A 54,987-nucleotide genomic window follows, 5' to 3' on the forward strand; every position below is an offset into this window, starting at 1 on the left:
AAGGGAACACCATGGAACTGGTTCTCGACCTGCAGGCCCTGGAAGCCCCCGAGGTTCTCGAAGGCGGCGGCGGTGGCAGCCACGGCGGCGCGAGCAACCTCAGCCTGCTGGCCTCCTGCGCGAACAGCACCGTCAGCCTGCTGACCTGCCACTGAGTCACGGCTGAGCACTGAAGGCGCGGGAGCGGCACAGGCCAAGTGCGCCGCTCCCGCGCCTTCATTTTGCCTTCCGGTTCATCTCGTTGGGATCACGGTGTGAGGAGCGGGTCGGGTGGGTCGTGAGTGGCGATTCGGGTTAGANNACTCACGACCCACCGGACCGACCTGCCGGCCCCTACCGGGAAGCGTCCCTGAACCAAGACTAAGGAGTGGGATGGCGGGTTCCGCCGATCGGTTGCTGGTCAAGGTGACCGCGCTGGATCGCCCCCGCCTGATCGCGCTGATCCTCAGCGCGCTCGCCGGGACGGCGGCGGGGCTGCTCCTGCCCGGCGCGCTCGCCGCCGCGGTCGACGCGGTCGTGGCCGGACGGCCCAGCCTGCCCGAGGTCACCTGGCTGATCGTCCTCGGCGTCACCGAGATCGCCGTCGGCCTGATCGGCGGCATCCTCACCGCGCGGATGACCGCGTCCGCCACGGCCTGGCTGCGCCGGAAACTCGCCGACCGCTATCTCGCGCTCGGCACCCGATCGACCTTCGCCGACGGTGACGCGATCAGCAGGCTCACCGGCGACTGCACCGGCGCGGGACTGGTCGCCTCGGTCGTCGTCCAGCTCGGGTCGACCACCCTGATCTCCGGCGGGGCCGTCGTCCTGCTGGCGCTGATGGACTGGCGGCTCGCGCTGGTCTTCCTCGGCAGCATCCCGTTCGGCCTGATGCTCGCGCGCACTCACCTGAAGAACACCGCCGACGACGTCCTCACCTATCAAGAGGTGTCCGGCGAGCTCGCGGCGAGGATGGTCGACGCGGTCGCCGGGCTCCGCACGATCGCCGCGTCCGGCACCGCCGACCGCGAAGCCGACCGTGTGCTGCGGCCGTTGCCGAAACTGAGCCTCGCCGGCCGCGGGATGTGGCGCACGCAGGCCCGGATGGTGTGGCGCTCCGGGCTGCTGCTGCCCGCGGTCGAACTCGCGGTGCTCGCCGCCGCCGGGTTCGGGGTGCTGGAAGGCAGGCTGACCGTCGGCCAGGTGCTCGCGGCGCTCGGCTACGTCGCGCTCGGCATGGGGCTGATCACGCAGATTCCCTTGCTCACCACACTTTCCCGCGCCCGGTCGTGTGCGCGGCGGATCACCGACGTGCTGGAGGCGCCGGTCCCCGAGCCGGGTGACCTCGGCGTCGTCCCAGGGCGGGGCACGCTCGAACTGCGCGGCGTCACCGTCGAAGGCGCGTTGCGCGACGTCGACCTGCTCGTCCGGGGCGGCCGGTTCACCGCGGTCGTCGGGCGGTCCGGTTCGGGGAAATCCGCGCTGGTCAACGTCCTCGGCGGACTGCTGACCCCGGACGAGGGGACGGCGACGCTCGACGGCCGTCCACTGGAGAAGCTGCGGCCGTACGAACTCCGCGCGGTGGTCGGGTTCGCCTTCGAACGGCCCGCGCTGCTCGGCGCGACGATCGGCGACGCCGTCGGCTACGGCTCGTGGGCCGGCGAGGCCGCCGTGCGTGCCGCCTGCCGGTCCGCGCAGGTCGACGACCTGATCGTCCGGTTGCCGGACGGCTACCGGACGCCGCTCAGGGAAACACCGCTCTCCGGCGGGGAGGCGCAGCGGATCGGGCTGGCCCGCGCGATCGCGCACGCGCCGCGGGTGCTCATCCTCGACGACGCCACCGCCAGCCTGGACACGGTCACCGAAGCCGCCGTCGAGGAGGCGATCGAACGCACGCTGCCCGGCCGGACCAGGGTGGTGGTGACGCATCGCGCGGCCACCGCGTCGCGGGCGGACACGGTGGTGTGGCTGGAAGACGGCCGGGTCCGGGCGGTCGGCGCGCATGACGAACTGTGGCGGACTCCGGCTTACCGGGCCGTCTTCACCGAGGGCGCGCAATGAGCGTCTGGGGGCTCTACCGCTCGGCGCTGGCCGGGCAGTGGCGCGGCGGGCTGGTGCTGCTGGCCTGCTCCGTGCTGGAGAGCGCGCCCGCGTTCTTGTCCGGTCGCCTGGTCGAACTCGCGGTTGACGAGGGGTTTGCCGCGGATCGGCCAGGCACCGGACTGCGTTGGCTCGCGGTCTTCGGGCTGGTCGCCGTGATCGGCGCGTTCGGTTCGCGGCTGGTGTGGCATCAGCTCGGCAAGGTCGTCGAGCCGTTGCGCGACGCGCTGGTGACCGCCGTCGTGCGCGGGGTCCTGCACGATCCGGCGCCACCGCGCAATCAGCCGGACGCCAGCGGCGTCGCGCGCATCACCCAGCACGTCGAGGTGGTGCGCGACGCCACGGCCGGGCTGCTGGTGCAGGCGCGCGGGATGATCGTGACGACGGTGGCGGCGCTGGCCGGGTTGTTCACCGTCGCCGGTTCGCTCGCGTTGATCGTGGCGATCCCGGTGGTGGTCTCGGTCCTCGTGTTCGCCTGCCTGCTCCCGTCGCTGGCGCGGCGCCAGCGCGCGCTCGCGCTGGCCGACGAGCGGACCGCCGAGGTCGCGGGCGCGTCGTTGTCCGGTATGCGTGACATCGTCGCGTGCGGCGCCGAACCCCTTGCCGCGCTGGAGCTTTACGACGCCATCGACACGCAGGCCAAGGCGGCCGTGCGGGTGGCGCGGTCCGGGGCGGCCCGCACGGTGGTGATCGCGACCGGCGGTTTCGTGCCGCTGCTGCTGGCGTTGCTGGTGGCGCCGGGCATGGTCCAGGCCGGGGTGCTCACCGCCGGTGCCGCGCTCGGCGCGCTCGTCTACCTGGCGACGACGATGCAGCCCGCGTTGCGCGGACTCGCCGCGACGGCGAGCACCGTGGTGCTGCGGCTGATCGTCGCGCTGCGGCGGCTCGCCGAGACCGCCGAGGGCGAGCCGGAGGCCGACGGCACGGCCGAACCCGACGGGACCGCGATCTACGTGCGCGACCTGACCTTCAGCTGGGGCGCGGCCGCGCAACCGGTGGTGCGCGGGCTCGACCTGCATCTGCGGCCCGGCGAGCGGCTCGCGGTGGTGGGGCCGAGCGGAATCGGCAAGTCGACCTTGGCGGGGCTGCTGACCGGCATGCTCGCCCCGCAGGCCGGCCGGGTGCTGCTCGGCGGGGTGCCGGTCCGCGAAGTCCCGGCGGCCCTGCGGCACCGGATGGTCGCGCTGATTCCGCAGGAGGCGTACGTCTTCGCCGGGACCGTGCGGGACAACGTCGGCCTGTTCGCGCAGACCGCGATGGACGGCGAACTGCTGGCGGCGGTGCGGGCCGTCGGCGCGGAACCGCTGGTCACGCGGCTGGGCGGGCTCGACGGCGAGATCGGGCACGGCACGCTGTCCGCCGGTGAGGCGCAGTTGATCGCGCTCGCGCGGGTGTATGCGAGCGAAGCGACCGTCGTCATCCTCGACGAGGCGACGTCGCACCTCGACCCGCCCGCCGAAGCCCGCGCGGAACGGGCGTTCGCCGAGCGGGGCGGGGTACTGGTGGTGATCGCGCACCGGCTGACGTCGGCGCTGCGCGCGGACCGGGTCCTGGTGATGGACGGCAAGGAGACCGCCCTGGGCACCCACCTCGAACTCATGGACCGGTCCACGCGCTACGCCCAGCTCATGCACGCGTGGTCGCCACGGCTACCCCAGCCCAGTGCGCAGTTCTTCCAGCGCGCTCCTGAGTAGACCCTCGACGGGGACCGGGCGCCGGGATTCGCGATCGACGAAGACGTGCACGAAATGCCCTTCCGCGATCACCGTCTCCTTCGAGTACATCCCGACCTCGTAGCGGACACTGGACCGGCCGAGGTGGCCCACCCGCAGGCCGACTTCGAGTTCTCCCGGGAACGACACCGAAGCGTGGTATTTGCACTGCGATTCCACGCACAACCCGATGACCGCGCCGGTCTCGATGTCGAGGCCGCCGCGTTCGATCAGCCAGGTGTTGATCACGGTGTCCATCACCGAATAGTGGACGACGTTGTTGACGTGCCCGTAGACGTCGTTGTCCTTCCACCGCAACGGAACCGTCTGCCAGTGCGGATACTCGGCGTTCACCACAGCGTCACCGACTCCCGCAGGATCACCGCGAGGTCGGCTTCGGACGCCTCGCGCGGCGCCGTCGCCAGCAGCCGTTGTTGTTTCACCGTGCCGGAAACCAGGGAGTCCACATCGGACTCGGTGTAGCCGACGGCGCCGATCCCGTTGGGGATCCCGATCTCCCGCATGATCTGCCCGAGCACCGCGGGCAGGTGATCCCGCAGATCGCCCGGCCATTCGTAGTCCGGGGCGAGCAGCCGCGCCACCCGGATGTGCCGGTCCGGCGCGGCGTCGAAGGTGAACCGGAACGCCGCCGGCGCCGTCAGCGAGACGGCCATCCCGTGCGGCACCATCGCTTCGTCGCCCGGATACCCCGGAGGATGGAATTCCCGCACCTGCCCGGCGATCGGATACGCGTTGGCGTGCGGGATGTGCACCCCGGCGTTGCCGAAACCGAGCCCGGCGAACGTCGCCGCGAGCGCCATCGCCTCGCGCGCCTTCATGTCCGAGCCGTCGCGCACGGCCGCGGGCAAGGCCCACGACAGCAGCCGCAGCGACTGCTCGGCGAACATGTCGGCCAGCGGATTCGAGCCACAGTAAGGAACCCGGTCCTCCGGCCGCTTCCGGTCGAACTCGGTGTACGGCTTGGCCGTGTAGCTTTCCGCGGCGTGGCAAAGGATGTCCATCCCGCTGGCGGCGGTCACCTCGGGCGGCTGCGAGACCGTCAGCCTCGGGTCGACCACCGCGAGGCTCGGCCGCATCCGGAGATGGCTGATGCCGCTCTTCACCCGCAGTGACAACACGTCCAGCACGCAGACCGTGGTGCTCTCGGAGCCCGTCCCGGTGGTGGTCGGCACCGCGACCAGCGGTTTCAGCGGCGAACTCGGGGCGCGGCCGCCGCCGACCGGCGCGTTGACGTAGTCCATCAGGTCGCCGTCGTTGCTGGTCAACAGGTTCACCGCTTTGGCGGTGTCGATGGCCGACCCGCCACCGACGGCGACGAAGGCGTCCCACTCGCCCTGTCCACGCGCGAAGTCGACGGCCTTCCGCATGCTGACGTCGGTCGGCTCGACGTGGACGCCGTCGAAGACGACGGCTTCGATGCCATAGGTTTCGATGCCTTCGGCGATCCGCTGCGGCCAGCCCGTCGCGGCGACACCCGGGTCGGTCAGGACGAGCACTCGGCGGGCGCCGTACTGGGTGAGGTCGTAGCCGATCTCATCGCTCGACCCGGTGCCGTACTTCAAGGCAGGCGCCCCGTAAGTGAAAACAGTTTCACGTCCGGCGGTGGCTGAGGTCACGTTTTCGTGCTCCCTTGCTCGAACACGTTCCGAATATCGGACATTCCGCCGCTCCGGGGTTGCCGGAATCGGAAGATCGCTTGACGGCACCGATCACCGCCCGCCTAAGCTCTTCTCATTAGATACCAACCGGGAGCGTCCGTCGCCCAGACGGCCGTGCGGATCCTGACCGAGGCGCAGATCCACCGCGTGTACGCGGTGGTGGGTGAGTCCTTCCTGGATCTGCTCGACGCACTGCAACGCGAGCGCTCGATCACCTTCGTTTCGGCGAGGCACGACTCCGGTGCCGCCTTCATGGCCGAGGCCGAGGGCAAGCTCACCGAGCACCCCGCGGTCCTGCTCGCCGGCCGCGGCCCGAGCGCGGCGAACCTCGCGATCGGCGTCTCCACGGCGTACCAGGACGAGAGCCCGATGGTCGTCCTCCTGGAGAACCCGCCGCAGGATCCCGGCCCGACGAGCGAGCTGCCCACCGCGGACCTGACCGCGATGTTCGAGCCGATCTCGAAGTGGACCGGCCGCGCGGAATCGCCGGACGAGGTGCCCGGTCTGCTGGTAGAGGCGCTGACCCGCTGCCGCGAGGGGCGGCCGGGACCCACCGTCGTCGCCGTCCCCGCCGATTTCTGGGGTGTCCCGTTCGATTCGGCCAAACCGGTCGCCGCCGTGCGCCCGCCCGCCACCGGCGCGCTCGGCCGGACCGCCGAGGCGGTCGCGCAGCTGGTCGACGAGGCCCGCTACCCGGTGGTGATCGTCGGCGGCCGGGCCCGCGCGGCGCGCGACGAGCTGATCGCCGTCGCCGACGAGCTCGCGTTGCCGGTGTACAACGCGTTCCGCCGCCAGGACGCCTTCCCCGAGAACCACGCGCGCTACGCCGGCCATCTCGGCATCGGCATCCCCGCGCGGCAGCTCGACGCGCTGGAGCGCGCGGATCTCGTGCTCGCGCTGGGCACGCAGCTCGACGAGGTCACCACTCAGTCCTTTCGGTACCCGACGCCGTCGCAGACGCTGGTGCTGGTCGGCACCGGGATCGAGCCCGCCCGCCGCGGCGGCCTGACCTTCCGGGTCGACTCCGAGGTCGAGCCCTTCCTGCGTGAACTGCGCAATGTCGCCTCGCCCCGGCAGCGGCGCGCGTCGGCCGCGAACGCCGCGGTGCACACCTTCATGACGCCGCCCGACACCAGCGGCGCCACCCGCGTCCACCCCGCCGACGTCATCCGCGCGGTACGCAAACTCGCGCCCGAAGACGCGATCGTGACCAGTGACGCGGGCAACTTCGCCCAGTTCATGCACCGCTACTGGTGTTTCACCGCGCCGCGCAGCCAGCTCGGGCCGAGCAACGCGGCCATGGGCTACGCGGTGCCCGCGGCGGTCGCGGCGAAACTCGCCGAACCACGCCGGACGGTGATCGCGATGGCGGGCGACGGTGGCGCGCTGATGACCGGGCAGGAGATCGAGACCGCCGTGCGCTACCGGGTGCCGGTGACCGTCCTGGTGTTCCAGAACGGGGTGCACGGCCCGCTCGCCGTGCACCAGGCGCGCAAACACGGCCGGCTGTCGGGGGTCACCGTCCCCATCACCGACTTCGCGTCGTGGGCACGCGGGCTCGGCGCCGCCGGGTACACCGTGGACGATCGGGAAGAGCTGGAGCCGATCATCGCGAGCGCGCTGGTGCGGCAACGGCCTTGTGTGATCGACATCCGCACGGATCCGGACGTGGTGACCCCGGACATCCGGCTGACGAGCCTGCTGGGCGCCGCGAGGCCGCAGCAGGGCGGCCAGTAGGGGCCGCCACGCCGACTACCGGGCGGTACTTTTTCTCAGGGGATACACAGAAACCCTTGTGGCGCCGCCTTCACCTGCCCCAAAGGGTGGGAACGAGGTGACGACTCGGCCGACTTTCGGTCGCGGACACCGGATTTTGTCGGTCGGCCGTGGCACAATCGCGGCAACACCGAGAGTCCGATATGGACCGGGGCAATGGCCGGTGTGGTTGTTGGCACGCAGTACGTACGTAGAGCGTTGTGTTGACACTGGGAGAAAACATGGCTGACGAAGCGAAGCCACAGGACAAGTCCGTTTCCGGCGTGGTGCCGGTGCTGTTCAGCGCGGACGCGGAGACCCACGACATCGCCGTCGTGGCCACGAACCGGGAGGCGCTGCGCCGCTCGCCGTTCGGCACCGAGGTACCCCTGCGCGCCGCCAGCGGCGAATAGCCCGGCCGGTCGCCACTTCGGCCGGAGAGGTACAGTCGCCAAAAGGTGCAGTGCGGCTGCGCACACCCGGGTGATGGCGCTTGTCGGCCTGCGTGAGGTGTGCTTTACTGCACCAGGTCTCGATTTTTGTGTTCGTGTTGGTTCACGCTCGCAGAACTCAGCGGGCGTAGTGTCTCCTCGTGTTTCCGGGGAAGCAAACCGTCTGGTCATGACCCGGGCTGCCGACGTGGCTTCCTGTTTGTTTGTGTTGCATATGGAGATTTTATGACTCAGGGCACTGTGAAGTGGTTCAACTCCGAGAAGGGGTTCGGCTTCATCACTCCCGACAACGGCGGCGGCGACGTCTTCGTGCACTACAGCGAGATCAAGGGCAACGGCTTCCGTACCCTCGAGGAGAACGCCCGCGTGGAGTTCGAGATCGGGCAGGGCGCGAAGGGTCCGCAGGCCACCTCGGTCACCGTGATCTGATCCAGGTTTTCCAAGCAGGGCCGTCATCCCCTCGGGGAGGCGGCCCTGCTGCTTTTCCGGGACCGATCCTGACGAAAGTCGGGGCCCGCGCCTGACTTTCGGGCGCTGTCCCGCGCCGCCCGTCCCGGCGACGATTCCGGCATGAACGGTGAAACCGGCCGCTGGATCGGCGGAGTGGCCCTGATTCTCGCCCCGCTCGTCTGGTTCGCGGGCCTGCTGCTGCGACATCTGGTGCTCAAGGACTTCACGCCGGAACAAGTCGCGTGGTTCGACGAGCAGCCCTTCGCCGCCCCCGGGCAGCTGGCCGCGTACGCCGCGAACCCCGGCCTGGTGACGGCCGCGTACTCGGTCTTCCTGCTCGGCGCGATCCTCCTGCTGCCGGCCTTCCTGATGCTGGCGAAGATCGTCGCGGAGAAGGCGCCGGCGTTGGCAGGTTGGGGATTCCTGCTCCTCGCGCTCGGCTTGTTCGCGCGGGTCTACTTCGCAGGCGTCGACCTGGCGGCCTTCGAGCTCGTCGACAAGCTCGGGCTGGAGCAGGCGACGAGGCTGGTGATGGACGACTACGTCGACCTGTCCTACGGCCTGTGGCGGATCCCGGTCACCGCGTCGGTCGGCCAGTACGCCGGAGGCCTGCTGCTGGCCATCGGGGCGTTCCGGGCCGGTACCTTCGGCACCGGGCGGGCGCTGCTGTTCCTCTGGCCGTGCACGCTCTGGATGGGGGTGCTCAAGGAGAGCGAGTTCCTGAGCGTCGTCACCGCGGTGGCCCTCGGCCTGGCGCTCGTGCCGCTCGGCGTCCGTGTCCTGACGGGCAGGTGGCCCGTTGACCAAAAGTCCCGTGCCCTTTCCTGGTGATGCAACCTCGTGCAACTCTTTCTTTCGTGGCCCGGACGTCGTTTCCTTGTAGGGACTTGGCGCGGCAGCGGAGGACATGTGGGCGAAGCGGTTGCGGGGATCGTGGCGAACCCCGCTTCGGAGCGTGACATCCAGGGCCTGCGTTCGGCACTGAGGGTGGCCGGCGTCGGCCGCGTGATGGTGTGGGCCGACGCGAGCAAGATCATCGGCACCGTCCGCCGGATGGTGGACGCGGGTGCGAGCGTGCTCATCTGCCTCGGCAACGAGAGCATGATGCGGGCCGCGGCGGCCGCCTGCGGTGACGTCCCGCTGCTGATGCTGCCCGCCGGTGGCGCCGACGAGTCCACCGTCGCCGGGCTCGCCGCCGGGCTGGTGGCCACTCATCAGGTGGACACGGACCTGGTCACGAACCGCGCCACCGTGCTCGAGGTCGTCACGAAGGCCCGCCGTGAGATCGCGCTGACCGACGTCAGCGTGTGCTCGGAGAGCCGGTGGGATCCCGCGTCGCTCACCGAGCTGTACTGCACGTTCGCGGTTCCGGACGGGGTCGGGCTGTCGAGTATCCCCGGGCGGCTCTGCCCCAGCCCGAAGTCAACTGTGGACGGTGTCGCGGTCTCGCTCGGACCGGTCGACGAGACACCGTACGTGGTGCAGGCGCCGATCGCGCCCGGCGAGGTCCGGGAGGTGGGCGTCCGCGGCTGGAGCGTGCTGCACGCCGGGGTCCGCGTCGATCTCGCCGCCGGCGGTGGCTCCATCGCGCTGGACGGCCAGCCGCATTTCGTGCTCAAGCCGGGAGAGAGCGCTTTCGTCGAATTGAAGCCCGACGGGCCGTGGTGCGTCGACGTCCGCGCCGTGATGGCCGAGGCCACCAGGACCGGCCTGCTGCTCGGCAGGAAGCCGACGGCGGCCCTTCCCACCCCACGCCTGGCGGACGCACCCTTCCCCGGATAGCCCGCGCCCAGGTCACAGAGACCTTCCGCTCCCCGTGCCACCCGGGCACACTGGCCTGAACAGAGCAGAAGGAGTAGGCCAGGTGCAGCTCGAGGCGGCGCTGCCGGTCGGTGCGGATCCGCGGCGGCACGCGCGTGCCCTCGCCGAAGTGCGCGAGGCCGCGCTCGCCGGGACCACGCTCCCGGGCAGGCCCCGCGCGGTGATCGGCGCGTCCTGGCAGCGGATGCGGCGGCTGGGTCTCGACCCGGACCGTGGCTCGCCGACCCCTCCGCTCGCCCCGGACCAACTGGAAGCCCGGCGTCGGGACAGCGGCCTCGCGACCGTCCTCCCCGCCCTTCGCGGCGGCTTGATCGGCCTCGCCGAGCAGGCCGCGCACATCATGGTCGTCGTCGACGCCGACGGCCGGGTGCTCTGGCGCGACGGCAGCACCGCGGTCCGCCGTCGCGCCGACGGGCTCGGCTTCGTCGAAGGGGCCGACTGGCACGAGCCCGCCACGGGCACCAACGCCATCGGGACGGCGCTGGTCGCCAGGCATCCGGTGCAGGTCTACTCGGCCGAGCACTACGTCAGCAACCAGCACGACTGGACCTGTGCCGCCGCGCCACTGCACGATCCGAGGAACGGCAGGCTGCTCGGCGCGGTCGACCTCTCGGGCCCGGCCTCCACCGTGCATCCGTCCACCCTCGCCCTGGTCGACGCGGTCGCGAAGCTCGCCGAAGCGCATCTGCGCACCACGCATCTCTCGGATCTCGAACGGTTGCGCGGGCTGGCCACCCCCTTGCTCGCCAAGGTGAAGGGGCGGGCGGTCATCACCGACCCGCACGGCTGGATCGCGGCCTCGGCGGGGCTCGTCCCGGTCGGCCGGATCGCGCTGCCGAACGACGCGGCCCCGGGCCGCACCTGGCTGCCGACGTACGGCAGCTGCCTGCTGGAGCCGCTGCCCGGCGGCTGGCTCGTCCGGCTCACCGAGGAGGAGGACGCGCCGCCGACCCGGGTCGTGCTCGATCTGAGGTCGTCGCGGGAAAGCACGCTGCGCGTCTCGGGCGCGGCCGGCACCTGGTCGCATCGGCTGAGCCCGCGGCACGCGGAGATGCTGTACGTCCTCGCGCTCCATCGAGCGGGGCGGTCCGCCTCGGAACTGTCGCTCGACCTCTTCGGCGACGCCGGGCGCACCGTCACCGTCCGCGCGGAGATGTCCAGGATGAGGCGGCATTTCGGCGGTTTCCTGCTGGCCCGGCCGTACCGGTTCGACGACGACGTCGAGGTGGTCGTCGAGCGGCCCGCCGACGGCGAGGTCCTGCCGCATTCCGTCGCGCCCGCCGTCCGGGGTTGAGGTCCATCCCCGCCTCCACCCGCCGGTGGTCCCGCTCCACCCCTCCCCGTGCCTAACGTCCGTGACATGGGAAAGATGAACGTCAAAGGCCTGCTGGGGCTGGTCGTCGTGGGTGTCGTCATCCTGCTCGGGTTCCTGGCCTACCGGCTGATCCTGGTCGAGATGATCACGCGGCTGAGCGATCACTGAGGGGGAAGATGGGGAAGCGGGAGAAGCCGCTGCTGCCGGACACGATCGCGCCGAGCTGGCTGGTCGTCCAGGCGCTCGGCACGGCCGCGGTGGTGGTCGTGCTGCTGACCGCGAGCGAGTCAGATCCGTGGATCTGGACGGCGTACGGCGTCAGCGGCGCGTGCTGGCTGGGTTTCGTGGCGGCCTCCCCGAGTTTCCCCAGGGAGGCGACCGGGCTGCTCGCGGTGGCGAGTATCGCGCCCTCGATCGCGCTCGGCTGGGCGGAGGACTCCTCCGCCATCGTGCTGGCGGTGGTCACGGTCAGCCGGTTCGCCACCCTGACCGAGCCGTCGGTGGCCGCCATCATGGGGGTGGTGGGGCTCGACGCGAGCCTCGCGGCGGTCACCGGCCTGGTCGCGGGCGCGGCCGGACCGCTGGTGTTCGGCAATGTCGGCGTGCTGCTCGTGCTGATGCTGCTCGGATTGAACCGGCGGCAGTACGAGGTTCAGGCGGTGCAGGCGGCCGAGTTGCTGGAGCAGACCAAACTGGCGCAGTCCGAACACGCGCGGGCGGCGGCGCTCGACGAGCGCACCCGGATCGCCAGGGAGATCCACGACGTGCTCGCGCATTCCCTGGGGGCGCTGGGAGTCCACCTGGAGGTCGCTGAGGCGCTGCTCGCCGAGAAGTCCGATGTGGACGGTGCCCTCGACAGGGTCCGTTCCTCGAGGAAACTCGCCGCGGACGGGCTCGCCGAGGCACGGGACGCGGTCGCCGCCCTGCGCAGTGACGTCCCATCGCTCGCCGGAGCCCTGCGTCAGCTGGCCGGCGCGCACCAAGGAAGGGTGACCTTCGAGGTGGTGGGGGAGCAGCGGCCACTGCCGTCCGCCGCGGTGGTCTCGCTGGCAGGCGTCGCGCGGGAGGCGCTGACCAACGCGGCCAAACACGCCTACGGACGGCCGGTTTCGCTCCGGCTCCACTTCGCCGAGGCCGAGGTGCGTCTGCGAGTGTGGAACGAAATCGGCGAAACCGTCCGATCGGAGGACACCGGCGGGTTCGGGCTCACCGGGATGAGGGAGCGGCTCGCGCTCGCCGGTGGCACGCTGACCGCGGGTCCGGGAGACGGGCGCTGGACGGTGGAGGCGGTGGTGCGGGCGTGATCCGGGTGGTCGTGGTCGATGACCAGCAGGTCATGCGCGAAGGGCTCGTCGCGTTGCTCGGGCTGATCGACGGGGTCGAGGTCGCCGGAGCGGCGGGCGACGGACGGCAGGCCCTCGACCTGCTCCGCCGCACCGCGGCCGACGTAGTGCTGATGGACCTGCGCATGCCCGTCCTGGACGGGGTGGCCGCGACCCGGCTGCTCAAACGCGATCATCCGGAGCTCGCGGTCGTCGTCCTCACGACCTACGCGGACGACGCTTCGATCGCCGACGCGTTGCGTGCCGGGGCCCGCGGCTACCTGACCAAGGACGCCGGACGTGCCGAGATCGGGGCGGCCATCCGCTCGGCCGCCAATGGACAGGCGATCTTCGCCGCGGAAGTCTCCGACAGACTCGTCGCCGCGCTCGACGCGCGATCGGTCACGCGGGCCAAGGCCGAACTCCCCGACGGGCTCACCGCACGCGAAGCCGAAGTGCTCGGCCTCATCACCCGAGGGCTGTCCAATCCGGAAATCGCCGCCGAGCTGTTCATCGGTGAGGCGACCGTGAAAAGCCACATCAACCACACCTTCGCCAAGATCGGTGTGCGCAATCGTGCGGAGGCCGTGCGGTACGGCCTGGAAAAAGGCCTTTGATCCGGCCAGGAGATCACGTGCCGATGACACACGCCGGTCTCACTGGCTGCGCTGATCCCGACTCGGATACCTTCTTTGCGGATAGAGCCAATGGGGAGGATCGGCGATGACGAGCACTGTGACCCGGCCGGGGAGTCCCGCGCCACCCCCCGCGCCGGAAGGCCGCGGCGGGATCGCCGGGCTGCTCGAGCTGCCGGGGAACGGGATCCGCGCGATCGTCCGGTCCGCGGCGACCACGCCGGGCAGGCTGTCGGTGATCGCGATCGGGCTCGTGCTGCTGTCGCTGGTCGCGGGTCTGTTCGGGACGCTGGCGGCGCAGGACAAGAAGGACACGATCAACGGCCTGATCGACCACCGCGAACCGCTGGCCGCCGCCGCGCAACAGGTCTATCGCGCGCTTTCGGACGCCGACGCGACCGCGGCCAGTTCGTTCCTCTCCATCGGCGCCGAGCCGCTCCCGATGCGCCAGCGGTACGAACGCGACATCGCGGAGGCCGGGGCCGCGCTGGCGAAGGCCGCATCGGACTCGTCCGGCGTCGGCAAGGCCGCTGAGCAGATCAACATCCTCGGCCGCGAGATCCCCGTCTACACGGGACTGATCGAGACCGCTCGCGTCTACAACCGGCAGGGTTATCCCGTCGGTGCCTCGTATCTGCGCGAGGCGTCGGAACTCATGCGGTCGAAAATCCTTCCCGCCGCACAGGATCTCTACCGGACCGACACCGACCGGCTCGCCGCCGAACAGGACGACGCGACCGGATTCCCTTGGCTGTCAACGGCTTTGGTGCTCGCCCTGCTCGCCGCGCTGATCGTCACCCAGGTGCACCTGACGCGGAAGACCAACCGGTTGCTGAACGTCGGGCTCGTCGTCGCGACCGCGTCGGTGGTGGTCGCCCTGTTGTGGGGCTCGGTCGCGCTGATCGTGCAGAGCACCCTCGTCGGCGGTGGTGAGGAAGACGGCTCGCACCAGGTGGACGTGCTCGTCCGGGCCAGGATCGCGGCGCTGCAGGCGCGAGCCGACGAAACGCTGACCCTCGTCGCCCGCGGCGACGGCGCGGCGTACGAAAAGAACTTCGGTGATCTCGCCGCGCAACTCGGCGGGACCGACGGCCAAGGCGGTCTGCTGGGCGAGGCCCGTGGACTCGCGGCGGGCGGCCCGGCCGCGGAGAAGGTGGACGCGGCCATCCAGGCGGCGTCGGCGTGGTTCAAGGCGCACGCCGAGGTGCGGCGGCAGGACGACGACGGCTTCTACCAGGACGCCGTCGGCACGGCCATCCGCGACGACAAGAAGGACGGCGCGGCCGGGGCGTTCCTGCGGCTCGACGAGAACCTGGTGGCCGCGATCAACGTGGGACGACAGGAATTCCTCGACGACACCCGCAACGCCGAACGCGCGCTGACCCTGCTCGCGCCGGGTATCGCGGTGCTGGCGGTGCTGGCGGCGGCGGGGTCGGCCTTGGGAATCCGTGAACGGCTGAGGGAGTACCGGTGATGCGGAACGGTCTGCGAACGGCCGTGCTCGGCGCGGTGTTGGTGCTGGCGACGGCTTGTGGGAGCGCGGGGTCGCCGGTGGACCCGGCTCCCGTCGGCGACGTCGCGCCACCGCTGCCCGCGAACGTCGGCGGCGCCGACAACACCGGCGGCGGCGGAACGACCGACACGAGCTGCAACCCGTTGGCCAGCCTGCGGCCGACCAACGGCACGTCGATCACCAGCGGCTCGACGATGGCGAAGATCAAGGAGAACGGCAAACTCGTCGCGGGTGTCGACCAGACGACGTTCCTGTTCGGCTTCCGGAACCCGACGTCGGGCCAGCTCGAAGGGTTCGACATCGACATGGTCAACGAGATCGCGAAGGCGATCTTCGGCAGCGCGGAAGGCCGTGTGCAGTTCCGGGCGATCCCGTCGAAACTCCGGGAAGAAGTGCTCGAGAAGAAGCAGGTCGACATCGTGGTGCGGACGTACAGCATCACCTGCAGCCGGCTGAAGAAGGTCAACTTCTCGACCGCTTATTACCAAGCGGGGCAACGAATCCTGGTCGAAGCCGGGTCGAAGGTCGCGCAGCTGTCGGACCTCGCCGGACGGCGGGTGTGCGCGACCAAGACGTCGACCTCGCTGACGAAGATCGCCGCCGATCCGTCGAAGCCGGTGCCGGTCTCGGTGGACAACTGGTCGGACTGCCTGGTGATGCTGCAGCAGAAGCAGGTCGAGGCCGTGTCGACGGACGACGTCATCCTCGCCGGGATGCTCGCGCAGGATCCGACGCTGAAGATCGTGGGGGACCGGTTCACCGAGGAGAACTACGGCATCGGGATCCCGAAGGAGAACGAGGACATGGTGCGGTACGTGAACGCCGTGCTGGAGAACGTGCGCGGTGGCGCGTGGCAGGCGATCTACGCCAAGTGGATCGGGAACAAACTCGAGGGCGGGACGCCGCCTCCAGCCCAGTACAAGTGAGAACGGGCCGTTCGGGATTCGCTCCCGAACGGCCCGCTTCGTCTTACCGGGACTTGTCGCCGATCACCGGCGGCACCGGCTTCATCTCGCCCTCGTAGCCGCCGAACAACACGTCGGCGTCTTCCTCCTGCAGGTAGTTCGGGGCCTTCTTTTCCTTGTCCTCTTCCTTCTGCCCCCGGCCACCGGGAGCGCCGGCCCCCATCGGTCCGTGGCCGCCGCCCTTGCCCGCCGCGGCCGCGCCACCCCGGGCGACGCGCTCCTCCGGCAGCTTGCCCGACCCGGACCCGCCGCCCTTGCCCGCGAGCTTCTCGGCGTCACCGGCCGCGACCTTGCCACCCGCGAGCCGCTCGGCGACGTTGCCCGACCCGCCGTTGCGCCCGAACCCGCCGCCGCCGCTGGTCAACCGGTTCGCCGCACTGCCGCCCGGCCCGCTCGTCGTCCGGCCGGGTTTGCCGCGATACTGCTCGCTGCCCAGCCGCCCGAGCCCGGTGGGACCAGGCCCGTTCAGCGCCGCCAACCCCGGCCCAGGCCCCGGCCGGAACGACCCCGGCGGCCCGCTGACCGGCTGATTCGGCCCCGGCACGCCGGTGTGCCCGCCACCCGTGGTGATCCCGGGCCCCGGCGCCGGCCCGCTCGGCCCGCCCGGCACGCCTGGCCCTGGACCACTGTTGGGCCCAGGCCCCGGCCCGCCGCTGAAGCCCCTGGGCTCGGTACCCCCGGAAAACCCGGACGCCGTCGTCGACTCGCCCATCTCCGGCGGCGGCGCGAAGGTGGGCTGCTTGGAATTGACGTCGAAGAGCGACTGGTCGTAGTTGTGCATCACCTGCGCGGCCTGCTGATGCGCCTGGAACGACTGCTCCTGCTTGGCCGAGATGTTGCCGACCGTGTCCACCGCGCCGGCGAGATTCCCCGTCGCGAGCTGGTTGAGCGCGTTCTTGTACTCGGCGTTGCGGTCGAAGGGGATCTCTTCGGGCATCGAGTTCTTCGCGGTGGTGGCCGCGGCGGCGGACTGGGAGAAGCGGTTGGAAGCGAGGTAGGCGCCATCGCCCGACGTCTTAGCCCAAGCGCTCAAGCTTTTGAAGAAGCCATGAGCTGAGTCGGCTGCCGTCCCCTGCCAATGAGCGCCTTCTTTGTTAGAGGCCCTCATGAGAGCGTCGCTGAAGGTGTGAAGCGCGTCTCCCTGGGTGTTCCAGAGCTCGCCCTGCCTGTCGACGTCAACGGGGTCCAGGTTGTCGGCGACCATGTTCTTGAGTTCGCCATGTGGTCTCGCCTCGTAGCGCTGGTCAGAGGCGTTGAGACCCGATCGAAATTCCTGCCCCTGCGCTAGCTTCTCGCCTTGTTGCGCAGAGTATTCGCCTGCCCGCATCTCCGCTGTCGCCCGAGCGGTGGCGGAATTTCCGCCAGGACCTTCGATGGTCCTGTCGTATTCTTCCGAATAACGCTTCCCCTCATAGGTGCGGTGAACCTTGCCGGTCAAGCTCACGTCGATTCCGGAGTGTGTCCGGTCGAGGTCTCCAGCCATTGTCCCTCCGCTTCAGCTGCCTTGAGGCAGTTTCGGGGCGAGTAGTCCAGCAACTTCCCTTGAGGAGGCGCAGGCCTCTTCATTCGAGCCCTTGACGAGAGTGGTCCCCACAGTCATACGAGCTTTGGGGCCAACCGCGACACCGACCATGCAGGTGTGGGTGCCTCCTGATCCCGGTATCTCCACGGCGTCCCTGCCAGCGATCTGTGTGGCGGTCTTGGTGCCGCGACCCGGGGTGAGCTCATCGAGCCCGGCTTCATCGACCAGGTAGGTGCTGATAACACCGTACTCGCTTTTCTGTGCCTGGCATCCGTTGTCGCTCTCGTAGTCCTCTTCTGTGGGCTTCGAGAAGCCTTTCGATGTGGTCACAGGCTCGAGTAGCGTGCAGGCTTTCAAGTCTCCGAATATCTTCTCAGGACTCGCTGTCTGTGGCGAAGACGCGGTAGATGTGGATGTCGGCGCAGGACTCGGGGTACCTGCCTTTTCGGGTGAGCAACCCGAAGAAGTCAGTGTAATCGCGAGGATTGCAGGAATCGCCGCGCTACGGACGTTAGTCTTCATTGGATTTATCAGTCCCGATCGAGTTGCTTGAGATGGTCGGCGCCGTCCGAGTCCTGTTGCTTATATTTCGTCATGGCGATTTCGATGGCTTCGCGGGCCCTGTTCGTAACCTCTTGCAAGGCATCGAGCTGAGTCTTGGCCGAAAGATCGTCACCCTCTGCCACCTTCACCGCATGGTCGCCGACCTGTTGGGAGTAGGGGCCTGTACCGAGCTTGGGGCTCTGGGCGAGGTGTTCGAACCTCGTTTTGGTTCCCATCCAGCTGTCGATGTACTCGCGCAACGCCGTCTTGTACGCCTCGCCCATTTCCGGGCTGACGGCGAACCGCCCCTCTTTGGCCGCAGTCATCATTCGATCGGCCTGCGCCGAGAAGTCACCCAACATGTCGGAGAAGTTGCCCGGCGGTCCGCCGGTGCCGTCCGTCATGGTCTCTCCCCTGTACCAAGTCCCGGTTACTCGTAGCGCTCGTCAGATCACGATATCAGCGGAAACGGCCTCGAAGGCCGCCTCTCGACGAGGATCACGCGCTGCCGACACGGGCGGCTTCGACCAGGTCGTGGATCCATCGGGCCAGGTGAGAGCCACTCGTCGGGGTGAAGGTGCGGCGGACTTCGCCGTCGGGGAAGCGGTCGGTGGTGAGCATGAAGCGGCCCTGAAGGCTGTCGAACCACTGGACGCTCTTCTGCTGCGGTTTGCCCCGGTCGTCGCGCAGGGTGACGCTGATCGTGCCCAGTCGCGCGAGCGGGTGTTCGAAGAAGCGGGCGGCCGCGCCCAGGCGGAGGTTGTCGGGGTCCTCGTCGAACGGGTCGTCCGGTCGTTTGGCCGGGGGGAGCGTGCTGGACGTCGTCACCCGGCCGGGGAATGGCTGCAGGGACGGCAGATATCCGAGCAGGGTCGCGACGACCTGTTCGGGGTAGACCGGTTCGAAGAGGATGTCGAAGCCGCGCTGCTGGCTCACGATGCCCTGGCGGCTGTTCCACGCACCCCGATAGAGGTATTCGGCGTCCTGCTCGACCTCGTGTGCCTCCATGGTGACGACGAAATCCCCGGTGGCCCAGAGCCGGAGGGACTGTTCGTAGTCGCGCAGGAGTTCGCGGCCGCGGGCGAAGCCTCGGTCGGCCAGCCCGGCCCAGATCTCTTCGCAGTGCCGCTCGCGTTCGGTGATGGTGGTTCCGACGGTCGGGATCTCGAAGGGCAGCACGAATCTGCCGAGCCCGAGTTCTTCGAGTACGACGTCGAGCTGGGCCATCGACATCGAAAATGACGCAGGCACCGGTCCCTCCCCCTCATCACCTGCTGAATCGGTTCTCCATCGCACCGTAGCGGGTTCGACCCGGCGCGGGCACGACCTGCCTGCTCACGGCTAGGATCGACTCCCAAGCCGTCGCGGGGATTTCGGGAGGTACCAGTGTCGGAAGAGCCGCGCCGTCCTCGGCACGCAGCGCCGGACGACGCCACGCCGGAGCGTGAGCCGGAGTCCGCCTCCTGGACGCCGCCGGCACCGGTCCGCTGGGAAACGCCCGAACCGTCTATTTCCGGCAGGCTCGATCTCTCCGAGCCGCGGCCCGAGCAGGAGCCGGAGAAGGACGCCGAGCGCACGGTTTACCACGCGCCCGTCCAGCGGCCGCAGACTCCGCCGCGCGGCCAGCAGCGGCCGATCCCCGGCGCCGAGGATCCGACGCGTCCGCCGGGCGACATGGCCCCGGTGAGCCCGCAGACCCAGGTCGTCCGCCCCGCGTGGCAGGCGCCCGCCGACGCGCCGCAGCCGACCAGCGTGCTCGCCTCGCCGGCCCCGGAGACGCAGAGCATCATGCCGCCGACGCCGCGCGTCGACAGCGGACCCGGTCCGCTGCCGGACCCGGGCACGGAAAGCGTCCTCCCCGAACGTTCCAGCGAAAGCCGCGGCACGGGCACCGGCACCGGATCGGGCAGCCGCGGCACCGGAACCGGGACCGGAACGGGTTCGTTCCCCGGCACCGCGCGCCGGACGTCGTCCCGCACGTCACGCCGCGGCCGTCTCGGCGCCGGGCTCGTCGACGTCCCGCAGGTGCCGTACCGCGACCCGGCGTCCGCCGTCCTCGAGAACCCGATGGTGTCCGAGGAGAAACGCTTCTGCGGCAGCTGCAGTGCCAAGGTCGGCCGCGGCAAGGACGGCGAGCCCGGCTCGCCCGAGGGCAAATGCGAGAAGTGCGGGAACCCGTTCTCCTTCGTCCCGAAGCTGCGGCCGAACGAGATCGTCGGCGGCCAGTACGAGGTGCTCGGCGCGCTCGCGTACGGCGGCCTCGGCTGGATCTACCTCGCGCAGGACCACAACGTGAGCGACCGCTGGGTGGTGCTCAAGGGCCTGATCGACACCGGCGACGCCACCGCGATGGCGGCCGCCGCCAACGAGCAGCGCTTCCTCGCCGAGGTCGAGCACCCCAACATCGTCAAGATCCACAACTTCGTGCAGCACCCGGACGGCGACACCGGCAACTCCGTCGGCTACATCGTCATGGAGTACGTCGGCGGTCAGTCGCTGCGTCAGCTCGCGCTCGCGCACCACCGCGAGACGAAACGCCCGGAGCCGCTGCCGATCGGCCAGGTGATCGCCTACGGGCTGGAGATCCTGCCCGCCATGGGCTACCTGCACGGCCAGAACCTGCTGTACTGCGACCTCAAGCCCGACAACGTCATCCAGACGCACGAACAGCTCAAGCTGATCGACCTCGGCGCGGTCCGCCGCATCGACGACTACGAGAGCCCGCTGTTCTTCACCACCGGCTACAGCGCGCCCGAACTGGCGACGCACGGCGCGTCGGTGGCATCGGACCTGTACACGGTCGGCCGCACGCTCGCCGTGCTCAGCTTCGAATTCTCCGGCTACACCACCAAGTACAAGACGACCCTGCCCGGACCGGACGTCGTGCCGTTGTTCGCGCTCTTCGGTTCGTACTACCGCTTCCTGAAGCGCGCGACGCACACCGACCCGGACCGCCGGTTCATCGCGGCCGAGGAGATGGCCGACCAGCTGACCGGCGTGCTCCGCGAGATCATGGCGCTGGGCACCGGGAAACCGCGCCCTGGCGCGTCGACCGTCTTCGGGCCGGAGACCCGCACGTTCGGCGTCGACATGGTCGTCCCAGAACACGGTGGGAGCGTGCCGCTGCCCGATCCGGGTGAAGTGGTCGCCGGGCTGCCGATCCCGCAGGTCGACACGGACGACCCGGCGGCAGGCGTGCTCGCGTCGACGGTCGCGCTCGATCCCGGGGGCGCGATCGAGTCGCTGGCCGGGGCACCGCGCGAGTCGATCGAGGTCCGGCTGCGTATCGTCCGCGCGCGGATCGAGCTCGGTGAGCTGGTCGAGGCGCAGCGGCAGCTGCAGGCCGCGCAGTACCTCGCGATCAAGGCCGGTTTCCCGCACGACTGGCGGATCGACTGGTACCGCGGCCTGATCGAGCTCGCGGGCGGACGGTCCCGCGTCGCGCACGTCGCGTTCGAAGCGGTGTACGACGACCTTCCCGGGGAGATCGCGCCGAAGCTGGCCTTGGCCGTCAGCGCGGAAGGGGTCGGGGACTACTTCGGCGCCGCGCGCTACTACGAGCTGGTGTGGCGAACGGACCGGTCGTACGTCAGCGCCGCCTTCGGGCTCGCTCGCGTGTACCTCGCGCAGGGCGCCAGGGCCAGCGCGATCGAGGTGCTGGAGGCCGTCCCGGCGTCGTCGTCGCATCACGTCGCCGCGCAGGTGGCCGCGATCAAGATCAAGACCAGGATCAACGGTGGCGGCAAGGATCCGGTGATGGTGTCCGAGCGGGATCTCGTCGACGCCTCGACGCGGTTGGAGCGCTTGCAGCTCGATGCGGAACGCCGCACTCGTTTGTCGGCGGAGGTCCTCGAAGCGGCGTACGGCTGGCTGAATTCGCAGAACCAGCCGACACCGGGCGCGAAGGTGCTGGGCTGTGCCTTGGAGGAACGAGACCTGCGGTTCGGGCTCGAGCGCTGCTACCGGACGTTGGCGCGGTTGGCCGGATCGGTCGACAAGCGGGTCGAACTCGTCGACAAGGCGAACGCGATCCGGCCGCGAACAATGACATAGCGCGCGTGAAGTCTCCATCGGGCGCCGAGCGCCCTCCGAAGACCTCTTCAACTCAGGGGTTGATGTCCCACTCGCGGGCGCGCTGGGCCTTTTCGTGCGCGGCGGCGAGTTTCTGCAGCGCCTCGGGATCCCCGTGGGTGCTGAAGTGCTCGAACTCGACCCGCACGAACAGCGCCCGCGCGCGCACCGCGACGGGGCCGTCTTCGGCGTCGAGCCGTCCGTCTGCGCTCACGTAGATCTTCCGGCCGGCGATGCCGTCCAGTTTCGTGGCGATGTACAGGGTCGAGCCGACCGGGACCGGCCGGAGGAAGTCCGTCTCCAGTTTCCCGGTGACGGCGGGGCGGCGTAGCAGGTTGCCGACGGTCGCGCCGAGCGCTTCGTCGAAGGCGCAAGCCAGCAGCCCGCCATGGGCGAGGCCGGGCGCACCCTGGTGGGCGGAGGTGACGGTGAACTTGGAGTACACCGTCGTCCCTTCGCCCACCGTCGAATGCAGGTGGAGCCCGGCCTCGATCTCGTCGCCGCACCCGAAACACTCACCGAAGTGGATGCCGAGGTGGCTGCCCTGTTCGGGGGCTTCCGGGTGGACGGTCGCCGGTTCGACTTCGACCGGCGGCCACGGCTGCGAGATACGGCTCATGGAAAGACGTTAACTCGCCGGTAGCTCCGAAGCGCCGCCGGGAGTGGCCGTTTCCGGTTTCCGGCGCCGCGCGATCCGCGAGTTCACGATGCCGCGCAGCGACACACCGGCCGTTTCGGGCAGCAGCAGGATCGGGATGGCCGCGATCGCCGCCGCGCCCATCAGGTAGTACGCGGGCCACAGGTTGTCGCCTGTCGAGTTCACCAGGCTGCCGATGATGTACGACGCGGTACCGCCGAAGGCCGCGGTCGAAACGCTGTATCCGATGGAGAAACCGCTGTAGCGCTCCTGGGTCGGGAACATCGCCGGCAGCGTCGCGGCCAGCACGGCCAGAATCAGCACCAGCGGCACCGCGATCATCACCAGGCCGAGCATGAGCTGCCAGGCGTTCCGGTCGTCAGCGGCCGCGCCCATCAACGAGAACGCCGGAATCGGCAACACCAGGAAGCTCGCGCAGCACGTGATCAGGATGGGTTTTCGCCCGATGCGGTCGGACAGCATGCCGACCGGCACGATCAAGATCAACATCAACCCGATGGTGGCCAGGATGATGAGCAAGGGTGTGTGCCCGCTGAAACCGACCACGTCCTTGAGGTACGTCTCCAGGTAGGTGATCACGATGTAGTCGGCGACGTTCAGCATCACCACGATGCCGATCAGGTGCAGGATCGACGTCCAGTGCTTCTTGAGCAGCGCCTTCAGCGGCGACTTCTCGACCTGGTTCTTCTTCTCGATCTCCTGGAACAGCGGAGTGTCCTCCAGCTTGTTCCGCAGGTACAGACCGACGATGCCGAGCGGGCCCGCGATCAGGAACGGCAGGCGCCAGCCCCATTCGCGCATGGCCTCGTCGCCGAGCACGACGGTGAAGATGGTGACGAAGCCGGCCCCCATCGCGAAGCCGACGAGCGTGCCGAATTCCAGCCAGCTGCCCCAGAAACCCCGGCGCCGGGCGGGCGCGTACTCCGCGATGAACGTCGCCGCGCCGCCGTACTCACCGCCCGCCGAGAAGCCTTGGATGGTGCGCAACAGGATCAGCAGGACCGCCGCGGCCGGGCCGATCGTCGCGTAGGACGGCAACAGGCCGATGATGAACGTCGACCCGGACATCAGGATGATCGTCAGCGCGAGCACCTTCTGGCGCCCGATCTTGTCCCCCAGCGGACCGAACACGAAGCTGCCGAACGGCCGGACGACGAACGTGATCGCCAAGACCGCGAAGGTCGCCAGGGCGCCTTCGGAAGTGCTCGACGCATTGAAGAAGACCTGCCCCAGGATGGCCGGCATGAAGCCGAAAACACCGAAGTCGTACCACTCGATGCAGTTACCCATCGCCGCCCCGGCGACGGCTTTTCTGATCTGTTCAGGCGGGGCCTCCGTCGGTGCCCCTTTTTCCTGATGTGACGCACTCAGCGCCTCTTCGGCCATGGGTTTGACCTCCCGACCCACCCGTTACTTACCCATCGTCGAGGGTTTGTTCCCTCGACCGTAGGCGTTCAAACGTCCGGGTTCAGCGCTTTGGATCGGCCGCGAGAGCGCCGTTCCGCCATTACGGTGACGAACCACCAGGTGAAGCCGATGTCGGAGACTTTCCGATTACTTTGGGTCACTCTTCGGGAAACGGACGTTCCGGACGGGAGATCAGCGGGTCGCGGCCGTTGTCGGCGGCTCGCCCGGCTGCTTCGTCGGAGTGGGCGCACGTGGGGGCGCGGCCGTCGTCGTGCGGCCGGGCGTGACGGTCCTCGGCGTCGAACGCGGCTGTTCGGACTTCGGCGCGGAGGAGGCGGGAGGCGGATTCTCGGGAGTGACCTCCGGCCGCGGCGTCGACTCGGCGGGCGCGGGGGAGACCGGTGTCGGGGCGATGGTCGACAGGCCCGGCCCCGCGGGTTGAACCGGCGCGGGCCCCTCGCCATCGCGACCGCCGACGGTGAGCGCGCCGAACACGATCACCCCGATCGTCGCCAGCGAACTGCCCGCCACGGCCAGCCGTTTGCGTCGTCGCCGGATCCGGCCACCCCGCTCGATGATGTCCGCCGCCCGGATGCCCAGCGGTGGACCGCTCGCTCCGTGCGCGAGCACGCCTTTGATGTCCTCGTCCATCCCCTCACCTCCCATCGTCGTGCGCTCCGCTCAAGGCCAGTTCACTGAAATGCGGACCGAGCCGTTTACGCAGGGTCGCGAGCCCCCGCGCGCCCTGGCTCTTCACGTTCCCGGTGCTGCAGCCCAGCGCCGCGGCCGTCTCTTCGACGCTGAGATCCTCGAAGTAGCGCAACACCAGGACGGCGCGCTGCTTCGGTGCGATGCCGGACAGGGCGTGCCTGACCAGCATCTCCTGTTCCGTGCCGCCGGTTTCGCCCGGGACGTCGGGAAGAGCGTCCGTGAGCTTCTCCCGTTTGCGCCAGACGCGCCGATGCTCGGAGAGGAACGTCCGCAGCACGATCTTGCGCGCGTAGCCGTCGAGCGCGTCGTGCCGGGAAAGCCTCGGCCAAGCCAAGTACAGCTTCAGCAGCGCGGCCTGTGTGATGTCCTCGGCCTGATGCCAGTCGCCGCACAGGAGGTACGCGGTGGCACGCAGATTGTGCGCGCGCTCGTCGAAGTACCGGGCGAACTCGCCGTCCCACGGCGAGCCCGTCCCGGTCTTCGACGAGCGGCTCGGCGTCACCTAGTTACCGGCTCCTTCGACGATGGCGGGGAGGTGCAGATCCCCGGTCGGCCCGGCGGGAACGGCCTTGGGCACGCGGTGCTCACCCGGCGCGACGACCGACGGTGTCTTCGGGACATCGCGCGGCGGCGCGGTGGTGGCGCGGGGCGGCTCGACAGGCCGCGTGGTGGTGGGCGCCTTGGTCGGCGGCTCGGGCGCCGGAGTCACCGTCGACGACGGCGCGCTCTGATCGGCCGACGCCAGCGACGTGGTCGCGAAGGCGGCGCCGCCCGCCAGCAGCAGCGCGCCGAGAGTGAGAGCGATACGAGTACGCAAGAGTGTCTCCTCGATCCGGGCGCCGCTCATTGGCCGCGGCGCCTTACGTCGTTAGACATGCGTCCCGCCTCGCTACCGGTTGCATCGATTTTTCGGGAAATTTCAGGCGACCAACACGAACGGCCGGAGACCACAGGGGTCTCCGGCCGCCCGGTTCCATGGAAGTACTTCAGCTCGCGAGAGCGGAGAGCTTGGACCACTCCTCCCAGGAGTAGGTCCAGTCGCTGTAGTCGCGCGCCCGGTTGATCTTCACCGTGCTGCCCTCGATCTCGACGGGGTCCCCGACCAGGGCGCCGTCCATGTACGCCTTGGCGTTCGCCGGCGCCAGGTTCACGCAGCCGTGCGAGATGTTCTTCTTGCCCTGCGCCCAGATCGAAGGCGCGTAGCCGTGGATGAACTCGCCGTTGGTGGAGAACCGCACCGCGGACGGCACGACGATGTTCTCGTAGTTGTAGCGCTCGTTGGTCATCGAGTACGTGTCGTGCTTGGACATCACCACGTGCGTGCCGCTCGGTGTGACACGGCCCGGGTCGGCGTCGAGGCCGTAGCTGGCCGGGTAGTCCGCGATCTGCTGCCCGTCGCGGATCACCACGAGCCGGTGGGTCTGGGTGTTGCCCTTGACGATCTGCGAGCGGCCGATCGTGAAGCTCGCCGAGCGGTCTTCCTTGCCGTACACGCCTTCGCCGATCTTGACGCCGTAGATCTTGGCGTTGAACTTCACCGTGGTGCCGGGCTGCCAGTAGGCCTTCGGCCGCCAGTGCACCGAAGTGTCGTCGTGGACCCAGGCCCAGGAACCCTCGGTCTTCGGCGTGGTCTCGACCGACAGCGCCTTCTCGACCGAGGCCTTGTCGGTGACCTTGCTCGGGAACGTCAGCGTGATCGGCATGGCGACGCCGTACGTCTGCCCGTCGAAGACGTTGATGTTCGCGCCCACCTGCTTGCGCGGTTTGACCGTGGTGAAGGCCCCGCCGATGTCGACGGGCTTGCCGTCGGTGCCGGTGGCCTTGCCGGACCACGTGTAGGACTTGCCGTAGCCGAGCTGCTCGGTGGTGGACCAGCTCTTCTTGTCCTCGGACGGCTGCCCCGCGACCTGCTTGCCGTCCGGGTTGGTCAGCACGACCTGGTCGAGCGTGCCGTCGGCGACGCTGACCTTGATGGGCTGCCCCGGCGCGACGTCCTGCGCGCCCGCGGCCGGCTCGTACGTCAGCTTGGCGGGCGCGGGCGCCTTGCCGCCGGTGTCGCTGCTGACCGGCCCGCCGCCGTCCGGCCCGCTGGCCGAAACGGTCGGCTCGCTGCTGCACGCCCCCAGCGTCAGAGCGGCCACCAACCCCAGTGCCGCGATCGCCGCCCGGCGGCGCGCGGTTTCCGTGAACCTCAAAGCTTCCCCTTTGCTCCCCTGTACACCGACCATGACGTCCGGACAGCCCCGTAAGTTGATCCCACCGAGAGTGATGCGAGTCACAATCGAGTGGATCTTAGTTCACGATCGGGGCATGGCCGACTTCGGTCCGTGTCCGGCGATGACCTGAGGTCGGCGTGCGGCGACAGGCTAGCGAGGGGGTCCGACAGAAGCCGGATCGGTATACGACGTTCCGGTGACCTTGGTACTTGGGGGTGCCCAGAGTCCGATCACGGGCTTCAAATATGGCCAGATCCCGGTACGCTGCCATCAGGCCGTCGTTTTGCGTGTTCGTGGCTTCACACTCGCGGAACTTCTGACGCGAGCCATGAGCCGGTGACGCGCTCTTCGCTCGACTCGTTGGAACCGCCCGGGACGGTCTGGGTGTCGCTTCGGAGGCACTCGAAGCGGATGTGCAACGAGGAGTAAAGCGGTGGCGCAAGGCACTGTGAAGTGGTTCAACGCGGAGAAGGGCTTCGGCTTCATCGCGCAGGATGGCGGCGAGGGCGACGTCTTCGTTCACTACTCGGAGATCGAGGGTCGCGGTTTCCGCACGCTCGAGGAGAACCAGCGAGTGGAGTTCGAGGTCGGTCAGGGCCAGAAGGGCCCGCAGGCCCAGAAGGTCCGCGCGATCTGAGTCCGCCCTTCAGGCGTTGCTCAGACTGATCGGAAAAGCCCCCGGCGATCTCGCCGGGGGCTTTTCCCTTTGCCGCTGAAGCTTCTTCTGTTGTGCTGTTCCGTTCCGGGATGACGGTCAGCGCGGGACGGGCTGCTCCCACGCGTTGGCGTCGAAGCGGAATTCGTCGGTGTGGGCTTCCTCGTGGCGGCGCTGCTGGGCCGAGTTGGCCTGCGACTCCCACGAAAGACGCTCGAGGATCCATTCCTGCGCCAGCGCCTGCGGCGACAGGTTGCGCTCGGCCGCGGCGTCCTTGAGCTGCTCGCAGGCGATGAGGTTCATCCGCAGCTGGAAGACCTGCGCTTCGCCGAAACGCTTGCCGGTGCCGGTGCTCTCCGGGTCGTTTTCCGGGGCGAGGGCACGAAGGTAGCTGGTGAGCTCCGTGTCTTCGACGACCGCTTCGGCCTCCTTGGTGGGGGAGTTGCGGTGACGACCGGGGTTGACCGGCTTCAGGTTCGTGCGGCTGCCGCTACGACGGCTCAGGGAAGGAAGGGGCACCGGGCCACGATAACGGTTCGGTCTCGGCAAACCAACCACAGTGAGCCACGACACACCGAATTCTTTGTCTCGAATGGCCCAGCATCGACAGGAAAACCTTTTCTCGTGATCACAACCCGCGACCGGAAGAGGAAAGACCAACGGGATCGGGCATGGGCAGCCAACCGCCGCCTGAAGGAACCTGGGGTCTGGGGGTGGCCCCCAGAAAACGGAGCGACCCCCGCGCCAGGGGGAGGAACGCGGGGGTCGGAGGGGATCTCCACAGGCGCTGACCGGGGGTGTGTCAGCGAATCGATTGTTGCACGGTTTCCTGAGAAGGGCGAGTGGGCGCGGGCAGAATTCCGGTCAGGGCGCCACCTCTGGTTCGCCTGTGGTTCATGTGGCGCGGGTGTGCGCGTGATCGCTCTGCGTTGTGCGGAGCGTGGCGACAGGTTCACTCTCCGGGGGGCTGTGTGTCGCGGCCGGCTCTGGCTAGCCTCGCGGCCAAGCTGTTCGTTGGCCGTCTGGAGGAACCATGGGTGGGTCTGTGGAAGTGCGACAGTTCCTCCTTCGGTACGAAGGTGCCGATGGGGGAAGCTCGACGACGTTGGCCGGCGGTCTGCCGGCGCAGCGCACGGGTCAGGGGGACGCCCAGCGGGTGTCCGACGACCAGGTGCGGCGTGCCCGGCTGGCGGTGGCCAACGGGGCGCTGGGCGTCGATGACTGTGTCCAGTTGCTGGACATGCTGGGGTTGACGCTGGACGAGGACGGGCAGGCGCCCGTCCAGCGCTGAGTTCGTTCGTTCACGAGGCCCGGTCGCGCGGGGTGTGCCGCGCGGCCGGGCCTTCGTTTGTCCTCGACGCTCGTCCGCCAGTTGTGTAACACTGTTATCAAACAACTGGCGGGAAGGGGTGCCGACATGGCCGACGAAGCGGCGATCGCGGTGGCTCGGGAGATCCGGGGTCCGGTGCAGGCGCTGGGCGGGAAGTTCATGACGTCGCCGGAGCTGGCCGAGGTCGAGGCGGAGGTGGGCCTGTCGCCGCGGACGTTGTACCTGCGCGGCCGGTCCGCGGTGCTGGGCGACCCGCCGCCGAAGGTGGTCGCGGAGCTGTTCGGCATCTTCCCGTCTTGGCTCTTCGAGTACGCCCTCCCGTCCGCGACGGCGGCACTCGACGCGGCCTCCGCGGTCCGTGCCTACTCGCGGTCATCGGCGAACTGGGCGCGTGTCCACCTTTCGGGTGTCGGCGACCCGGGCCGTCCTGCGGATCTGCTGTTCCGTCTCGTGGACGCCGCGGACGCGAGTGGTCTCGCGTTGTTCGCCGGTTGGCAACTCGCCGAACGTCCGGCGGACGACGTCGAGCGGCTGGCGTTCGCGCTCATGGTCTTCCGCGAGTTCCGCGGCGGCATCCACTTCGCGGCCCTTCGCGCGGTGGGTCTGACGGTGTCCGAGGCGGTCGTCGCGGATCCGGAAGGCGGCCGTGGCCGTCTCCTGCGCACCGCGTGGTCCGAGGAGGCCGCCGACGGGTTGATCGCCGCGGCGGAGGCGAAGGGGGATCTGCGGCAGCGGTGGCGGCAGGCGGAGGACCTGACCGATCGGCGCGTGGCCGAACTCCTCGCCGTCACTCTGACGGGCGACGAGCGGGAGGAGCTTCGGCGGCGTCTTGGAGCCCTACGGGACGCCTCGGCCCTGATATCCTGAACTCACCGCGTTCTCGCAGGTCCCAGCCCTGTGAACACTTAGAGGACCCCCTGTGCGGGAGCCGAAACAGGGGTGTCCTATAGTTATGTTCGCTCCCGGGGACACCGGAGAGCGCGGGTCGGTCGGTTCGCCGAAACCGAACCGGGCTCCCATCGTCCAGCGGCCTAGGACTCCGCCCTTTCAAGGCGGCAACGCGGGTTCGAATCCCGTTGGGAGTACGCAGTACAGTTACAAAAGCAGTATGCAAGGCCCTGTGGCGCAGTTGGTTAGCGCGTCGCCCTGTCACGGCGAAGGTCGCGGGTTCGAGTCCCGTCAGGGTCGCAAGATCGTTCGGCTCCTCGCCGGCGTTCCCGGCCAGGTAGCTCAGTTGGTACGAGCGTCCGCCTGAAAAGCGGAAGGTCGCCGGTTCGACCCCGGCCCTGGCCACCGCTCAACGAACCGCCTCGATGCACATCGAGGCGGTTTTTTCATGCCTGGGGCCGATTCCACGCCGACGCGCGGTGGCGTCCGATGTCGCAGGAGCATCGGGCGCCACCGCGCGGTGCGGTGTCCTACTTGCCGGTCTGCTGCTTGATCCAGTCGCCGAACGCGGTCACGTCGGTGTAGATGCCCGGCATCTCCGGGCAGCTGGCGGTCTGGCCGCGGCTGGTGGCGCCGACCAGCGTCCACTTGTCGCCGTTCTTGACCACGGCGGGGCCGCCCGAGTCGCCGTAGCAGGCGCTCGCTTTGCCGCCCTGGTTGTCCATGCACAGCTCGGTCTGCGCGTCGTAGGCCCCGGAGCCGGAGCAGCCGGAGTCTTCGGCGACCTTGGTGTCGAGCTGCTGGAGTACCACCGGAGCCTCACCGCAGCCGCGCGTGGGGCAGGTCAGCCCCCAGCCGATCTCGCGCACGTCGGTGCCCGCCGCCGGCGACTGGCCGATCTCGATCGGCGTCGCTTCCGCCGGCTTGGTCAGATGCACCAGGGCGATGTCGTACGGGCCGGAGCCGTCGTACTTCTCGTGGACCACGAACTTGTCGACCTCGGCGACCTCGCCGCCCTTGGTGTGGTCGGTGGTGTTGATGCGGTACTGCCAGTTCGACGGCTGCTCGCCCTCGACGCAGTGCGCGGCGGTCACCAGCCACTCCGGCGCGATCAGGGACGCACCGCAGTTGTGGTCGCCGCTCTTGGTCTGCATGGACGCCATGAAGGTGTAGGTCTCGGTCGCGTCCACACCACCCACGATCAGCGGCTGAACGCCCGAGGGCGGTTCGGCGGCGGAAGCAGGCATCGCCAACCCGAGTACGGCGGCCGCTCCGGTCAGCAGACCGGCGACGAGGGAACGAGTCCTCATCTGCTTTCTCCTTCCACGCCGGTGTGTTTCACCGGCTCACTCCGGAAGGGTGGCCAATCGTCACTCGTCCGTGGAACTTACGAAAGTCGGTGGCCGTTGCCAGTTACCAGTTGGCCGATCTTGACTTCGAGTTAAGTGGAGGTGTCAATCTCGGGGCATGACAAGCACAGCTGAGCAGGTCGACGAATGGACCGTCGGCACCCTCGACCTCGACGCGTACCTCGGCCGGATCGGCCAGAATCGCAAGACGCCGTCCACCGCCGCGTTGCGTGAGCTGGCGAAGGCGCACGTCCTCGCCATTCCGTTCGAGAACGTCGACGTGGTTTTGGCGCAGCACAAGGGAATCGCGCTCGACGACGTGATCGGCAAACTCGTCGGTCGTCATCGCGGCGGCTACTGTTACGAGCACGGAAGCCTTTTCGCCGCTGCCGCCGAGCAGCTCGGTTACTCCGTGCGCCGTCTGGTCGCCCGTGTGCAGCCGCAGAAGAACGGGCCGTACACGCATATGACGCTCGCGGTCGAGGCGGACGGCGTCCAGCACCTGGTCGACGTCGGTTTCGGTGCCGGGATGCTGGTGCCGATGCCGCTGGTCGACGGCGCGGTGGTGGATCAGGCGGGCTGGCCGCACCGGCTCGTCGCCGACGGAGACTGGTGGCGCCTGCAGAAGAAGGAGGGCGAAGACTGGACCGACCTGCACGCCTTCACGCTCATGCCGATGCACCGGATCGATTACGAGGTCTATCACCACTACACGTCGACGCATCCGCGGTCGCCGTTCACCGGGCAGCTGGTGGTCATGCGCCTGAAGGAAGGGCTCAGCCGCAAACTGGTCGGCGAAGAGTTCACCGTCGAACGCCCGGACGGGACCAAGGAGACCACCACGATCCCGCCCGAGCGGCTCGACGCGACACTGCGCGAGCTGGACGTCGTCCTCACCGAGGACGAGCTCGCGAAACTGTTGAAGATCTACCCGGGCTGAGGGCTCAAAGTTCGAATTCGGCGCGCTTGTCCTCGGGGACGAGGTCTTCGTACTCGCGGTGCTTCGCGATGAAGGAACGCACGTACGGGCAGTAGGGCAGGACCGACCTGCCCTGCGACCGGACGTCGTCGAGCGCGGCGGTCACGAGCTTGCCTGCCAGGCCCTGGCCCGCGAAGTCGTCCGAGATTTCGGTGTGCAGGAACAGGATCGCGTCGGTACGCGTGCGGGTTTCCAGGAACCCGGCGGGTTTCCCGTCCACGACGATGTCGTAGCGGTCTTCTCCGGCTTTGATCTCGACACTCATCCAGCTGCTCCGAAAAGTTCGTCCGGCGGCGCGGGGCGACCGAGATGGAAGCCCTGCGCCTGGTCACAGTGCAGCTCACGCAGGACCGTGAGCTGCTCTTCGTCTTCGACACCTTCGGCGACGACGATCAGGTCGACGGCGTGCGCCATCGCGACGATGCTCTTGACGATCGCGGCCGCGTCCCGCGAGTCCGCGATGCCGGTGACGAACGTGCGGTCGATCTTGAGCGTATCCAACGGAAGCCGTTGCAGCTGGGCGAGCGAGGAGTAGCCGGTGCCGAAGTCGTCGATCGCCAGCGAGACACCGAGATCGCGCAACGACGTCAGGACTTCGGCGGCCGCGGCCTGGTCCCGCATCAGCGCGCTTTCGGTGACTTCGAGGGTCAGCGCGTGCGGAGGGAGCCCGGTGGTCTTCAGCGCGTCCTGCACCCCGGCCACCAGATGCGGATCGTCCAGCTGCCTGGCCGACAGGTTGACCTTGAGGTTCAGATCGATGCCGAGCTGCTCGCGCCGCCTGGCGATCTCGCGCGTGGTCGTGCGCAGGACGTACTTGCCGATCAGGTTGATCAGGTCGCTTTCCTCGGCCAGCGGGATGAACTCGGCGGGCGAGATCGTGCCGTGCGCGGGATGTTTCCAGCGCAGCAACGCCTCCACGGCGACCATCTCGCCGGATTCGATGTCCACGACCGGTTGGTACGCCGTCCAGAGTTCCTCGTTCTGCAGGGCGTCGCGCAGGTCCTGTTCCATGCGCAGCCGCCGCTGCATCCGCTCGCGCAGCTCGACGTCGAAGAACTCGTAACGCGCCCGGCCGAGTGTTTTCGCTTGGTACATCGCGACATCCGCGTCCCGCAGCAGATCCTCGGCGGTCCGGGTGTCGTCGTTGGCCGCGGTGACGATGCCGATGCTGGCGTCGATGTGCAGCTGCCTGCCGTTGACGGTGATCGGCTCGGTCAGCGCCTCGCGCAGATGTTCCGCCAGCGCCTTGATCTCGTCCGGTTCGGTGATCTCGGCGGTGACGACGACGAATTCGTCACCGCCGAGCCTGCCGACGAGATCGTTCTCGCCGATGCCCCGGCGCAGGCGTTCGCCCGCGATGCGGAGCACCTTGTCGCCGACGGAATGCCCGAGGGAATCGTTGATCACCTTGAACTTGTCGAGGTCGATGAACAGCAGCGTGGTCAGCTCGGCGCGCCCGGCGCCGGACAGCGCCTCGGCGAGACTGTCCAGCACCAGCGTCCGGTTCGCGAGTTCGGTCAGCGGGTCGTGCGTCGCCTCGTGGGCGAGCCGCTCACCGATGGCGCGGCGTTCGGTGATGTCGGTGAACGAGGCGACCACCGCCTCGGCCGACGGGTCTTCCGGGGTCAGCAGCCGCGACGTCAGCGAGATCCAGACGTCGTCGCCGGCGGGCCTGCGCAGCCGTAGCACGAGGCCGGTCAGTGTCGCCCCGGTGCGCCGGGTCACCACCGACGGCATCCGGGCGGGTGGGATGCGGCCCTGTTCGTCGTACAACTCCAGCGTCACGCACGGGACACCGATGAGGTCGTCGTGGCCGACGCCGATGATCCGGCACGCCGCCGGGTTGGCCGATTCGATGAGACCGCCCGGGCCGATCACGACCACGCCTTCGTCGAGGGACGCGACCACCGTGCTGTAGTGCTGCTCGGCCCGGCGGCGGGCGGTTTCGTCGGCGCAGACCAGGACGAAACCGTCGTTCATCTCCGCGGCCGAGATGCGGATGGCCAGGGTCGATCCGTTGCGGTGGCGGTGGGTCGTCTGCATGACGCCACCCCGGCGCAGCACCGTTTCCGGGTCGAGCGCGGCGCCGACGAGTTCGCTCACCGTGCGGCCGATCGCCTCGCCCGCCGTCCAGCCGTAGACGTTCTCGGCGGCGGGGTTCCAGCTGGTCACGACGCCGCTGCCGCTGGTCGCGATGATCGCGTCGCTGACATGGCTGATCAGCGCGGCCTGGTAGCGCAGCGTCGCTTCGGCGGCCTTCTGCGCGCTGATGTCGCGCATGATGACCTGGAACGCGGGCCTGCCTTCCCAGGTCGTGCGCACCGAAATGCTCTGGACCAGGTACTTCGTGCCGTCGAGGCGGAGCATGACGGTGTCGGCGGGGACGGTCGACGCGCCCTGGCGGTGCAGTGACGCGATCCGGTCCAGCAGGGCCGGGAGCGATTCGTCGGCGACGAAGTCCATGATCGGCCGCCCGATCAGCTCGGCGGTCGACGAGGCACCGAGCGCGGTGAGGGCCGCACGGTTGACGTAGGTGACAACGCCGGCTTCGTGGACACAGACCGCGTCGGGGCTGAGTTCGACCAAAAGCCGGTAACGGTCAGTGAGATCTTCGAGGGCCTGCCGGTTCTCGCGGACGTCGGTCACGTCGGTGGCGATGCCGAGCAGCCCCGACGAGCCGTTGTCGTCGCCGATGGTGCGGGCGCGCAGCCGGACCCAGCGGATCTCGCCCGCCGGGTTCCGGAACGACTGCTCGAGTTCGAACTCGCGCCACGGCGGGGAGGTGCGGGTGCCGGAGGTCAGCGGGGCCACCAGATCGGCGAGCCTGGACTCGATCTCGGCTTCGGAAAGCGTGCCTCCGCCCAGCAGGTTCTCGAGTCCGGGCAGCCAGGACAGGGTTTCGGCCTCGAAGTCGTACGACCAGATGGCGGCGTGGTCGCCCGCGAGGCCGAGATCGCCGAGCGGCTCGTTTCCGAGCGGCGCGCCTGCCGGACGACCGGAATTCCCGGCCCCGGGCACGGCGAGGGCGTCAGCCTCCATGATCCGTCCGAACCCCCTCTTCCGGTGCTGGCACCGTCGATTACACCACCCGCGGAGGGCGCTGTATACGCGAGCCGGAGGCGGGCCACCGCCGATATGCGCGGGAGCAGATGAATACACGCTGTGTGACTGGCCTACGCTGGCGTGTTCCATCGGGTGAATAATTTTTGGTTAACTTCACCCATTCGGCGGTGAGTTGCGGTAAAACTACTCCTCGCTCGTTCCCGGTGCGAAAGGTTCAGCTGGTGGATGACGACGATGTTTCGGTCGCCGACCTGCTTATTCGCGAGGGCTGGGACGACCACGAGGAGTCACGGGCAAAGTCACGCTGGAGAGTTATCGCGGTCGTGATCGCCGTGGTGGTCGCCTGCGGCGCCGCCGCGGTACTCGTCGGGTTCGAATCCGATCCCGAACAGAATGCGGCGCCGAACCCGGTCAGCGTCATCGAGATGCCGAAGCGGCCTTCGGAAAACGGGGGAGCCGACGCGACTTCGGCCGTCCCGTCCACCGAGACGGTCGAAACCGGTGAAGGCGGCACCTCGACGCGGTCCAGCAAGACGACGTCCAGCCGCCGCACGTCGAGTTCGGCCGCGCAGACGTCCTCCTCGTCGGACCCTGCCACGCCGACGTCGTCGGACGGGCCCGCGGATCCGCCCCAGACCACCGGGTCCACGGTCGTTCCGCAGCCGCCCAACCCGACTCCGCCGCCGCCCTCGACGACGCCGACCGAAGAGTGCAACCTGTGGCCGAAGTGGCTCTTCTGTTAAGGCGCTTGCAGTAGATCGGGGTCCCGGCGTTTGCCGAGGTGGTTGAACAGCAGGTTGAGGGTGAAGGCGACGATCGCGGCGACCGTGATCGGGCTGCCGCAGATGGTCTGCAACCACGCCGGGAAGTGCTGGAAGAAGATCGAATTCCCGAACTGGTTCGTGGCGAACGCGGGCAGGAGGCCGACCCCGACCGACACCGCGACGATGAAGGTGTTGTGGTTGCCGGAGAACTCCACCTTCTTCAGGTTCTGCACGCCGACCGCGGCGACCATCGCGAACATGACCACCGCGACCGCGCCGATCACCGGTTCCGGCACGGCGGCGACGAACGCGCCGACCTTCGGCACCAGGCCCATCAGCACGAGCAGGCCACCCGCCATCGCGACCACCCACCGGCTGCGCACCCCGGTCATCTGCACGAGGCCGACGTTCTGCGCGAAAGCCGTGTCCGGGAACGAGTTCATCGCGCCACCGAGGATGGCCGAGAGACCATCGGTGGCGAGACCGCGCGCGAGGTCGGAGTCGGTCGCCGGGCGTCCGGTGATCTCGCCGACGGCGACGAGGTCCGCGGTGGATTCGGTGTAGGTCACCAGCATCACGACGCACATCGAGAGCACGGCCGCGATCGGGAAGGTCGGCGGGCCGAAGTGGAACGGTGACGCGAGGCCGAACCAATCGGCGTCGGCGATGCCCTTGAAGCTCACCAGGCCCATCGGGATCGCCGCGACCAGGCCGATCAGCAGTGCCAGCAGCGGGCCGATCTGGCTCGCGAACCCGCGCAGGACCCGGGTGAACAGGACGATCACCGCGATCACGCCGAACGCCAGCGCGATGTTGGCCGGTTTCGCGTAATCCGGCGATCCGGTGTCGTGGCCGGCGATCAGGCCGACGCCCGGGCCGATGAGCGAGATGCCGATGACCATGAGCAGCGTGCCCGAGACGAGCGGCGGGAAGAACCGGATCATCTTCGCGAACGGCTTGGCGATGAGCAGGCCGAACACGCCTGACGCGATCATCGCGCCATAGACGGCCTGCATGCCGTACTGGGACGCGATCATGATCATCGGGTTGACCACGGTGAACGTCGCACCCGCCACCACCGGCAGCCGGATGCCGAAGATCCGCCCGATCCCGATCGCCTGTATCAGCGTCGCGATGCCCGCGACCAGCAGATCCGCGTTGACCAGCAACGCGATCGTCGCCGCGTCCAGTTTCAGCGCGCTGCCGACGACGAGCGGGACGGCCACGGAGCCCGCGTACATGATCGTCATGTGCTGCAGGCCGAGCAAGGTCAGCTTCGGCAGCGGCGGGCGGGCGTCCACCGGGTGGACCTCGGGACGGCTCATGGGCATGACCGTAGCGCGTCCGCCGCGTGCGGATCACGTGTCGAAAAGGCCGGAGCTGTGTTGAATGGAGGCCGGGCACAACGAAAGGAGCGCCGATGGAGACCGTCCTCGTCGTAGGGGCCGGGCAGAGCGGGTTCGGGGTGGCGACCTCGCTGCGGGACAAGGGGTTCGGCGGGCGGGTGGTGCTGATCGGCGACGAACCCGGGCTGCCCTACCAACGGCCTCCGTTGTCGAAGGGTTATCTCGCCGGCACCGCGGGCGACGCCCAGCTGCGTCTGCGGCCCGAGGACTTCTTCGCGGAGAAGAACATCGAGCTGATCCCGGGCCGCGTCGCGTCAGTGGATCGCGACGGGACGAAGGTGGTGCTCGAGGACGGAAGCGCTCACGAGTACGACCATCTGGTGCTGGCCACGGGAGCGGCCAATCGGGTCCTGCCCGTGCCTGGGTCCACTTTGGACGGTGTGTTCACCTTGCGCACCAAGGACGAGGCCGATGTTCTGCGCGCCGCGTTGGAAAGCGCCGAGAACGTGGTCGTGGTCGGAGGCGGGTTCATCGGGCTGGAGTTCGCCGCGCACGCCGGGCGGCCCGTGACGATCGTCGAGGCGCAGGACCGGCTGATGGCCCGCGTCGCGACTCCGGAGGTCTCGGCGTACTTCGCCGCTCTGCATGAGGATGCCGGCCACACGATCCTGCTCGGCAAGGGCGTCGCGGCGTTGCGCGGTGAAGGCCGGGTGGCCGAGGTGGAGCTGAGCGACGGCAGCCTGCTGCCCGCCGATCTGGTGCTGGTCGGGGTCGGGGTGGAGCCGCGGACTCGGCTCGCCGAAGGGGCCGGGCTCGCCGTGGCGAACGGTGTCGTCGTCGACGAGCACCTGCGCACGAGCGATCCGAAGATCTCGGCGGTCGGGGACTGCGCGAACTTCCCGTGTGTCCAGGCGGGCACGGCGACGCGGCTGGAGTCGGTGCAGAACGCCGTCGACCAGGCGCGGGCGGTGGCGGCCGTCATCGCCGGTGAACCCGCGCCCTACGACAGCCTGCCGTGGTTCTGGACCGACCAGCTCGGCGCGAAACTGCAGATCGCCGGGATCCTGACCGGGGCGGACAAGACCGTCGTGACCGGGGACCGGGAGGGCGGGAAGTTCTCGGTGCTGTCGTTCCGCGACGGCGTGCTCGCCGGGGTCGAGTCGGTGAACCGGCCGCCGGACCACATCGCCGCGCGTCGTCTGTTCGCCGCGGATCCGGCGCCGCGGTTCGAGACGCTGGAGGCCAACGGCTTCGATCTCAAGGCCACCTTCGCGTCAACCCGTGGTTGACGATTGGCGAGCGTCAACCTAAAGTTGACGGCATGACGAATCCAGTGCGGCTCGACGACCTCATCTCCCACATCAAGCAGCAGCATCCCGACGGCGACGTGCTCGGCCAGCTGTCCGACGCGGTCTTTCTCGGCGAGCACCTCGGCGAAGTGGCCGACCATCTGATCGGCCACTTCGTCGACCAGGCGCGGCGTTCCGGCGCGTCCTGGACCGAAATCGGCAAGAACATGGGGGTGTCCAAGCAGGCGGCGCAGAAGCGCTTTGTCGACTCCAGTGGCTCTTCGATGGAAGACCTGGTGAAGGTGTTCAGCCGCTACACCGATCGGGCGCGGCAAGTCGTCGTCGCGTCGCGCGACGCCGCGGTGTCGGCGAAGAGCCCGCAGATCGAGCCCGTGCACCTGGTCCTCGGGCTGCTCGCCGAACCGGCGGCGCTCGCGGCCGGCGCGATCGTGGCGCAGAGGGTGACTCTCGAAGCCGTCCGTGAGGCCGCGGAGGCGCGGCTGCCGGAACCCGCCGACGAACCGGCGGAGGCGGCGAAGATGGCGTTCGGCGCGCAGGCCAAGAAGGCGCTGGAACTGACCATGCGGGAATCGCTGCGGCTCGGGCACAACTACATCGGCACCGAGCACATCCTGTTGGCGTTGTTCGAACTCGGCGACGATCTGCTGACCGGGCTCGGTCTCACGAAGGAGAACACCGAAGCGGTGATCGTGCGGGCGCTGGCGGAGATCGTCGCGGCACGCGGGGAGGACTGAAAGCGTCCTTCACCGCGTCAGACGCGGTGAAGGACGCTTTTCGTTTATCAGGCAGAGGTTTCCGGGCGGCCGTCGGCGGCCCAGGCGGTGTGGAACGAACCTTCGCGATCGACGCGACGGTACGTGTGGGCACCGAAGTAGTCCCGCTGCCCCTGCACCAGCGCGGCGGGAAGCCGCTCCGCGCGCAGACCGTCGTAGTAGGCCAGCGCGGTCGAGAAGCCCGGGGTCGGAATGCCCAGCCGCACCGCCGTGGAGATCACCGAACGCCAGGAGTCCTGGGCGTCTTCGACGGCCTTGCGGAAGCCGCCCGAAGTCAGCAGCGTCGGCAGCGCGGGCTCTTCGGCGTACGCGGCCGTGATGTCGTTCAGGAACTTCGCGCGGATGATGCAGCCGCCGCGCCAGATCGACGCGACCTTGCCGAGGTCGATGTCCCAGCCGTACTCGGCGCCGCCCGCCTGGATCTGGTTGAAGCCCTGGGCGTACGCCACCACCTTCGACGCGTACAACGCCTGCTCGACGTCGTCCGCGAAAGTGTCCAAAGCAGACCCCGTCAGTGGGGCGCGCGAAGGACCGCCGAGACCGCGGGAGGCCTCGCGCAGGTTCGACGAGCCGGACAGCGAGCGCGCGAAGACGGCTTCGGCGATGCCGCTGATCGGCACGCCGAGGTCCAGTCCGATTTGGACGGTCCAGCGGCCGGTGCCCTTCTGCTCGGCCTGGTCCGCCACGATGTCGACGAACGGTTTGCCGGACGCGGCGTCGGTGTGGGCCAGCACCTGCGAGGTGATCTCGATCAGGTACGAATCCAGCCGCCCCGAGTTCCAGGTGCGGAAGATCTCGGCGATCTCGGCGGGGGAGTAACCGCCCGCACCGCGCAGGAGGTCGAACGATTCGGCGATCAGCTGCATGTCGGCGTACTCGATGCCGTTGTGCACCATCTTCACGAAGTGCCCGGCGCCGTCCGCGCCGACGTGCGTGCAGCACGGCTCGCCGTCGACCTTCGCCGAGATGTCCTCGAACAGCGGCCCGAGCGACTGGTACGACTCCTTGGACCCACCCGGCATGATGCTCGGCCCGTGCAGCGCGCCCTCCTCGCCGCCGGACACGCCGGTGCCGACGAAGTGGATGCCCTTCTCGCGCAGCGCGGCCTCGCGGCGCCGGGTGTCCGCGAAGTGCGCGTTGCCCGCGTCGACGATCACGTCGCCCTTCTCGAGGAGCGGGACGAACTCGTCGATCACCGCGTCCGTCGGCGCGCCTGCCTTGACCATGATCACGACCTGGCGCGGACGCTCCAGCGCGTCGACGAACTCCTGCGCCGAATACGCCGGGATGAAGTCGCCTTCGTCGCCGAACTGCTCGACCAGTTCCTTCGTCCGCTGCTCGGAGCGGTTGTGCAGGGCCACCGTGTGCCCGTGCCTCGCGAGGTTCCTGGCCAGGTTGCGGCCCATGACCGCCAGGCCGGTGACCCCGATGCTCGCCTTCTTGCTCATCCGCACCCTTCCGCTTCGATTCCCGTGCCGAGCCTATCCCCGTTGAGGGATACGGCGCCGGGACGAGAGGGGATCAACCGGGAGTTGTCCACAACCGGGCCCGCCTGTGGACAACTCGGCGCGCGCGGCCCGGCCCGCTCCGCTCGCCGGTACGCTGGGATCGGGGTCGCCCCCCAGGGACGGGTGGGGGCTGCTTGTGGGGGCTCTGGGCTGGATTTCGGTGTCTTGAAGGGGCCCTTTGGGGCGTTGGATGTCTCGAAGGTGGCCTTCGGGGCGTGCGGGGCTGCGGGGGCGTGAGCGGCGGGCGGGGGGTTGCGAAAGTGGCTTTCGCAACCTTCAACGTTGCGAAAGTGGCTTTCGCAACAGCGGCGGCGGGCGGCAACCGGTCAGGAGCAGCAACCGGTCAGGAGAAGCACCGGATGGGCGCGCCGTTGTAGGTGACCATGTCCGCCAGCGCCGCCCCCAGATCGATCGGCGCACCCCAATCCAGACCGTCCAGTTCGGCATAAGCCCGGTGCAGGTTCGCCGGAAGCCGTTCCTGTTCGGACAGTGCCTCGTAAGGCCCCAGATCCGCTTCGCGCGCGGCCTGAAGCGGTGTCAGCCCCGCGGCCTTCCCGTAGGAAGCGAGTTTCTGCAGGAAACCCAGGTATCCGTCGACGACGTCGATCGCCTCGGGGCCGCACACCGGGCCGTGGCCCGGCACGATCGTCTCCGGCTCCAGTTCGCGGACCAGGTCCAGCGCCTGCCGCCACCCGGCGGGTGAGCCCATCAGCGCGAAGGGGCTGCCGCCGTTGAAGATCAGGTCGCCGACGAAAAGCACCCGCCGCTCCGGCAGCCAGACGAGTACGTCGTTGGTGGTGTGCGCGGCGTGCCCGGGGTGGATCAGCTCGAGCCGGACGTCGCCCGCGTGCACCGTCAGCCGGTCGTCGAACAGCACCTCGGGCGGCCGCAGCTCCAAGTGGCCCCAGTCGTTCCCGGTGAACGAGTTCTCGTAGGTGTTGATCCCGGTCGCGACCATCACCTCGCGCGTCTTCCGGTGCCCGACGATCGTCGCGCCGGTCGCCAGGTAGTTGCCGTTCGTGTGGTCGCCGTGATGATGCGTGTTGACCACAGTGGTCACCGGCGCGCCGGCGGCCGACTCCGCCGTCGCGAGCAGCGCCCTGGTGCGCCGTTCGGTCGAACACGTGTCGATCACCACCGTGTGATCGCCCGCGGCGACGAAGCCGCAGTTGTTGATCCACCACGAGCCGTCGGGCTGGACGTACCCGAACACACCGTCGGTGACCTGCCGGGCGAAGGGGGATTGGTCCACTCGGTCACTATGCCCGACCGGCGTGCCCGAAATGTGACGAGATCGCTCCGCCACCAGGGTGACGTACCAGGTGACTGGTGTTTTCGGCCGTTTCCTGGAACGCTGCGCAATGTCATCATCGGACCCCGCAAGGTGAAGTACCCTGGGTGGGTTCGAGTATTCGCGCGCAGGACGGCGGGCAGCCGCGGTCCTGTCTATGTGGTCCGGGAGAGCAAGGCGATGGCCAGCACCGTCACCTCGCGCCGGAAGCAGCTCGGGAACGAGCTCCGGCATGCCCGCAACGCAGCGCGGATGACACAGCAGCAGGTCGCCGAAGTGCTCGGCTGCACCCAGGGCAAGGTCAACAAGATCGAGTCCGGTGCCGTCGGGGTCAAGCTCGGGGATGTGCGATCGATGCTGAACGCGTTCGGGATCAACGGCGACGAGGCCGACACGTTGATGAACCTGGCCCGCGCCGCGGCCGGGCAGCGCGGCCACTGGTCCGGCTACCGATCCGTGGTGCCGCACTGGTTCCGCACCTTCACCGACCTCGAACCCGCGGCCGCGGAGATCCTCACCTGGCACGGCGAGCGCATCCCCGGCCCGTTGCAGTCCGAGCACTACATGCTCAAGCAGTTCACCGAAGCCGGCGCCACCGACGTCACCTCGCTGGTCCGCAACCGCTTGGACCGCAAGGCCGTCTTCGAGCAGCAACAGCCGCCCTACTACCGGTTCATCATCAGCGAGGGCGCTCTGCGCCGCGCGCCCGGCGGCTCCGCCCCGGCGGTGATGCTCGACCAGGTCGAGCATCTGCTGGCATTGGACAAGCATCCGCGTGTGTACGTGCACGTGCTGCCGTTCGGCGCGCGGCTCGCCGCCGTGCCCAACGACTTCACCATCATGCGATTCCCAGACCGCACCAGGGATTTCGTCTACATCGAACACTCCGCGGGCGGGTTGTACCTCGACGACGTCAAGGACTTCAACATCTTCGTGGACTCTTGGGACAGGCTGCGCGGCGCCGCGTTGGAGCGTCAGGAAACCCGGCAGTTCCTCAAGGAACTCGCCGAGCTGTACAGAACACAGATGCAAGCCTGAGATGGATCCCCGGTTCCTCCCCGAAGGCGTGGACCTCGAGCGGCCCAACGCCGCCCGGATCTACGACTGGGCGCTCGGGGGCACCGCGAACTGGGCGGTGGACCGGGAATTCGGCGAGCAACTGGTCAAGACCTTCCCGCTCGTGCGCACCGCGGCCAGGGCGAACAGGGCCTTCCTCGGCCGCGCGGTCCGGTATTGCGCCGAGCACGGCGTGACCCAGTTCCTCGACCTCGGTTCCGGCGTGCCGACGGTCGGCAACGTCCACGAGATCGCCGATGACGTCGACGACGGCAGCCGGTGCGTGTACGTCGACAACGAACCGGTCGCCGTCGCGCACGCCAGGATCCTGCTGGAGAAGAACGGGGATCCGGCCAGGCACGCGGTGATCGGCGGCGACCTGCGCGACGCGGACGACATCTGGGAACGCGCCTTCGACACCGGCGTGCTCGACCCGGCGAAACCGGTCGCCCTGCTCACCGTCGCGGTCCTGCATTTCGTGCCGGGCCCCGAACTGGCCGGCGTCGTCGCGCGCTACCGGCGGCTCCTGCCCGCCGGTTCCTTCTACGTCCTGTCCCACGTCACGATGTCCGGCGTGGAGGGTGACGAGCTGGCCCAGATCCAGCGCGTCGTGAAGCAGTACGAACAGTCGAGCACGCCCGCGTCCTTCCGCGACAAGGAAGAGATCCTCGGTTTCTTCGGGGATTTCGACCTCGTGGCGCCGGGTCTGGTCCCGGTCGGCGCATGGCGGCTGGACGATCCCCGCTCGCCTGCGGTTGACTGCGCCATCGGCGGGGTCGCCCGCAAACCCGGTTCCTGACGAGGTGTGACGGTATGACGACGCAACACGACCCCATCGACCCGGTGGCCCCGGAGGGTGTCGATCTCGAACGGCCCAACGTGGCCAGGGTGTACGACTGGTTCCTCGGTGGTTCGGCCAACTGGGCCATCGACCGCGAGTTCGGCTCGCAGGTGCTCAAGCAGTTCCCGGAGGTCAAGACCTTCGCCCGCGTCGGCCGCGACTTCCTCGGCCGCGGCGTGGGATACCTGGCCCGCCAGGGGATCACGCAGTTCCTCGACATCGGCTCCGGCGTGCCCACCGTCGGCAACGTCCACCAGATCGCGAGCGCGATCAACCCGGACAGCCGGGTCGTCTACGTCGACATCGAGCCGGTCGCCGTCGCGCATTCCCAGCTGCTGCTGGAACGCGAGGGCCTGCTCGGGCGGCACGCGGTGCTGCAGGGCGACGTCCGGGATCCCGCCGACATCTGGAAACGCGCCCTCGAGACCGGGGTGATCGACCCGCGGCAGCCGATCGGGCTGGTATTGGTCGGCCTGCTGTACTTCCTCGGCCCAGAGGAACCCGTCCACGAGATGGTCCAGCGGTACCTCGATTTCCTGCCGTCCGGTTCGTACTTCCTGTCCTCGCATCTGACCGAGGACGGCGTCACGCGCAAGGAAGGCGACAACCGGGAGAACGTCCAGGAGCTCTACAAGAAGACCAGCGCGCCGTTCCACCTGCGGTCTCGCGCGGAGTTCGCCGCGTTCTTCGACGGGCTGGAGATGGTGGAGCCGGGGATCGACTGGATGGCCACCTGGCATCTCGACGAGGCGGATTCCCGTGCCAGCGACCGGTTCGCGGACGACCCGACGTTCACCGGCGGGCTCGGCGGGCTGGGCCGCAAGCCCTGAGTGATCAGGCCCGGCCGGTCAGATGCCCGATCAGGGGCGTCAGCTCGAACTGACCTTCGAGCGGCCGGCCGGTCCTGATCAGGTCCCGGTGCGCGCCCGGCGAATCGACTTCGGAGTTCCACGGCGGCTGCTTGCGCAGCGGCGCCTGGATGAGGCTGAACCCGAACCGCTGACGCAGTTCCAGGCCGATGGTGCGGTGGTGGTGCTTCGCCGAGGCCAGGCGTTCGTCCTCACGGCGGAACAGCAGCGTGGTGAGACGGACGGCCACGGCGGTCACACCCCCCGGCTCGGACGCGGCAACCGCGCCTGATCGGCCGAACCGGCGAGGCCGAGGCAACGCTCACAGGGCATCCCCGAACCGACGGGGACCCATTCCAGGTGGTCGTAAGGCATCGCCGCACCACAGCGGGCGTGCAGGAACTCGGGGTGCGAACCCCTGGAGTGCAAGTCGAAAAGATGCGCGGAGCGGCGGCTTTCGCCCGCCGTCCCGGCCATGAGCCTGCCGACGGCGAGTACCGTCGCCGGCATGGTGTCCTGAATGATCACGCTGATCCTCCCCCACGAGGTCGGCGGTGGGTGGTCATGCGCCGCGGGGCAGACGTCCCTGCCGGTCATCTGCCGTCGATGGCCTGCCGAAACGGCGAAACGTGCTGCGAGCGATTCACCAACAACCGAGCCCCGGCCGCTGCGATTAATCCTACTCCTGGAATAATCTTCATGTCGAGGGTGGGCGGAGTTGATCACCCACTTGGCCGTGCGGGATAGTCCCGTTGAGGCAGGGAGAAGCCGGGACGGTGACGGTTCGCGCAGGTCGCGACCGCACCCCCGACCGACGTTCGGAGGTACGACCAATGGCCGATTATCCATCGGCGGCGGATTACGATCCGACCACGGCCGTGTCGCTGTTCGACGACTCCGCGTGGGAGAAGTCCTTCGCGAGCGAGCCCAACGGGGGGAACTGTGTCGAGGTCAACCTCGCCCGTGAAGGCCTGGTGGGGGTCCGTGACACCAAACTGGCCAACAGCCCTGTCTTCGTCTTCGATTCCGGTGAGTGGAACGCCTTTCTCAAGGCGGTCAAGGCCGGACAGTTCGATTTGAGCCCATGACGAAAGGCTCGCGTGCCCATCGGGACACGCGAGCCATCCGATCTTCGGTCACTTCGAGTCACACCGTCGCGGGAAGCCCGTTACCCCGTAGCCGGGATTTCGTCCGCCGCCACGCGACGGCGATCAGGACGGCGAGGACGATCAGCGGGATCAGGCTGATCGACCAGCTCACCGCCATCGGCGGCCCCGGCTGTTCGAGCACCGCCAGATCACGGAGTTCCCCCGCGCCCTTGCCCGCGGGCCCGTCGATCTCGAACCGGAACGTCCACGAGCCCTGCGTCTGCAGGGCCCGGATGTCCAGTCCCCACACCTCCAGTTTCCGCGGATGCTTCGCCAGCGGCTGGGGACGGCCCAGCCGCCCGGTCTCCGGATTGACGAACGCGAGCGTCCCCGACTTCCCGGCGATCCCGTCGTCCGGGATGAACGTGAAGTCCAGCGATTGCATGGCGCGCAACGGCCACGTGCTGAAACCGACGGTCATCCCGTACGGCCCGATCTGGACCCGTTCGGTGTGGACGATGTTCACCGGTTCATAGGCGTTCGCCGCGGGCGTGGTCGCGAACAGCAACCCGATCGCCGCCGCCAAGGCCAGCAATGTCTTACGCATGCGCGTTCTCCCCCTTCGCCGGGGCCAGCAGCCTCAGCATCCCGCCGAACCGCCACCCGGCGAAGCCGCCGAGCAGCCCGACCACCGCACCGGCGGCACCGGTGGCGAACACGACCGCCCAGGGCATTTGGTCGGAGCCATAGACGATCGCGTTCTGGATCGGCATGCTCGCGCCGACCAGCAGCCCGCCGATCACGCCCGCCGGCACCGAAACCCGGCCTGCCGGCCAGCGGCGTGAGAGCAGGTACACCGCTTCGAGCACGGCCGCGATCGGCAGCAGCGCCATCGGCATCATCGACGGCATCGCGGGGACGCCGTCGATGTAGTCGCGCATCGGCAGGCCGACCGCGCTCGCGTACGCCTCCGCGGCCCACGGCGAGAACCACCAGGTGATCGCCTGGATGACCGCCAGCGCCGCGGCGACCCGGACCGCTCCGCCCGGCCGTCCCCAGAACCCGGCGCCCGCCGAGACCAGCAGCACCGAAAGCAGCGCGATGCCGACGGAGACGACGTCGAGCCCGTCGACGTCGATCTGCTGCAGCCCCAGCACGGTCACCGTGCTGAACGCGATCAGCACGCCGAGGCTGCCGACCACGCCGACGGTGCCCCATCGGTGTTCCCGCGCGGCCGCGAACACCATGACCGTGCCGATGATGCTCAGCGTGATCGACAGCAGCAGCCCGATATGCGGCGGCGAGTCGATCACCGCGTCGAAGCCGTACAGGCCGTGCCACCACTGATCCCACAGGCCGTACAGCAGGAACATCGCCGCGCCCGTGCCGGTCACCAGGTAGCCCGCCGGTGCGGCGAAGACCTTGCCGAAGACGTTGATCGCCCGGCCGCCGACCCGCGCGTCGACCGGCCGTCCCGCCCGGCGCGCGGCCGTCGTCATCAGCACGACCACGAGGCTCGCGAGCCCGGAGATCGCGCTGCCCGAGTACAGGAACAGATGCGGCATCGTGAAGAACGTGTCCGGGCCGACGTCGCCGTGCCACTGGATGTCCCAGGTCAGCCCGACCAGCGAGATCACCGATCCCGCCAGCACCGTGCCCGCCGGTACGAGACCGGTGCGTTCACTGCGCGCCACCGGGACGGCCCTCGCCCCTCCCGCGGTGAGATCCATACCCCCGACCTCCCTCTCTTACTTGACCAGCAAAGGAAAAACGTGCTGCGTGGCGCCGGACGGCCCGCGCAGTGAAACGGTGATCTCCCATTGCCCCGGCATCGGCAGCAGGACGTCGCCGGTGCGGAACCGGCCCGGTCCCTCCGCGATCGCGGGCGACGGGGCGAGCGCGTGCCCCATCTGCGGCATCACGGGTTCGAGCGTGACGACGTCCGGTGTGGCACCGGAGACGGTCAGCGCGAAGACATTGCCGCCCTGGCGCGGATCTTCGACCGAAAGCTGCACGGTGTACGGGCCCTGCGTCGAGCGCTGCACCTGCGCGCCGCCGCTGCTCGGCCACACCAGCCAGGCCACGATCGCCACAGCGAGCACGGCGACCACGGCGATCAGCAGAACCGGCTTCCGTCTGTCCACTGTGGAATTCACTGCGGTGCCCCTTCCGGCGGGACCTCGATCTCCATGGGCACGGTCAGCACGGTGTAATCCCGCTCGGCCTGGAGCCAGACGCGGTACTTGCCGGGTGCGGCGAAGGTGTAGGTGAACGGGACGTCGGGGCCGTACGCGGCGACCGTTTCATCGGGTTTGTCCGGCATTCCCGGCGATCGCGGGATCATCGAGTGCACGTGGGCCCAGGTCGGCGCGGCAGCGGCATCCGCGCCGACCCGGTGGTCGCCGGTGATCGGGCCGACGACGATGAGGTGGCCGAGCATGCCCAGCCAGGGTTGGAGATCCGCCTTGCCGAAGCGCGCGGTGATCGTGGTCGGCGTACCCGGCCGCACCTCGACGTCGACCGGATTCCCCTGCACGACCCGCTTTCCCGCTCCGGCTGGGACGGGCTCCGCGGGGGAGTCCGTTCCGGCCGCGACAGTCATCGTGCTGCGGACCAGTTGCACGCCGCCGCCTCGCCGGGCGAGTTCCGCGGCGACGGCGTAGGTCCCGGCCTCGGGCGGGGTGAACTTCACCCGGTAGTCGCCTGGGCCGACACGCACCGGATGCAGATGCCAGAGCCTGCCCGTCGGTGAGATGACGACGAGGTGGATCAAAGCGTCGTCGTGCACCAGAAGGTCGTCGACCGGGCGGCCGGTAGCGCCGTCGGCGAGGGCGAGGCGCACCTGAGCGAGCGCGCCCGCGCGCGCGTTCGGCGGATGCACGGCCAGATTCACCGGCGGTCGCGAGAAGTCCACTGTAGACATCTGCGCGTTCGCGTACGGGTCTTGGACGTTGTCGATCGTCGGATCCAGCGCCGCCCCGGGGGCGGGCGGCGGCGGGGTGGACGCCGACAGCATCGCGCCGGTGACCGCGACCGCGAGCGCGGCGACCATCCCGCCCGCCGGGATCAGCGCGAGCTGCGGCCGCCGGACGCGCATCGCGATGACGAGACCGAGCACCAGGAACACACCCGCGGCGACGAAGCCGCCGAAGGTGGCCTTCTCCCACGGAGGGATGACCCTGGCCGGGACGATGAACGGGATCGACGCGGTGTCCGTCCCGTCGTCGAGGCCGAGCTCCCACGGGCCGGGCTGATCGACACGCAGCCGTGCCGCATGGGCGCCGGGTTTCCCGTCCAGCCGCACCGTCGTTTCGGAGAACGTGGTCCCGGCGGTGGACGCGCGCAGTTTCAGCGTTCCCGGCGCGCTTCCGGTGTGCGTGACGACGTCGACGTGCAGCGGGCCGGGCGCGATGTCCATCCGCCGCAGGATGACCGTGAGATCCCGGGTGCCGAGCGTCTGCGCGACCTGGATGTCCGCGCCGCTCGACACGCCGTCCGCCCGCGCGGTCCCGGACAGCAGAACGGACGCCAGCGCGCAGAGCACGAGTACGCGGGCGATGACCATCGGCGCCGTGCGCCGCCCCCTCGGTGAATTCCCCATCCCGGCTGAAGTTAACGACGACGGCCCGGGAAAGCGTCACAGCGCCGGGTGAATCGGGGTCCCCCGTAAAGGGGACGGCGCCCCTTACTCCGGTGGGGGTCAGCCCCCGAGGAAACGATACGCGCGCGGATGCGCCCGGAACCAGACGTTGAGCCTGCCGATCCGCCGCACGAGCGAAGACCGCAACGTCACCGGCACCAGGCCGCCGAGAAGCCGTACCGCCTGCCGGAACCGGTCGAACCGGCGCTGGTCACGGGCGGTCCACTGTAGACCGAGTCGGTCTCGCAGGGCGGGCGGCAACGTGGCGCGGATGACGAACATCTGTCCCCGATGCTGCCACCGCTGAAGCCGGACCCACCGTTTGTCGGGCAGCCACCGCCACGGTTTCTTCACCGTCCGGATCGTTTCGAACAATGTCGAAATCGTCTCGTTCGGGCCGAATCCGTCGATCATGTCCGCGTAGTACCGCTCGAATTCCGGCCAGGTCGGCGGCAGGTCTTGCTCGCGCAGACCGAGAAGCCGCCCGACGTCGCACATCTGCGCGTAGTATTCGTCCAATTCGGACGGAGTCATCGGCGTACCGTAGAACCGTTGTGTGTCAACGGGAACCATGACGAGCGTGGCGTGCACCCAGGCGTACGCGTGCGGGTTCAGCGCGCTGTAGCGGCGGCCGTCGTCGACGCCGGTGAACGACCGGTGCAGCGCGCGCAGCCGGTCGGCCTCGTAGCGCGCGCCCTCCGGGCCGCCGTAGATGTAGATGGACAGCGACGCTGCCGTGCGCATCAGCCGCGTCCACGGATCTTCGATGTAGTCGGAATGATCCCGTACCCCGGCCGCGACGACCGGATGCGCGACCTGCAGCACCAGCACCTGGCCCGCCAGCAGCCCGGCCCGGAAGTCGCCGAAGTACTTCCACGCCGCCGTCCCCTTGACGATCGGCGGACCGGTCATGACGCGCCGCGGACCAGCATCATCAGCGATTGGGCCACCCCGACGCCGTCGTCGCCCGTGGCCAGCCTGCGCAACTGCAGGCCGGCGATCAGCGCGACCACCGGACCGGTCAGCCGTTCCGGGGACGGCACGCCGAGCGTTTTCAGGATCACCAGCGCGAGTTCGTCGTACGCGGCGAAACAGCGGGCGGCCGCGTCCTGGAGTCCGGGGTCGCGGGCGGCCTGCAGGTACAGCTCGTGCGCGCCGAGTTCGTCGGTCCCGAACGGCAGCTGCGCGATGACCTGCTCGACCACCGTCGCCGCCTGCTCGACACTCAAGCCCTGCTCGCGGTAGGCGTCGACGAATCCGGTCAGCTTCGTGGTCTCTTCTTCGACGAACAGCAGCATCGCCTCGCGCAGCAAGGCGGTCTGGCTGGGGAAGTGGTAGGTCAGCGTGCCGAGCGAGACGCCGGCCGCGGTCGCGATCCGGCGGTTGGTCAGCCCGCCGACCCCCTGTTCCCCGACCACCTTGAGGGCGGCGTGGAGGATGGCCTCGCGGGTGTTCACCAAGCGGTCTCGGGTTTGCGGTCCTGCCACCGTTCGACCTCTTCCAGTTGCGCGGCCAGCGAGATGAGCCGCTCCTCGGCGTGCGAGGGGCCGAGCAGCTGGCCGCCGAGCGGCAGGCCTTCCGGGCTCAGCCCGGCCGGGACGTTGACCCCCGGCCAGCCCAGCACGTTCCACGGCCAAGCGTAGGGGCACGCGGCGATCATGGCCTGGTCGGTCTGCCAGCCGGAAAGCTTGTCGAAGGTGCCGATCCGCGGTGGCGGGGTGGCGGTGGTGGGCGTGAGCACGACGTCCACCCGGCCGAACACCGAGCCGATCTGCCGTTGCAGCAACGGTTCCGTGGCGCGGGCGAGCCGCAGCGCCGGACCGGCCAGCGCCGAACCCTGCCGTGCGTTGGCGCGCGTGCGCGGATCGAGCCGCGCCTGGTCCGGGACGCGGCGGGACCAGTCACGCACGCCGACGAGCGAACGCGGCAGGAAGGTGAGGCCGATCAACCGGTAGTCGGGTTCGATCTCGACGATCTCGTGGCCCAGTTCGGCGAACCGCTCCGCGAGCCGGACGACGGCCGCGTGCGCCTGCGGATCGAGCTTCGTTTTCGTCGCGGTGAAAGGGATCCGGGTGGACAGCCCGATCCGCATACGGCCCGGCTCGCGGCGCGCGGCCGCCTGGAACGCGGTGCCGGTGCCGGCGGCGACGTCGAGCAGGAGGGCCGCGTCGGCGACGGTGCGCGCGAGCGGGCCGACCACGGTCAGGCCGTGGAAGAGTTCGCGTTCGGTCGGGACCCGGCCGCGCTGCGGTTTGATCCCGACCAGATCGGTCCACGCGGCCGGGATCCGGATCGACCCGGCTCCGTCGGAACCCAGCGCGGCGGCGATCACCCCCGACGCGATGGCCGCCGCCGCGCCGCCCGAGGAACCGCCCGGGGTCCGCTCGGTGTCCCACGGATTGCGGGTCGCGCCGAACGCGGGGCCTTCGGTGAACGGCCATTGGCCGAGTTCCGGGGTGTTGGTCTTGCCGATGAGCACCGCGCCCGCCTCGCGAAGCGCGGCGACCGGCGGGGAATCCGTTGTCGCGGCGGAGAAATCGCCCTCGCAGCCGAACGCCGTCGGCAGGCCGGTGACGTCGAGGTCGTCCTTGATCGCGGTCGGGACGCCGAGCAGGGGAGCGGATTCGCCGTCGGCCAGCCGCCGGTCGGCCTCCTCGGCCTCACGAAGGGCTTCTTCGGCGCGAAGGCACTTGAAAGCGTTGAGAACAGGCTGGCTGGCTTCGGCCTTATCGAGCGCTTGCCGGGTGAGTTCGACGGAAGTGACCGCGCCGCTGGCGAGCATCGACGCCTGTTCGGCGAGGCCGGTGAACGCGAGGTCGGCCTTCGAGGTGGTCATGGGTTCCCCCTGCAGGTTCTCGTTCGTTCAAACGAACGATACCACCGAGTAGCCTCGGTGTGGTTACGTGAAGTTCATGAACCTCGATCGCTTCCCCCGCGTCGACCTAGGCGGCTACCCGACGCCGCTGCATCCCGCACCCCGGCTGGGCGAGGCACTCGGACTGCCGAATCTGCTGCTCAAACGGGACGACGTGCATCCGCTCGGCGTGGGCGGCAACAAGCTGCGCAAACTCGAGTTCCTGCTCGGCGCGGCGATCGAGAACGGCGCCGACACGGTGATCACCTTCGGCGCCCTGCAGACCAACCATGGCCGCCAGACGGCCGCTGCCTGCGCGAAGCTCGGGCTGCGATGCGAGCTCGTGCTGACGGCGAAGGTCCCGCGCGACGGTGACGCGTACGAACGGTCCGGCAACGTCTCCCTCGACCATCTCTTCGGCGCGAACGTGCACATCTGCCGCGACGGCGAGGAGACCGGGAGGACCTACGACCGGCTGATCACCGAGGCCGCGGCCGAGGGGCGCCAAGTGGCGACGTTCCCGGTCGGCGGCTCCGACGGGATCGGGGCGCTCGGGTACGTCGCGGCCGCGCGCGAGATCGCCGGGCAGCTCGCCGAGCTGGGGATCACCAAGGCTCGGTTGGTCGCTCCGCACGCCAGTGGCGGGACTTCCGCGGGGCTCGTCGTCGGCACGGCGGACCTCGACCGGCTGACGCTGGACATCGCCTGCGTCAGCCATCCGGTCGACGAAGCCCTCGACAACCTGGCCGATCTCACCATCGCCGCCTCCGCGCTGCTCGGCACCGAGCCGCCGTCACTCGACGGGTTGCGCATCGACGACCGCACGATCGGCCCCGGCTACGGGATCCCGACCGGCGAGACGTGGGACGCGGTGCGGCTTTTCGGCCGTACGGAAGGAATCGCGCTCGATCCCGTGTACACCGGCAAAGTGGGTGCCGCGCTGATCCGCTGGGCGGCCGAAGGCCATTTCGCGCCCGACGAGCACGTCGTCTTCCTGCACACGGGCGGGCTGCCCGGCCTCTACGGCTACGCCCCCGAGTTCGCCGACGCGGTGCGCCGCTGACGCCACCTTCAGCATCCCGGCGATCAGGATCACGTGTGCGACCAGCGAAACCCGCTGCATGACCCCGACCGGTGCGATGTCGGTCAGCGTCTTGAAGAACGGGATGTCGGACAGGCGCACGAAGATGAAGCTGAGCCCGAACACGACGAGACCGGCCGCGCTGCCCCAGGCCAGGCGCCCGACGAGCCTGGCCGCCGGGGTGCCGCGCAGGTTGTCGCGCAGGGTGAAGCCGGCGGCGGGCAGGCTGAGGAACGCGATGAGGCACGCGTACAGGTGGATCTCGCCGCTGACCGGATCGGGGAACTCGGGGTAGCTCGCCGGGAAGATCGCGGCCGCCGCGAGCCCCAGCGACCACAGCACGAACAGCAGTTTCGTGGTGCGGCTGAGCGGGATCCCGGCCGCGGCCAGCGCACCGAGCGCGGTGAGCGAGCCGATGGACAGGGAGAGCACGCTGGCGCCGAGCATGCCGGTGCCGCGATCGACGTAGGCGTAGCTGGACAGCGTGTCGAACACCGGATCGCGTGAACTGATCAGGTGGAGCACGACCATGGTGAACAGTGCCCAGCCGATGGCCGCGCCCGACGCGATCAGCCAGGGTCTCGTCCGCGATCTCTCCCCAGGGAACGTCATGCGTCCAGCGTGCTCGCGCGGGCGCGGATTTCCGATCCGGGAAGCCCCCGGTTTTACCCTGGGGCTACCCCGAAGTCGACCACTACCAGTAGCTGGTCATCGTGCCTTTTCGCGCGGGGCCAGCGCTCGCCGTCGGGGTCCTGTTTCTCCGCCGTCCGCACCGCGTCGAGGACGGCGTCGGGGCCACGCTCCCGGCTGATCGCGAGCACCTCCGGCCAGTCGAACAGGCCGTACTCGTCGACGCCGATCGCGACGCCGTCGGTGGCCAGCAGCAGGGCGTCGACCTCCGAACGCGGCCAACTGCGGCGGACGGCCTCGGCGGCGGCCGTGGGTTCCGCTTCGGCGACCCAGAAACCGTCCGGCGCGTTGCGTTTCGCGCGGACGTCGGCGCCTGTGCGGAGCTGACCGCTTTCGCGCAGCGAGACGAGCCTGTCGTCGGTGAGCGGGTCCGCGCCGGAGGGGCCGAAGGCGACGATGGGGCTGTCGGCGAGCACCAGCCCGTCGACGGTGTCGTCCGTCCAGCGCGCGATCGCGACCGTGCTCGACGGCGAACGTCCCGGTTCGAGGCTCTCGCGGCGGGCGACGTCGGCGATCGACTCGGCCAGCAACACCGCGAGATCGGCCTGGGGTTCCGCGGTCAGTGCCCGCGACAGGCTGTGCACGAGCAGGCTCGCGTACCAGCCGCCGGACGGCAGATCCGGCCTCGGCGCCGTCGCCCCGTCGAGCACCACCACGGCGTTGCCGAGGACGGCGACGTGGTCTTCGGTCGGGCGCGTCGATCCGTCCGCGCCTACTCCGTCCCTTTCCGCCACTGCGATTTCGACCATGCCTCCGACCCTAACTGTCAACTGAGGTTGACGCGGGCGGAATGTCAACGTAGGTTGA

At 69.2% G+C, this 54,987-nt stretch carries 56 protein-coding genes, 3 tRNA genes and 1 pseudogene; 30 read left to right on the forward strand and 30 right to left on the reverse strand.

Annotated features, from left to right (window positions below):
* The first annotated feature begins 11 nt into the window (after positions 1-11).
* From AVR91_RS42870 to AVR91_RS23880, 3 genes are all read left to right on the forward strand, one after another.
* Positions 12-155 carry a SapB/AmfS family lanthipeptide gene (locus AVR91_RS42870; protein WP_123798255.1) on the forward strand — a complete coding sequence of 48 codons (144 nt, stop codon included), beginning with the start codon at positions 12-14 and terminating at the stop codon, positions 153-155.
* Between the two features lie 217 nt (positions 156-372).
* Complete coding sequence (locus AVR91_RS23875; RefSeq protein WP_063275107.1) at positions 373-2,040, forward strand: ABC transporter ATP-binding protein; 1,668 nt, start codon at positions 373-375, stop codon at positions 2,038-2,040.
* On the forward strand, positions 2,037-3,773 hold the full coding sequence (locus AVR91_RS23880) for an ABC transporter ATP-binding protein (RefSeq protein ID WP_063275108.1): 1,737 nt from the start codon (positions 2,037-2,039) through the stop codon (positions 3,771-3,773). Before AVR91_RS23875 ends, AVR91_RS23880 begins: the two co-directional genes overlap by 4 nt.
* Here AVR91_RS23880 and AVR91_RS23885 read toward each other — a convergent pair.
* Positions 3,729-4,148: an acyl-CoA thioesterase gene (locus tag AVR91_RS23885; protein ID WP_016330831.1), complete on the reverse strand. Its 420-nt coding sequence runs from the start codon at positions 4,146-4,148 to the stop codon at positions 3,729-3,731. The two genes, AVR91_RS23880 and AVR91_RS23885, sit on opposite strands and share 45 nt — an antisense overlap.
* Positions 4,142-5,374 (reverse strand): hydroxyacid-oxoacid transhydrogenase, encoded by a 1,233-nt coding sequence (locus tag AVR91_RS23890; protein WP_063275109.1) that lies wholly within the window; start codon positions 5,372-5,374, stop codon positions 4,142-4,144. Before AVR91_RS23890 ends, AVR91_RS23885 begins: the two co-directional genes overlap by 7 nt.
* A gap of 171 nt (positions 5,375-5,545) precedes the next feature.
* On the opposite strand from AVR91_RS23890, the gene AVR91_RS23895 reads away from it, so the two are divergent.
* The 11 genes from AVR91_RS23895 to AVR91_RS23935 all read left to right on the forward strand — a co-directional run bounded on the left by AVR91_RS23895 (position 5,546) and on the right by AVR91_RS23935 (position 15,659).
* Positions 5,546-7,207 carry a thiamine pyrophosphate-binding protein gene (locus AVR91_RS23895; RefSeq protein ID WP_267284133.1) on the forward strand — a complete coding sequence of 554 codons (1,662 nt, stop codon included), beginning with the start codon at positions 5,546-5,548 and terminating at the stop codon, positions 7,205-7,207.
* A 260-nt stretch (positions 7,208-7,467) separates the two neighbouring features.
* Entirely contained in the window at positions 7,468-7,638 is a 171-nt protein-coding gene (locus AVR91_RS43395) for a hypothetical protein (RefSeq protein ID WP_170064563.1), read from the forward strand.
* A 264-nt stretch (positions 7,639-7,902) separates the two neighbouring features.
* On the forward strand, positions 7,903-8,106 hold the full coding sequence (locus tag AVR91_RS23900; protein WP_005163378.1) for a cold-shock protein: 204 nt from the start codon (positions 7,903-7,905) through the stop codon (positions 8,104-8,106).
* Positions 8,107-8,247: 141 nt separating this feature from the next.
* The gene (locus AVR91_RS23905) at positions 8,248-8,958 is read left to right on the forward strand and encodes a hypothetical protein (RefSeq protein WP_063275111.1); all 711 of its coding nucleotides are present in this window, start codon (positions 8,248-8,250) and stop codon (positions 8,956-8,958) included.
* Positions 8,959-9,036: 78 nt separating this feature from the next.
* A complete protein-coding gene (locus tag AVR91_RS23910; RefSeq protein WP_063275112.1) occupies positions 9,037-9,909 on the forward strand; it encodes an ATP-NAD kinase in 873 nt (290 codons plus the stop codon).
* Between the two features lie 82 nt (positions 9,910-9,991).
* On the forward strand, positions 9,992-11,242 hold the full coding sequence (locus AVR91_RS23915; protein WP_172843540.1) for a GAF domain-containing protein: 1,251 nt from the start codon (positions 9,992-9,994) through the stop codon (positions 11,240-11,242).
* A gap of 66 nt (positions 11,243-11,308) precedes the next feature.
* Entirely contained in the window at positions 11,309-11,431 is a 123-nt protein-coding gene (locus tag AVR91_RS44335) for a hypothetical protein (protein ID WP_267284132.1), read from the forward strand.
* A gap of 8 nt (positions 11,432-11,439) precedes the next feature.
* Entirely contained in the window at positions 11,440-12,567 is a 1,128-nt protein-coding gene (locus AVR91_RS23920; RefSeq protein WP_063275113.1) for a sensor histidine kinase, read from the forward strand.
* Positions 12,564-13,202: a response regulator gene (locus AVR91_RS23925; RefSeq protein ID WP_063275114.1), complete on the forward strand. Its 639-nt coding sequence runs from the start codon at positions 12,564-12,566 to the stop codon at positions 13,200-13,202. The genes AVR91_RS23920 and AVR91_RS23925 overlap by 4 nt, the downstream gene beginning before the upstream one ends.
* 106 nt (positions 13,203-13,308) lie before the next feature.
* On the forward strand, positions 13,309-14,694 hold the full coding sequence (locus tag AVR91_RS23930; RefSeq protein WP_063275115.1) for a hypothetical protein: 1,386 nt from the start codon (positions 13,309-13,311) through the stop codon (positions 14,692-14,694).
* Positions 14,694-15,659 (forward strand): glutamate ABC transporter substrate-binding protein, encoded by a 966-nt coding sequence (locus tag AVR91_RS23935; RefSeq protein WP_063275116.1) that lies wholly within the window; start codon positions 14,694-14,696, stop codon positions 15,657-15,659. Before AVR91_RS23930 ends, AVR91_RS23935 begins: the two co-directional genes overlap by 1 nt.
* Positions 15,660-15,702: 43 nt before the next feature.
* Here the strand turns inward: AVR91_RS23935 and AVR91_RS42875 are convergent, their stop codons facing one another.
* From AVR91_RS42875 to AVR91_RS23955, 4 genes are all read right to left on the reverse strand, one after another.
* Positions 15,703-16,731, reverse strand: a complete 1,029-nt coding sequence (locus AVR91_RS42875) for a hypothetical protein (protein ID WP_228709308.1) — start codon at positions 16,729-16,731, stop codon at positions 15,703-15,705.
* 462 nt (positions 16,732-17,193) lie between these two features.
* Positions 17,194-17,742: a DUF3558 family protein gene (locus AVR91_RS23945; protein ID WP_076857409.1), complete on the reverse strand. Its 549-nt coding sequence runs from the start codon at positions 17,740-17,742 to the stop codon at positions 17,194-17,196.
* Positions 17,743-17,750: 8 nt separating this feature from the next.
* A complete protein-coding gene (locus AVR91_RS23950) occupies positions 17,751-18,167 on the reverse strand; it encodes a hypothetical protein (RefSeq protein WP_063272024.1) in 417 nt (138 codons plus the stop codon).
* Positions 18,168-18,261: 94 nt separating this feature from the next.
* Positions 18,262-19,014, reverse strand: a complete 753-nt coding sequence (locus AVR91_RS23955) for an ESX secretion-associated protein EspG (RefSeq protein WP_228709310.1) — start codon at positions 19,012-19,014, stop codon at positions 18,262-18,264.
* A gap of 135 nt (positions 19,015-19,149) precedes the next feature.
* Between AVR91_RS23955 and AVR91_RS23960 the strand changes: the two genes are divergently transcribed.
* A complete protein-coding gene (locus AVR91_RS23960; protein ID WP_063272026.1) occupies positions 19,150-21,816 on the forward strand; it encodes a tetratricopeptide repeat protein in 2,667 nt (888 codons plus the stop codon).
* A gap of 52 nt (positions 21,817-21,868) precedes the next feature.
* Here the strand turns inward: AVR91_RS23960 and AVR91_RS23965 are convergent, their stop codons facing one another.
* From AVR91_RS23965 to AVR91_RS23990, 6 genes are all read right to left on the reverse strand, one after another.
* Positions 21,869-22,453, reverse strand: coding sequence for a PaaI family thioesterase (locus AVR91_RS23965; protein ID WP_063272027.1), 585 nt, complete (start codon positions 22,451-22,453; stop codon positions 21,869-21,871).
* 9 nt (positions 22,454-22,462) lie between these two features.
* Positions 22,463-23,878: an MFS transporter gene (locus AVR91_RS23970; RefSeq protein ID WP_063272028.1), complete on the reverse strand. Its 1,416-nt coding sequence runs from the start codon at positions 23,876-23,878 to the stop codon at positions 22,463-22,465.
* A gap of 213 nt (positions 23,879-24,091) precedes the next feature.
* On the reverse strand, positions 24,092-24,550 hold the full coding sequence (locus tag AVR91_RS23975) for a hypothetical protein (RefSeq protein ID WP_228709312.1): 459 nt from the start codon (positions 24,548-24,550) through the stop codon (positions 24,092-24,094).
* Positions 24,551-24,554: 4 nt separating this feature from the next.
* A complete protein-coding gene (locus AVR91_RS23980; RefSeq protein WP_063272030.1) occupies positions 24,555-25,112 on the reverse strand; it encodes a SigE family RNA polymerase sigma factor in 558 nt (185 codons plus the stop codon).
* Complete coding sequence (locus AVR91_RS23985) at positions 25,113-25,457, reverse strand: hypothetical protein (protein ID WP_063272031.1); 345 nt, start codon at positions 25,455-25,457, stop codon at positions 25,113-25,115. It abuts the gene before it with no gap.
* 139 nt (positions 25,458-25,596) lie between these two features.
* Complete coding sequence (locus AVR91_RS23990; RefSeq protein WP_016330847.1) at positions 25,597-26,838, reverse strand: L,D-transpeptidase; 1,242 nt, start codon at positions 26,836-26,838, stop codon at positions 25,597-25,599.
* Between the two features lie 421 nt (positions 26,839-27,259).
* Here AVR91_RS23990 and AVR91_RS23995 point away from each other — a divergent pair, with 421 nt between their 5' ends.
* The gene (locus AVR91_RS23995; RefSeq protein WP_003097368.1) at positions 27,260-27,463 is read left to right on the forward strand and encodes a cold-shock protein; all 204 of its coding nucleotides are present in this window, start codon (positions 27,260-27,262) and stop codon (positions 27,461-27,463) included.
* A gap of 117 nt (positions 27,464-27,580) precedes the next feature.
* Here the strand turns inward: AVR91_RS23995 and AVR91_RS24000 are convergent, their stop codons facing one another.
* Positions 27,581-28,000 (reverse strand): hypothetical protein, encoded by a 420-nt coding sequence (locus AVR91_RS24000; protein ID WP_016330848.1) that lies wholly within the window; start codon positions 27,998-28,000, stop codon positions 27,581-27,583.
* A gap of 514 nt (positions 28,001-28,514) precedes the next feature.
* On the opposite strand from AVR91_RS24000, the gene AVR91_RS24005 reads away from it, so the two are divergent.
* The 5 genes from AVR91_RS24005 (at position 28,515) to AVR91_RS24025 (ending at position 30,104) form a co-directional block, all read left to right on the forward strand.
* Complete coding sequence (locus AVR91_RS24005) at positions 28,515-28,772, forward strand: hypothetical protein (protein ID WP_020633070.1); 258 nt, start codon at positions 28,515-28,517, stop codon at positions 28,770-28,772.
* Positions 28,773-28,898: 126 nt separating this feature from the next.
* Positions 28,899-29,678, forward strand: a complete 780-nt coding sequence (locus AVR91_RS24010; RefSeq protein WP_063272032.1) for an SCO6745 family protein — start codon at positions 28,899-28,901, stop codon at positions 29,676-29,678.
* Between the two features lie 145 nt (positions 29,679-29,823).
* Positions 29,824-29,896 (forward strand) — tRNA-Glu (locus tag AVR91_RS24015).
* 29 nt (positions 29,897-29,925) lie between these two features.
* Positions 29,926-29,999: transfer RNA gene (locus tag AVR91_RS24020), tRNA-Asp, on the forward strand.
* A gap of 31 nt (positions 30,000-30,030) precedes the next feature.
* Positions 30,031-30,104 (forward strand) — tRNA-Phe (locus tag AVR91_RS24025).
* Positions 30,105-30,229: 125 nt separating this feature from the next.
* On the opposite strand, the gene AVR91_RS24030 is transcribed toward AVR91_RS24025, so the two are convergent.
* Positions 30,230-31,009, reverse strand: coding sequence for a S1 family peptidase (locus tag AVR91_RS24030; protein WP_063272033.1), 780 nt, complete (start codon positions 31,007-31,009; stop codon positions 30,230-30,232).
* Positions 31,010-31,166: 157 nt separating this feature from the next.
* On the opposite strand from AVR91_RS24030, the gene AVR91_RS24035 reads away from it, so the two are divergent.
* The gene (locus tag AVR91_RS24035) at positions 31,167-31,988 is read left to right on the forward strand and encodes an arylamine N-acetyltransferase family protein (protein WP_063272034.1); all 822 of its coding nucleotides are present in this window, start codon (positions 31,167-31,169) and stop codon (positions 31,986-31,988) included.
* Between the two features lie 4 nt (positions 31,989-31,992).
* Here the strand turns inward: AVR91_RS24035 and AVR91_RS24040 are convergent, their stop codons facing one another.
* Both AVR91_RS24040 and AVR91_RS24045 read right to left on the reverse strand, forming a co-directional pair.
* Complete coding sequence (locus AVR91_RS24040; RefSeq protein ID WP_016330853.1) at positions 31,993-32,292, reverse strand: GNAT family N-acetyltransferase; 300 nt, start codon at positions 32,290-32,292, stop codon at positions 31,993-31,995.
* Complete coding sequence (locus AVR91_RS24045) at positions 32,289-35,066, reverse strand: sensor domain-containing protein (RefSeq protein ID WP_063272035.1); 2,778 nt, start codon at positions 35,064-35,066, stop codon at positions 32,289-32,291. Before AVR91_RS24045 ends, AVR91_RS24040 begins: the two co-directional genes overlap by 4 nt.
* Before the next feature lie 245 nt (positions 35,067-35,311).
* On the opposite strand from AVR91_RS24045, the gene AVR91_RS24050 reads away from it, so the two are divergent.
* A complete protein-coding gene (locus tag AVR91_RS24050) occupies positions 35,312-35,833 on the forward strand; it encodes a hypothetical protein (protein WP_063272036.1) in 522 nt (173 codons plus the stop codon).
* Here AVR91_RS24050 and AVR91_RS24055 read toward each other — a convergent pair.
* Complete coding sequence (locus AVR91_RS24055) at positions 35,830-37,179, reverse strand: nucleobase:cation symporter-2 family protein (RefSeq protein WP_063272037.1); 1,350 nt, start codon at positions 37,177-37,179, stop codon at positions 35,830-35,832. The two genes, AVR91_RS24050 and AVR91_RS24055, sit on opposite strands and share 4 nt — an antisense overlap.
* A gap of 95 nt (positions 37,180-37,274) precedes the next feature.
* Here AVR91_RS24055 and AVR91_RS24060 point away from each other — a divergent pair, with 95 nt between their 5' ends.
* Together AVR91_RS24060 and AVR91_RS24065 are read left to right on the forward strand one after the other, a co-directional pair.
* A complete protein-coding gene (locus AVR91_RS24060) occupies positions 37,275-38,489 on the forward strand; it encodes an NAD(P)/FAD-dependent oxidoreductase (protein WP_063272038.1) in 1,215 nt (404 codons plus the stop codon).
* A gap of 32 nt (positions 38,490-38,521) precedes the next feature.
* Complete coding sequence (locus AVR91_RS24065) at positions 38,522-39,244, forward strand: Clp protease N-terminal domain-containing protein (protein WP_063272039.1); 723 nt, start codon at positions 38,522-38,524, stop codon at positions 39,242-39,244.
* Between the two features lie 47 nt (positions 39,245-39,291).
* Here AVR91_RS24065 and gndA read toward each other — a convergent pair whose 3' ends face one another.
* Both gndA and AVR91_RS24075 read right to left on the reverse strand, forming a co-directional pair.
* Positions 39,292-40,731 (reverse strand): NADP-dependent phosphogluconate dehydrogenase, encoded by a 1,440-nt coding sequence (gene gndA, locus AVR91_RS24070; protein WP_063272040.1) that lies wholly within the window; start codon positions 40,729-40,731, stop codon positions 39,292-39,294.
* Between the two features lie 403 nt (positions 40,732-41,134).
* The gene (locus AVR91_RS24075) at positions 41,135-42,043 is read right to left on the reverse strand and encodes an MBL fold metallo-hydrolase (protein ID WP_063272041.1); all 909 of its coding nucleotides are present in this window, start codon (positions 42,041-42,043) and stop codon (positions 41,135-41,137) included.
* Between the two features lie 219 nt (positions 42,044-42,262).
* On the opposite strand from AVR91_RS24075, the gene AVR91_RS24080 reads away from it, so the two are divergent.
* The 3 genes from AVR91_RS24080 to AVR91_RS24090 are packed head-to-tail and all read left to right on the forward strand — an operon-like array spanning position 42,263 to position 44,809.
* Positions 42,263-43,120, forward strand: a complete 858-nt coding sequence (locus AVR91_RS24080) for a helix-turn-helix domain-containing protein (RefSeq protein ID WP_037335949.1) — start codon at positions 42,263-42,265, stop codon at positions 43,118-43,120.
* Position 43,121: 1 nt separating this feature from the next.
* Positions 43,122-43,937, forward strand: a complete 816-nt coding sequence (locus tag AVR91_RS24085; protein WP_063272042.1) for an SAM-dependent methyltransferase — start codon at positions 43,122-43,124, stop codon at positions 43,935-43,937.
* Positions 43,938-43,951: 14 nt separating this feature from the next.
* Complete coding sequence (locus AVR91_RS24090; RefSeq protein WP_063272043.1) at positions 43,952-44,809, forward strand: SAM-dependent methyltransferase; 858 nt, start codon at positions 43,952-43,954, stop codon at positions 44,807-44,809.
* 4 nt (positions 44,810-44,813) lie between these two features.
* Here the strand turns inward: AVR91_RS24090 and AVR91_RS24095 are convergent, their stop codons facing one another.
* Complete coding sequence (locus tag AVR91_RS24095; RefSeq protein ID WP_016330864.1) at positions 44,814-45,086, reverse strand: hypothetical protein; 273 nt, start codon at positions 45,084-45,086, stop codon at positions 44,814-44,816.
* Positions 45,083-45,355 carry a hypothetical protein gene (locus AVR91_RS24100; RefSeq protein WP_063272044.1) on the reverse strand — a complete coding sequence of 91 codons (273 nt, stop codon included), beginning with the start codon at positions 45,353-45,355 and terminating at the stop codon, positions 45,083-45,085. The genes AVR91_RS24095 and AVR91_RS24100 overlap by 4 nt, the downstream gene beginning before the upstream one ends.
* Positions 45,356-45,660: 305 nt before the next feature.
* Here AVR91_RS24100 and AVR91_RS24105 point away from each other — a divergent pair, with 305 nt between their 5' ends.
* Positions 45,661-45,915, forward strand: a complete 255-nt coding sequence (locus tag AVR91_RS24105) for a DUF397 domain-containing protein (protein WP_016330866.1) — start codon at positions 45,661-45,663, stop codon at positions 45,913-45,915.
* Positions 45,916-45,973: 58 nt separating this feature from the next.
* On the opposite strand, the gene AVR91_RS24110 is transcribed toward AVR91_RS24105, so the two are convergent.
* From AVR91_RS24110 to AVR91_RS24140, 7 genes are all read right to left on the reverse strand, one after another.
* Entirely contained in the window at positions 45,974-46,522 is a 549-nt protein-coding gene (locus AVR91_RS24110; RefSeq protein WP_063272045.1) for a hypothetical protein, read from the reverse strand.
* The gene (locus AVR91_RS24115; protein ID WP_063272046.1) at positions 46,515-47,645 is read right to left on the reverse strand and encodes a hypothetical protein; all 1,131 of its coding nucleotides are present in this window, start codon (positions 47,643-47,645) and stop codon (positions 46,515-46,517) included. Before AVR91_RS24115 ends, AVR91_RS24110 begins: the two co-directional genes overlap by 8 nt.
* Positions 47,646-47,663: 18 nt before the next feature.
* Positions 47,664-48,071: a FixH family protein gene (locus AVR91_RS24120; protein WP_083737715.1), complete on the reverse strand. Its 408-nt coding sequence runs from the start codon at positions 48,069-48,071 to the stop codon at positions 47,664-47,666.
* Positions 48,068-49,516, reverse strand: a complete 1,449-nt coding sequence (locus AVR91_RS24125) for a hypothetical protein (RefSeq protein ID WP_063272048.1) — start codon at positions 49,514-49,516, stop codon at positions 48,068-48,070. Before AVR91_RS24125 ends, AVR91_RS24120 begins: the two co-directional genes overlap by 4 nt.
* A 99-nt stretch (positions 49,517-49,615) precedes the next feature.
* Complete coding sequence (locus AVR91_RS24130; RefSeq protein ID WP_063272049.1) at positions 49,616-50,467, reverse strand: oxygenase MpaB family protein; 852 nt, start codon at positions 50,465-50,467, stop codon at positions 49,616-49,618.
* Positions 50,464-51,012, reverse strand: coding sequence for a TetR/AcrR family transcriptional regulator (locus tag AVR91_RS24135; RefSeq protein WP_172843611.1), 549 nt, complete (start codon positions 51,010-51,012; stop codon positions 50,464-50,466). The genes AVR91_RS24130 and AVR91_RS24135 overlap by 4 nt, the downstream gene beginning before the upstream one ends.
* Positions 51,009-52,391, reverse strand: coding sequence for an amidase (locus AVR91_RS24140; protein ID WP_063272051.1), 1,383 nt, complete (start codon positions 52,389-52,391; stop codon positions 51,009-51,011). The genes AVR91_RS24135 and AVR91_RS24140 overlap by 4 nt, the downstream gene beginning before the upstream one ends.
* A gap of 76 nt (positions 52,392-52,467) precedes the next feature.
* Between AVR91_RS24140 and AVR91_RS24145 the strand changes: the two genes are divergently transcribed.
* Positions 52,468-53,472 carry a D-cysteine desulfhydrase family protein gene (locus tag AVR91_RS24145; protein WP_063272061.1) on the forward strand — a complete coding sequence of 335 codons (1,005 nt, stop codon included), beginning with the start codon at positions 52,468-52,470 and terminating at the stop codon, positions 53,470-53,472.
* Between the two features lie 78 nt (positions 53,473-53,550).
* On the opposite strand, the pseudogene AVR91_RS24150 reads toward AVR91_RS24145, so the two are convergent.
* Positions 53,551-54,102: pseudogene (locus tag AVR91_RS24150) on the reverse strand (DUF998 domain-containing protein); the annotation flags it as partial.
* A gap of 53 nt (positions 54,103-54,155) precedes the next feature.
* The gene (locus AVR91_RS24155; RefSeq protein WP_063272053.1) at positions 54,156-54,929 is read right to left on the reverse strand and encodes a protein phosphatase 2C domain-containing protein; all 774 of its coding nucleotides are present in this window, start codon (positions 54,927-54,929) and stop codon (positions 54,156-54,158) included.
* Positions 54,930-54,987: the final 58 nt, after the last annotated feature.

Origin of the sequence: Amycolatopsis keratiniphila subsp. keratiniphila (assembly GCF_001620365.2) — a bacterium.
GTDB classification, from domain to species: Bacteria; Actinomycetota; Actinomycetes; order Mycobacteriales; family Pseudonocardiaceae; genus Amycolatopsis; species Amycolatopsis keratiniphila.

Excerpts from the sequence above, each read along its gene's own strand:
- AVR91_RS42870 (WP_123798255.1), top strand. The coding sequence starts at position 12 with ATGGAACTGGTTCTCGACCTGCAGGCCCTGGAAGCCCCCGAGGTTCTC.
- AVR91_RS23875 (WP_063275107.1), top strand. The coding sequence starts at position 373 with ATGGCGGGTTCCGCCGATCGGTTGCTGGTCAAGGTGACCGCGCTGGAT.
- AVR91_RS23880 (WP_063275108.1), top strand. The coding sequence starts at position 2,037 with ATGAGCGTCTGGGGGCTCTACCGCTCGGCGCTGGCCGGGCAGTGGCGC.
- AVR91_RS43395 (WP_170064563.1), top strand. The coding sequence starts at position 7,468 with ATGGCTGACGAAGCGAAGCCACAGGACAAGTCCGTTTCCGGCGTGGTG.
- AVR91_RS23900 (WP_005163378.1), top strand. The coding sequence starts at position 7,903 with ATGACTCAGGGCACTGTGAAGTGGTTCAACTCCGAGAAGGGGTTCGGC.
- AVR91_RS23905 (WP_063275111.1), top strand. The coding sequence starts at position 8,248 with ATGAACGGTGAAACCGGCCGCTGGATCGGCGGAGTGGCCCTGATTCTC.
- AVR91_RS44335 (WP_267284132.1), top strand. The coding sequence starts at position 11,309 with ATGGGAAAGATGAACGTCAAAGGCCTGCTGGGGCTGGTCGTCGTGGGT.
- AVR91_RS23920 (WP_063275113.1), top strand. The coding sequence starts at position 11,440 with ATGGGGAAGCGGGAGAAGCCGCTGCTGCCGGACACGATCGCGCCGAGC.
- AVR91_RS23930 (WP_063275115.1), top strand. The coding sequence starts at position 13,309 with ATGACGAGCACTGTGACCCGGCCGGGGAGTCCCGCGCCACCCCCCGCG.
- AVR91_RS23935 (WP_063275116.1), top strand. The coding sequence starts at position 14,694 with ATGCGGAACGGTCTGCGAACGGCCGTGCTCGGCGCGGTGTTGGTGCTG.
- AVR91_RS23945 (WP_076857409.1), bottom strand. The coding sequence starts at position 17,742 with ATGAAGACTAACGTCCGTAGCGCGGCGATTCCTGCAATCCTCGCGATT.
- AVR91_RS23950 (WP_063272024.1), bottom strand. The coding sequence starts at position 18,167 with ATGACGGACGGCACCGGCGGACCGCCGGGCAACTTCTCCGACATGTTG.
- AVR91_RS23965 (WP_063272027.1), bottom strand. The coding sequence starts at position 22,453 with ATGAGCCGTATCTCGCAGCCGTGGCCGCCGGTCGAAGTCGAACCGGCG.
- AVR91_RS23970 (WP_063272028.1), bottom strand. The coding sequence starts at position 23,878 with ATGGCCGAAGAGGCGCTGAGTGCGTCACATCAGGAAAAAGGGGCACCG.
- AVR91_RS23975 (WP_228709312.1), bottom strand. The coding sequence starts at position 24,550 with ATGGACGAGGACATCAAAGGCGTGCTCGCGCACGGAGCGAGCGGTCCA.
- AVR91_RS23985 (WP_063272031.1), bottom strand. The coding sequence starts at position 25,457 with ATGAGCGGCGCCCGGATCGAGGAGACACTCTTGCGTACTCGTATCGCT.
- AVR91_RS23990 (WP_016330847.1), bottom strand. The coding sequence starts at position 26,838 with ATGGTCGGTGTACAGGGGAGCAAAGGGGAAGCTTTGAGGTTCACGGAA.
- AVR91_RS24005 (WP_020633070.1), top strand. The coding sequence starts at position 28,515 with ATGGGTGGGTCTGTGGAAGTGCGACAGTTCCTCCTTCGGTACGAAGGT.
- AVR91_RS24010 (WP_063272032.1), top strand. The coding sequence starts at position 28,899 with ATGGCCGACGAAGCGGCGATCGCGGTGGCTCGGGAGATCCGGGGTCCG.
- AVR91_RS24030 (WP_063272033.1), bottom strand. The coding sequence starts at position 31,009 with ATGAGGACTCGTTCCCTCGTCGCCGGTCTGCTGACCGGAGCGGCCGCC.
- AVR91_RS24035 (WP_063272034.1), top strand. The coding sequence starts at position 31,167 with ATGACAAGCACAGCTGAGCAGGTCGACGAATGGACCGTCGGCACCCTC.
- AVR91_RS24040 (WP_016330853.1), bottom strand. The coding sequence starts at position 32,292 with ATGAGTGTCGAGATCAAAGCCGGAGAAGACCGCTACGACATCGTCGTG.
- AVR91_RS24045 (WP_063272035.1), bottom strand. The coding sequence starts at position 35,066 with ATGGAGGCTGACGCCCTCGCCGTGCCCGGGGCCGGGAATTCCGGTCGT.
- AVR91_RS24055 (WP_063272037.1), bottom strand. The coding sequence starts at position 37,179 with ATGAGCCGTCCCGAGGTCCACCCGGTGGACGCCCGCCCGCCGCTGCCG.
- AVR91_RS24060 (WP_063272038.1), top strand. The coding sequence starts at position 37,275 with ATGGAGACCGTCCTCGTCGTAGGGGCCGGGCAGAGCGGGTTCGGGGTG.
- AVR91_RS24065 (WP_063272039.1), top strand. The coding sequence starts at position 38,522 with ATGACGAATCCAGTGCGGCTCGACGACCTCATCTCCCACATCAAGCAG.
- gndA (WP_063272040.1), bottom strand. The coding sequence starts at position 40,731 with ATGAGCAAGAAGGCGAGCATCGGGGTCACCGGCCTGGCGGTCATGGGC.
- AVR91_RS24080 (WP_037335949.1), top strand. The coding sequence starts at position 42,263 with ATGGCCAGCACCGTCACCTCGCGCCGGAAGCAGCTCGGGAACGAGCTC.
- AVR91_RS24085 (WP_063272042.1), top strand. The coding sequence starts at position 43,122 with ATGGATCCCCGGTTCCTCCCCGAAGGCGTGGACCTCGAGCGGCCCAAC.
- AVR91_RS24090 (WP_063272043.1), top strand. The coding sequence starts at position 43,952 with ATGACGACGCAACACGACCCCATCGACCCGGTGGCCCCGGAGGGTGTC.
- AVR91_RS24105 (WP_016330866.1), top strand. The coding sequence starts at position 45,661 with ATGGCCGATTATCCATCGGCGGCGGATTACGATCCGACCACGGCCGTG.
- AVR91_RS24110 (WP_063272045.1), bottom strand. The coding sequence starts at position 46,522 with ATGCGTAAGACATTGCTGGCCTTGGCGGCGGCGATCGGGTTGCTGTTC.
- AVR91_RS24115 (WP_063272046.1), bottom strand. The coding sequence starts at position 47,645 with ATGGATCTCACCGCGGGAGGGGCGAGGGCCGTCCCGGTGGCGCGCAGT.
- AVR91_RS24125 (WP_063272048.1), bottom strand. The coding sequence starts at position 49,516 with ATGGGGAATTCACCGAGGGGGCGGCGCACGGCGCCGATGGTCATCGCC.
- AVR91_RS24130 (WP_063272049.1), bottom strand. The coding sequence starts at position 50,467 with ATGACCGGTCCGCCGATCGTCAAGGGGACGGCGGCGTGGAAGTACTTC.
- AVR91_RS24140 (WP_063272051.1), bottom strand. The coding sequence starts at position 52,391 with ATGACCACCTCGAAGGCCGACCTCGCGTTCACCGGCCTCGCCGAACAG.
- AVR91_RS24145 (WP_063272061.1), top strand. The coding sequence starts at position 52,468 with ATGAACCTCGATCGCTTCCCCCGCGTCGACCTAGGCGGCTACCCGACG.
- AVR91_RS24155 (WP_063272053.1), bottom strand. The coding sequence starts at position 54,929 with ATGGTCGAAATCGCAGTGGCGGAAAGGGACGGAGTAGGCGCGGACGGA.